Origin of the sequence: Bacillus sp. RCC_6_1 (assembly GCF_041360755.1) — a bacterium.
Classification (GTDB): Bacteria; Bacillota; Bacilli; order Bacillales; family Bacillaceae_G; genus Bacillus_A; species Bacillus_A cereus.
In genome coordinates this window covers 230,108-287,778 of the sequence record NZ_JBFUPV010000004.1, presented here as the reverse complement: position 1 = coordinate 287,778, position 57,671 = coordinate 230,108, and the positions used below count along the sequence as shown (strand labels likewise).

The window sequence follows — 57,671 nt, the reverse complement described above, 5'->3', positions numbered from 1 at the left end:
TAATGGAGAAAAAATGAGAAGAGGAGAAAAAGGAAGATGGGGAGTCAATCAGCAGAGCAAAAAAAAGGGATACTATATGCGGCTGGTGCTTACACGATGTGGGGAATCCTACCGATTTATTGGAAATGGGTTGAGGAAGTTCCAGCAGATGAAATATTAGCACACCGCATCGTTTGGGCGTTTGTTTTTATGTTACTCGTATTAGGTGTTACGAAGAGGTTTCGCCAGTTTATTGGGGAATTTGTGAATCTTTTTAAACGACCTAAATTATTAATGTCATTAACAATAGCTTCAGTCTTGATTAGTGGAAACTGGTTTGTTTACATATGGGCCGTTAATCATAATCATGTTATTGAAGCGAGTCTTGGCTATTATATTAATCCGCTTATTAGTATTTTACTTGGTACAGTCGTTTTAAAGGAAAAGTTAAACTTCTGGCAATATGTTGCAGTTGGTTTAGCTGGAGTGGGGGTTATCATTTTAACAGTACGTTTCGGGGCTATCCCGTGGGTTTCTTTATCACTTGCCCTTTCATTTGGATTATACGGATTAACGAAAAAATTGTTAAACTATGATGCGACAATTGGACTTACGATGGAAACGATGTTAGTAACGCCGTTTGCGATTATTTATCTAGTAATGACAGGAGTACATGGTTTCGGCTCATTTGGCTCTATCTCAATGTTATCGACATTACTATTAATAGGAGCGGGTATTGTTACAGCTCTACCACTTTTTTATTTTGCAAAAGGAGCCCAACTTATTCCTCTTTATATGGTAGGTTTTTTACAATATATTGCACCAACAATTAGCTTAATTTTAGGTGTATTCGTATTTGGTGAACATTTCACATCTACTCATATGATTGCATTTTTCTGTATATGGGTTGCATTATTTGTATTCTCGGTAGCGAAGACTAAGTTTTTAGTGCAGAAACAACCGAAATTTATAAAAAATAAATCAGCAAAAGTATCATAATGCGTAGTATTTTCTACGCATTTTTCTTTATACTGATACTATATAGGATTTCCATTATAGCTAGTAAGGAGCTGAGAACATGGAAACAATTTTACATAATGATCCGCTTATGGCAGCTGTAATTTCATGGTTTTTAGCACAATTAACGAAAGTAGTCTTTAAATTAGTTAAAACAGGTGAATTTGATTTTGCAAAGTTTTTTGCTTCAGGTGGGATGCCAAGTTCTCATGCTTCAACAGTTACAGCGCTTGCTACAGGAGTTGGAGTAGTGGAAGGTGTGGAAAGCTCGATGTTTGCGGTTGCTACTATTTTTGCCATTATTGTTATGTATGATGCTTCAGGAGTAAGGCTTGCAGTAAGTAAACAAGCAAAAATATTGAATGACTTTTTTCACGGTAGAGAAACAGAATATAAGAAGTTAAATGAACTTGTTGGGCATACACCGTATGAAGTAGTAGTCGGTGCTTTATTAGGAATTATTGTCGGAGTAGGGTATTGTTTATGAGCAGAACATTTTATATGTTCTGCTTTTCTTTGTTTTTATACATATTCAGCTACCTTTTTGAATATCGTTATACGGATTTCGAAAGGGTGGGTGAGTAACTTGTTATTATATGAAAAAGTGCATGAAGAAATAGCGAGAAGAACAACTGCACTTCAAACAATGCAACGGCAAGATGGTACGTGGCGGTTTTGTTTTGAAGGAGCTCCATTAACAGATTGCCATATGATTTTTTTATTAAAATTATTAGGTAGAGATAAAGAGATAGAACCGTTTGTGAAAAGATTAGCATCACTTCAAACAAATGAAGGAACATGGAAATTGTATGAAGATGAGGTGGGAGGTAATTTATCAGCTACCATTCAATCTTATGCCGCCTTACTTGCATCGGAAAAATACACAAAAGAAGATGCGAATATGAAGCGAGCGGAAATGTTTATAAATGAGCGCGGTGGGGTAGCACGTGCTCATTTTATGACGAAGTTTTTATTAGCGATTCATGGAGAATATGAATATCCTTCTCTTTTTCATTTGCCAACACCAATTATGTTTCTGCAGAATGATTCCCCTCTCAGTATATTTGAATTGAGTAGCTCAGCACGTATTCATTTAATTCCGATGATGTTGTGTTTAAATAAAAGATTTCGAGTAGGGAAAAAGTTATTGCCAAATTTAAATCACATTGCAGGCGGGGGCGGAGAATGGTTTCGAGAGGATCGGTCTCCAGTTTTTCAAACGTTAGTAAGTGACGTGAAGAAAATTATAACGTATCCACTTTCTTTGCATCATAAAGGATATGAGGAAGTAGAACGTTTTATGAAAGAGCGTATTGATGAAAATGGAACATTATATAGCTACGCAACTGCCTCGTTTTATATGATTTATGCTTTACTTGCATTAGGACATTCTATTCAATCACCAATTATTGAGAAGGCTATAATGGGAATTACATCTTATATATGGAAGGTGGAGAGAGGGAGCCATTTGCAAAACTCTCCATCAACTATATGGGATACAGCTTTACTCAGTTATGCTTTGCAAGAAGCTCAAGTTCCGAAAGCAAGTAAAGTGATTCAAAATGCATCAGCATATTTACTAAGAAAACAGCAAAGGAAGAAAGTAGATTGGAGTGTACATGCACCGGATCTCTTCCCGGGTGGTTGGGGCTTTTCGGATGTGAATACGACGATTCCAGATATTGATGATACAACTGCTGTGTTAAGAGCATTGGCGCGAAGTAGAGGGAACGAACATGTAGATAATGCTTGGAAGCGAGCGGTTAATTGGGTTAAAGGATTGCAAAATAATGATGGTGGTTGGGGGGCTTTTGAAAAAGGGGTAACGAGCCGTATATTAGCAAATTTACCAATCGAAAATGCAAGTGATATGATTACAGACCCTTCTACACCAGATATTACAGGAAGAGTGTTAGAATTTTTCGGAACGTATACGCAAAATGAATTGCCCGAGAAACAAAAACAAAGTGCGATAAATTGGTTAATGAATGTACAAGAGGAAAATGGATCGTGGTATGGGAAATGGGGAATTTGTTATATATATGGTACGTGGGCAGTGTTGACTGGTTTACGGTCACTAGGAATACCATCTAGCGATTCATCATTGAAACGAGCCGTTTTATGGCTTGAACATATACAGCATGAAGATGGTGGCTGGGGAGAATCTTGCCAAAGTAGTGTGGAAAAAAGATTTGTTACTTTGCCATTTAGTACACCATCCCAAACAGCATGGGCGTTAGATGCCCTCATTTCTTACTATGATAAAGAAACGCCAGTTATTCGAAAAGGTATTTCATATTTGCTCTCCAATCCTTATATAAATGAAAAATATCCTACTGGAACAGGTTTACCAGGTGGGTTTTATATTCGTTATCATAGTTATGCTCATATATATCCGTTGCTTACTTTGGCTCATTATGCAAAAAAATATAGAAAATAAACCGAGAGATGTCTCTCGGTTTATTTTGTTGGGTAGTAGGTCCCTTTTGAAAAGAATAAGGTTGTGATGTACCTTATTTTTCGGTTGATTGGCGCTTTTGACGTGCATCAGCGGCATTTGCACGTGCGTTTGCTTCTAAGTCATTGTGGTCAGCGAGTTCGCGAGAGAACTCAACATCAATGCCATCAGTTGTTTTGCTTTGTTTGAAATTTTTTTTATTCATTCGACACAATCTCCTTGCAATTTATCCCGCATAACGGGTAGTAAAACTCCCACCTTAAAACTCAGATGGAACAAAGAAGCTAGGTGGGAGATTAAATGCCCGATTGGTGAGGGCTGATAATCAGTGGGGGATGAACAAACTTCCCACTGATTAAAGTTTCACTTTATGCGACGTTGCAAAGTTAGTTTGACACAAATAGACTTTTTTATACAAAGAGGAGTTGGAAAGTAAAAAGCCGAAATATACAGTATAAGTAATAGAAATGGGGGATAGGAATGGAGTTTTTAAATGGGAAAACAGCTGTTGTAACAGGAGCTGCACAGGGAATTGGAAAAGAGATTGCAAGGGTTTATGCAAAGCTAGGGGCGAAAGTATTAATTAGCGATGTAAATGAAGAGACGCTACAAAAAACGACACGTGAGTTATCAGATGAAGGATATGAAGTGTGCTCATATCGATGTGATGTGAGTAATCAAAATGAAGCAAAGTCGTTAATTGAATATGCGGTTCAAAAATTTGGTACATTACATATTTTGGTGAATAATGCTGGAATTACAAGAGACGCAATGTTACATAAAATGGAGAAATCTGCTTGGGAACAAGTATTACAAGTGAATTTAACTGGAGTTTTTTATTGTATGCAACCAGCGCTTCTTTATATGAGACAACAAGGATATGGAAGAATTATTAATATTTCTTCTATAAGTAGAGAGGGGAATATTGGACAGGCAAATTATGCTGCAACGAAAGCTGGAGTTGTAGGATTAACGAAAACAGCAGCGAAAGAAGTTGGAAGTTTCGGTATTACTTGTAATGCGATTTGTCCGGGGTTTATGGATACAGATATGACCAAAACGATACCAGATAAAGTGAAAGAAAAGATGGTTGGCGCTATTCCAGTTGGTAGAATTGGAACGCCAGAAGATATTGCGAACGCAGCAGCCTTTTTAGCATCAGAATACGCATCTTATATTACAGGTGAAGTATTAAATGTGAGCGGAGGACTGCAAGTTTAAAGGAATACATAATGAAAAGAACCTGACCGGATAGGTCAGGTTCTTTTCATTAATTTAAGTTAAGCCAAACGCTCTTTACTTCTGTATAGTTATTTAATGCATAAGATCCCATTTCACGGCCAAGACCAGATTGTTTAAATCCTCCAAATGGAGATGCTGCATCAAACACGTTATAACAGTTTACCCACACTGTACCTGCACGTACTTTGCTTGCAACATAGTGTGCTGTTTTAACATTTTCTGTCCACACACCAGCCGCTAAGCCGAATTGTGATTTATTTGCACGTTCAATTACTTCATCAATATCGTTAAATGGTATTGCAGAAATAACTGGACCGAAAATTTCTTCTTTTGCGATCGTCATTTCATCATTTACGTCAGCGAATACTGTAGGAGAAACGAAGTAGCCTTGATCGAATGGATTACTTCCTCCGCAAAGTACTTCAGCGCCTTCTTCAATCCCTTTTTCAATGTAGCCCATTACACGTTTTTGTTGTTCTTCAGAAACGAGAGGACCAATTGTTGTTTCAGGGTTAAGACCGACACCTTGATTTAGTTTTTTAGAATAGAGGACGAGATCAGCCATGACATTATCATACATTTTCTTCGGAACAAATAAGCGTGATCCAGCAGAGCATACTTGTCCTTGGTTAAACATAACACCAGAAAGTGCGCCAGGAATCGCACGAGATAAATCAGCATCCGGCAAGATGATATTTGGTGATTTACCGCCTAACTCAAGTGTAACGCGTTTTAATGATTCGGATGCTTGTCGCATAATTTGTTTACCGACAGGAGTAGAACCGGTAAATGCAATTTTATCAACGAGTGGATGATTAACGAGAGCTTGTCCAGCTGATTCACCGAATCCAGGTACGATATTAATAACACCTTTCGGGAATCCAGCTTCTTCAATTAATTCAGCTAAGTATAGAGCAGATAGTGGAGTTTGTTCTGCAGGTTTTAAAACGATTGTACATCCTGTAGCAAGCGCTGCTCCCATTTTCCACATTGCCATAAGAAGCGGGAAGTTCCAAGGAATAATTTGACCAACGACACCAACAGCTTCATGGCGTGTATAGTTAAAGTAATCACCGGAAACAGGAATTGTTTGACCAACGATTTTCGTAGCCCAGCCAGCGTAATAGCGCATATGCTCAATTGCAAGTGGGATGTCTGCTGCCATTGTTTCACGGATTGGCTTTCCGTTATCTAATGTTTCGAGCTGTGCGAGCTCTTCTTTATGTTCTTCCATTAAATCAGCTAACTTGTACATGAGACGGCTTCGCTCAGCAGTGCTCATACGAGACCAAGGACCTTCGTCAAAAGCCATACGAGCTGCGACTACAGCTTTATGAATATCTTCGCGACCAGCTTCAGAAACGACGGCAAGTGTTTCACCAGTTGCTGGGTTAGGTGTTTTAAATGTTTTGCCGGAAGCGCTTTCAATGAAAGATCCATTCACATATAACTTTTTTGTACCTTGAAGAAACTTCTCTACCTTTTCATGAAGATTTACAGCTAGTTGACTCATTGTATAACCCCCTTGAAAATATAATGTAAACGCAGTACGAGACGGCGCTTATTCCGAAATCAAGGATGTGGAAACTAGATGGAAAGCCTCTAATTAAAATCATAATTAAGAAATACTGAAAATTCAAATTTCATTTGTGTTACAATTGTAAAAAATATGTAATGTAAGAGAATCTTCTATATGATTATAAAAAAATCCTGCTTGTTTTTGCTTTCTAGTAGGAAAAACTAGAAGAACAATGGTACAATAATACATCGTGAGAGGAGGGGTAAAAATGAAAGATTATCATGATGATCCACGCTTTCGAATAGCCCATAGAGAAGCGTTAATTGGTCTTGGACTTGCTATTATTAATTTTATAATTTGGTACGGATTTGCTTATGGGCTTGGTAGTAAAAATCCGAATGAATATACATATGTATTAGGTTTTCCCGCATGGTTTTTTTATAGCTGTATCGTTGGATTTATCGTTATGGTTATTTTACTTAGTTTAGTTGTTCGTTTTGTATTTCAAGATATTTCACTCGATGAGGAAGAAAAAAGTGAGGAATAATAGATGAATTGGTATGTAATCATTCCAATGATAATTTCGTTTATCGTTGTATTTTTAATTGGTGTATATGCTTCAAGACGCGTGCAAGCAACTGCTCATAATAAATTTTTGCAAGAATATTTTCTTGGTGGGCGTGAGCTAGGCGGTTTATTATTAGCGATGACAATGATTGCTACGTACGGTAGTGCAAGTAGCTTTATTGGTGGCCCTGGTATTGCTTACAATATGGGTCTTGGATGGGTACTGTTATCTGCGATTCAAGTTGTAACAGGGTATATCGTTTTAACGGTTATCGGTAAAAAGTTTGCAATTATCGCTAGGAAGATGGAAGCAATTACTCTTATCGATTATTTAAAAGGGAGATACAATAATAAAGCAGTTGTTATACTTTCTGCGTTATGTATTATTATCTTTTTATTTTCAGCGACAGTAGCCCAGTGGGTCGGTGGTGGACGATTAATCGAGTCACTAACGGGGCTATCGTATACAACAGCACTATTTTTATTTACTTTTTCTGTACTTGTGTACGTATTAATTGGTGGATTTCGTGCAGTTGCTCTATCAGATACATTATTAGGAATCATTATGTTAGTTGGAACAACAATCATTTTAATTGCTACTGTCATTGCTGGTGGTGGAATTGAAAAGATTATGCAGGAACTTGTTCAAATTAATCCAAAGTTAATTACACCATTCGGAGCAGATGGCAGTTTAACGAAATCATATGTTACATCATTTTGGATTTTAATTGGAATTGGCGTTGTCGGTTTACCGCAAATTAGCGTGCGTGCCATGTCTTATAAAAATTCAAAAGCGATGCACCAAGCTTTAATAATTGGAACCGTTGTCGTTGGCACAATTATGATCGGTATGCATTTAACAGGTGTATTTGCAAGAGTAGTACTTCCAGGTATAACGGTACCAGATAAAGTAATGCCGCTACTTGCGATGGAAGTGTTGCCACCTTGGTTAGCTGGAGTTTTCTTAGCTGCACCGATGGCAGCGATTATGTCTACAGTAAACTCTTTATTATTACTTGTAAGCTCGTCAATTATTAAAGATATATACGTAAATTACATAAATAAAGATGCAGCAGACAGTACGATAAAAAAAGGAAGTTTGTGGATTACGGGTATTGTAGGACTACTCGTTTATGCAGCGGCAATTAAACCACCAGATTTTTTAATATGGCTAAATTTATTTTCTTTCGGTGGATTAGAAGCAGCATTCATTTGGCCAATCGTATTAGGGTTATATTGGAGGAAAGGAAATGCTACAGGAGCGCTTGCGTCTATTTTAGTTGGGGTAGGCTCATATATGTGTATTCATCTTTTCTATCCAAATCCGTTCGGTATACATACAGTTGTCTTCCCGATTTGTTTTGCGTTTATCGCTTACATCATTGGAAGTATGAGTGCTATAAAAAAAACAGTATAGGTTAGCTGAAGAAACGTAGTCCTTATAAGACTGCGTTTTTTTGTGTGAATTTGTTCATTTTTTATTCTGTATATCCACGGTTATTCATAAATTAATAACAACTGAGGGGATGGAGTTGAGGTCGATGAAAAAAGTATTATTTTTAGGAGACCCAGGCATTGATGACTCTTTAGCAATTATGTATGGATTGTTGCATCCTGATATTGATATTGTTGGTGTAGTAACGGGATATGGAAATGTAACACAAGAAAAGGCGACAAGTAATGCCGCATATTTATTGCAAATGGCAGGACGGGAAGATATACCTGTTATTAATGGTGCGAAAATTCCTTTATCCGGAGATATTACGACGTATTATCCAGAAATTCATGGGACAGACGGTTTAGGGCCAATTAAACCTCCAAAAACTTTTTCACCAAATATAAAGCCTTTTTGTACATTTTTTGATCTTCTTGAAAAATATAAAGGAGAATTAATAATAGTCGATGCTGGTAGATCAACAACATTAGCGACAGCATTTATTTTAGAAAAGCCGATGATGAAGTATGTGAAAGAATATTATATAATGGGCGGTGCTTTCTTAATGCCTGGCAATGTAACACCAGTCGCAGAGGCGAATTTTCATGGTGATCCCATTGCGTCACAATTAGTTATGCAAAATGCCAAAAATGTAACATTAGTGCCACTTAACGTTACATCTGAAGCAATTATTACACCGGAAATGGTAAAATATATTACGAAACACTCTAAAACGAGTTTTAATAAGTTAATCGAGCCGATATTTACGTACTATTATAAAGCTTATAGAAAGTTAAATCCGAAAATAAAAGGAAGTCCAGTACATGACGTCGTTACAATGATGGTTGCGGCAAATCCATCCCTTTTAGATTATGTATATCGTCGTGTCGATGTAGATACAGTTGGAATTGCAAAAGGAGAGAGTATTGCTGATTTTCGGCCTCAACCTGATGCAAAAGCATTAAAAAATTGGGTGCGAATTGGTTGGTCGTTACATTATAAAAAGTTTCTTGAGGATTTTGTGAAATTTATGACGTAGACATAATAGGAGCATACAAGTTAAAATAATGGAGATGGTTATTTAAATGACCATCTCCATTATTTTGTTTTTAAATGATAAATAGAGAAGAGTTACACAATAGGAGAGGAATTTTACTTGAAAAAAACTATAGTATGCGCAGTAATTGTGGGTATTTTTGTTTTGCTAATATCGGGTAACTTTTTAGTGAAAAAAGTGTGGAGTTCAAATAATGATGATGCACAGTATATTGCATCTTTTATTGAAGAACATAAAGATGAAAAAAATAGTGCGCTTCTAGTAAAGAGAAATGATAAAGTTGTTTATTCTGTAAACCCAAATGTTGTATTGCCAGTTGCTAGTACGATGAAATTAATTGTGGCGCTTGAATATACGAAACAAGTTACTGAAGGGAAAATTGATTCTTCTAGTTTCGTGTCGATTAATGATGTGAATCGTTATTATGTGCCGAATACAGATGGTGGTGCACAAGATAGATGGCAAAAGTATTTGGAGAAGACGGGCAAGATAACTGAAGGAGCGGTTTCTTTAGAAGAAGTGGCAAAAGGAATGGTTAAGTTTAGTTCGAATGCAAATGCTGAATACTTAATGGAATTGTTAGGATTAGATAACATCAATCGAAATTTACAAAGTTTATCACTTCCTGCACATCAACCACTATTTCCAATCGTTTCATCTTTGTATATCCCGGGATATTTGCATAAAGAATTACATGTTCCAAAATATAAAATAGAGAAAAAGTTAAAAGAAATGTCTCAAGAGCAATATCGTGAATATGCGATGATTATTCATGAACGCTTAAAGAAGAAGGGACCATTATTACAGAAGGAAATTCCGCTTTATTTAGAGGAACGTTACGACAAAATTTGGTCAGATAGATTACCAGCAGCTTCTGCAAATGATTATATGGTATTACTTCAAAAGGCAAACCATAAAGGTGGCTTGACAGAGGCTGAAGAAAAAGTGTGGGCAAATATCGTTGAAACAGACATGAGTGCCAAGAAATACCGTAAAACATTCAGACATGCGGGGCAAAAGAATGGTTACACACCATGGACGGTTACAAAAGCAGTTTATGCTATGGATAAACGTGGAAACTGTACAGAAATTGTGTTTTTGGCGAATAATTTAAATGAAGACGATAGTGCAGAAATACGGAAGCATTTAGCAAACTTGCATTTCCAAGTGTTGCAAAGTGATAAGTATGATGCGACTTTTATTAAATAAACTCGGTGCAGAGAGCACCGAGTTTATTTTTATGTACAAGCACTTTTTTTCTATCTCTGGGTATGATGGGTAGTAATACTTAGGTGAGAGGGGAAAAGGTGATGAAACAAAGTAAAGAAGAGTTTATAAAGAGTGAAGGCGCTGATTTCCCTGGGAAAACATATGTGGATTGTGTATTACAACATGTATTTGATTTTCAACGAAATTACTTATTGAAAGATATGTTTCAAGTGCATAAAGCACATATTACGATGCTGACGGAAGAAAATTTAATGAAAAAGGAAGAAGCTAAAGTTATATTACACGCATTAAAAAAGGTAGAGGGAATTCCAGAAGAGCAATTGCTCTATACAGAGCAGCATGAAGATCTCTTTTTTTTAGTCGAACATTTAATTTCTCAAGAAGCGAAATGCGATTTTGTAAGTAATATGCATATTGGTAGAAGTAGAAATGATATGGGCGTAACGATGTATCGCATGAGTTTAAGGCGATATGTATTACGATTAATAGAACATCATTTGTTATTGCAAGAAAGTGTACTGCAACTTGCTGCTGATCATAAGGAAACGATCATGCCAGCTTATACACATACACAACCAGCACAGCCAACAACATTTGGTCATTATACGTTAGCAATTTATGATACGATGCAAAGAGATTTAGAACGAATGAAAAAAACGTACCAGCTTTTAAATCAGTCTCCAATGGGGGCGGCTGCACTCTCTACAACAAGTTTCCCGATTAAACGAGAACGAGTTGCTCATCTACTTGGATTTACAAATGTAATTGAGAACTCATATGATGCTGTTGCTGGAGCGGATTATTTATTAGAAGTTAGCTCGCTACTTATGGTAATGATGACGAATACGAGTAGATGGATTCATGACTTTTTGTTGTTAGCAACGAAAGAATATGACGGTATTACTGTTGCAAAGTCATATGTACAAATCAGTAGTATTATGCCGCAAAAACGAAACCCGGTTTCAATTGAACATGCTCGTGCAATTACGAGTAGTGCTTTAGGAGAAGCATTTACAGTATTTCAAATGATTCATAATACACCATTTGGTGATATTGTCGATACGGAAGATGACTTGCAGCCATATTTATATAAAGGGATTGAAAAGGCAATTCGTGTTTTTTGTATGATGAATGCAGTGATCCGAACGATGAAAGTAGAAGAAGAAACGTTAAAAAGTCGTTCCTATAAACATGCAATAACGATAACGGATTTCGCCGATGTTTTAACAAAAAACTATGAAATTCCATTTCGGCATGCTCATCATGCAGCAAGTGCTATTGCAAATATGTCATTGGAGCAGAAAAAAGAACTACATGAATTACACTTCAAAGAGGTAAATATGTACTTGCAAGAACATTTTAAAATAAATTTATTAGAAAAAGAGTGGAAAGAAATTATATCGCCAGAAGCTTTTATTCAAAAAAGAAATGTATACGGTGGACCGAGTAAAAAAGAGATGGAGCGCATGATCAAAAATCGAAAAGAGTCATTTCAAAAAGAAGAAGATGTATTTGAAAAGGAAAAACAGAGAATTTTACAAGCTGAAAATGCTTTGAATACATTAGCTTTGAATATTATTGAATCGTAAAAGAGGGATTTGATGAATTAATCGCCAATACTTAATTAAACTATGAATAGAGAGAAGAGATTGTCGATGATTCAATTACATGTATATGAAGAGATTTTTCATTTTAAAGAAGATGTTACACCATTTCTAGAAAAGAATGAGCAGGAAAACAATCTCATATTAGGTGTATTACAAATGGTCCAAGAACCGATATTTATGGGGATAGCGAAACAAGGAGAAGAAATTGCGGTTGTATTTCTGCAAACAGAAGAGAAGAAACAAATCATTGTTGCAACTTCTGAAATTGCGGGAGTAACTATTGAGGAACTTGCAAAAGAATTAACGAAAGTATATCCGGATATTCCTGGATTGATCGGTAATAAGAAAATTGTACAGAAATTAGCGGAAGAGATTGCCGTATTAGAAAATAAAAAAACGAATGTTGCAATGGAGCAAGGTGTGTATGAGCTGAACAGAGTAAAGAAGAAGTGTAATGCGAATGGACTTTTCCGAGCGGTAAATAATGATGAATTACCATTAATAGAACAGTGGATATATCAATTTTGTGAAGACGTAAAGCTTCCTACTACGAAAGAAGAAGCAAAACAAACTGCGTATACATTAATAACTACAAATCGACTGTTTGGTTTGGAAGTGGATGGGAAACTCGTTTCTGTAGCTGCAAAAACGAGACCAACTAAAAATAATATAACAGTCAATTTCGTATATACGCCGAAAGAAGCAAGGAAAAAAGGGTATGCATCTCATTGTGTAGCAGCACTTAGTCAACGTATGTTAGATGAAGGCTACCAGACGACTACGTTATATACTGATCTAGCGAATCCGACATCTAATAAAATTTATCAAGAAATTGGTTATGAACAAATTGCGGAATCTGTGCTCATATTTTTAGAGAAGTAAAACAAAAAGGCGTGCTATTTTAGCACGCCTTTTTGTTATTCATCAATTCTAATAACCTCGCCTTGAGGGAATTCCTCAGTTTCTAGTAAGTTACGAATAGCTTTCGCAACATATTCAGGTGATAATAGCTTTCCTTCTTCTTTTAATGCAATGAAGCGGTCTAAATTTGTGAAGTCTTCTTTAGCTGTTTCACGAATTTGTGCTTGCATATTTGTATCAACAACACCGGGGGCAAAAGCGACGATTTTTACTGGATATTCTTTTTCCCATTCTTCAGTTGCTACGCATTGTGTAAACATATTTACACCAGCTTTCGTCGTACAATAAGCGCCCCATCCGAAATAAGGATTTTTTCCTGCACCAGATGAAATATTTATAACGCGTTTATCTACTTTCCATTCTTTCGTATGTTTCATAAACGTAGATGTAAGAATCATAGGTGCAAGTAAATTAATGTGAACGTTCGTAATGAATTGTTCACTTTCTGCTTTTTCAATCGGCTTCATAGGTGCAACTGTACCTGCATTATTAATTAAATGAATAGAGGATACATTGTCTTCTTTAATGGATGAAATGATTTCTTTAAAGTTAGTTTCTAAGTTATGTACATCTTGAAGATCTAAGGAATGAAAAATGCAATTGCTGTTATATTGCTCTGCAAGTTTAGTAAGTTCTTTATTTTCTCTTCTAGAAATAGAGATGACAGTTGTACTTTCTTCTAACAATTGAGTGGCAATAGCCTCACCTAAACCTTGTGAAGTTCCTGTTATGATAACGTAGCGCATAGTTTTATAAACTCCTCTCGTATGTGCGGAATTTTGTTGGACAACGTACATTGCATAGTTTGTCTACATTTTATAGTATAGAGCACTTTTTACTATAAATGAAATGAGATGATTGTGTGCCTTTTATAAACCGTTTTACAACAACAGTACCTGGTGCCGTCACGTTCACTGGGAACACGTTAGGGCTTAGCCCTACATCACCTGCGCCAGGTAATATTTTTGGTACACTTGCTGTATTTACTACGGTAAATACAGCGCTGCAAGTACCAGGGTTCCCAGCAGGAACGACGGATGAATGGCAATTGAATTCTTCGAGTGCAATTTTAAATCTTCCGGCGGGGAGTAGTGTGCTATATGCAGAGTTAGTTTGGGCTGGTACTTTTCGGACTGATACGGAAGATGTTTTACCATTTTTAAATGATGATATTACATTTACAACACCATCAGGGACGTTTGCTGTTACGCCAGATCCCGCTACCGCGCAGCAAGGTTCAGTAGGAAATCAGTTTTATTATGCTCGCTCTGCTAATGTAACGAATCTTGTTAGTGCAGGTGGGGCAGGCACATATACAACAGGTGCTGTGCCCGCTGCAAGAACTTCAGCTGATCCAACAATCAGTCGTTCAGCTGGCTGGACGCTTGAGGTTGTATATCAAAATGCAAGTTTACCTCTTCGGAATTTGTCAGTTTATGCAGGCCAAGAAATTATTGATGCTTCATCCCCGCCTGTTGATGCTACTATTTCAGGATTTGCTACTCCAGCTACAGGAGCTGTTACAGGAAGAGTACTCGTAACTGTTCAAGAGGGAGATTCCAACATTTCTGGAGATCAACTTCGCTTTGGACCAAACCCAAATGCTACAGTTGCATTATTCGGACCGAGAAATCCGGCAAATAATTTCTTTCAATCTCAAATTTGTAATGACTTTGGGGAATTAGATACAACCGGAACGTTTGGAGATTTGAATCAGCCATTAGGGATAGCTTTGGCTGTTCGAAGACAAGGATGGGATATTACAAACGTAGATGCTTCATCATCATTAGTAAATAATCAAACGTCAGCAACCGTTCGGTTCGTTACAAATGGTGATGGTTATGCAGCGGCTGGTTTTGGTGTTCAAATTGATGCGACGGGACCGATTATAAATCCTGTCAAATCTGTTGATAAAGCAGTTGCAGGTATAGGAGATATTCTCACTTATACGATTACAGTTCCGAATACAGGAACAGGAAGTGCGGACAACGTTATCTTACAAGATAGTATTCCGAACGGCACAGCATTTATAGCTGGTAGTGTAACGGTTGGTGGAGTAACACAACCAAGTGCGAATCCAGCTAGTGGAATTAATTTAGGAACGATACCAAATAATGCTCAAAGAATCGTTACATTCCAAGTAAGAATTACATCGTTTCCAAATCCAAATCCTATTTCAAATCGTGCAATGGTGTCTTACCAATTTCGTCCTTTCGTTGGTAGCCTTCCTATTGCAAGTACGTCTTCTTCAAATACAGTACAAACGACAGTGAATCAAGCAACTATAAGTATGCAAAAGTCTGTAGATCTACAGACGGCAACACTTAATGATGTATTAACGTACACGGTTAATGTAACGAATAATGGAAACATCACTGCAAACAATGTTATTTTTGTTGATAGTATCCCTGCTGGAACAACATTTGTCGCAAATAGCGTTACGGTAAACGGGGTAGCACGTCCAGGAGCGAATCCAGCAAGTAGTATTAATCTTGGAAGTATTAATGCATCGCAAACGACTGTAGTGCGCTTTCAAGTTCGAGTGACATCAAACCCTCTTGTCAATCCAATTCCAAACCGTGCGAGTGTAACATTTAACTTTACTCCAGTACCTGGTCAACCACCAGTTTCAGGGCAAGCGACAAGCAATACTGTAGTTACGACAATTAATATAGCTGATATAACAACGAGAAAAACAGTGGATAAAGCTTTTGCAACGGTTAACGACGTTCTTACGTACACGGTAACAATTCAAAATACAGGAAATGTACTTGCGACGAATGTTATTTTTCAAGATCCAATCCCAACTGGAACGACTTTTATCACAAATAGTGTAACTGTAGATGGAATTTCGCAACCTGGGGCAAATCCGGCAACTGGCTTTACAGTTGCTAACATATCTCCAGGTGGGACTAGGACAGTTACATTTCAAGTACGAGTAACTTCTACGCCATCAGGAGGTACGATTCCGAATCGCGGAAATGTGTCTGCTAATTTCGTCGTTATTCCGAATCAGCCGCCAATAACGATTAATAGACAAACGAATACAGTTGTGACACAAGTTAATACAGGCGGTTTAAATGTAATAAAAGAAGTGAATACAACACAAGCAGCAGTAGGAGATACTTTAACATATACGATTGCCGTTCAAAATACAGGAAACGTTCCGCTAACAAATGTGTTATTTCAAGACACTATTTCTTCCGCTGTTTCCTTCGTTGCAAATTCTGTAACAATTAATGGAGTACAGCAAAGTGGACTAAATCCGAATACAGGATTCTCTCTTCCGAATATTCCTGCGGCTCAAACGGTTGTAGTCACATTTGACGTAGTAATTGTACAGAATCCAGAAAATGAAGATATTTTAAATCAAGCAAATGTAACAGCAAGCTTTCAAGTGAATCCGAATGAACCACCAGTAACAATCAATGTACCGAGTAACGTTGTGAATACGACAGTACAATCAGGGAACTTTGAAGTTGTGAAAGCAGTGAATACGAATGTGGCAACGGTAGGAGATGTTTTAGTATATACAATCGAAGTTATAAATGCAGGTAGTGTACCAGCTACAAGTATATTTTTCCAAGATTCAATTCCGCCAGGGACATTATTTATTGAAAATAGTGTATTGGTTAATGGTGTTTTACAAGAGGGGGCAGATCCAGGACTAGGATTCCCATTAAATGATTTACCTACTGGCGCGAGTGTAATTATTTCGTTTGAAGTATTAATTGATGAAATTCCGCCAGGGAATAATGTTGTAAATAACGCGAATGTAACTGGAGATTTTCTTGTAAATCCAACAGAGCCACCAATTACTGTGACGGTTCCAAGTAATACTGTTATGACAGTTGTTAATTCCTCAGGACTAAATGTAATGAAGAGTGTAAGCGCTACTGAAGCAGGTGTAGGAGATACACTAACATATACAGTTGCTATACAAAATAGTGGAACGGTAGTAGCGACAAATGTATCATTCCTTGATCCGATTCCAGTTGGAACCACTTTTGTAGCGAATAGTGTAACAATAAACGGGACACCTCAACCAGGTTTAAACCCGACAACTGGATTTCCACTTGCTAATATTCCAGTAGGAGGTATAGTAACAGTTACTTTCCAAGTGGCAATCACGAGTGTACCACCAAATAGAGTTCTTCCGAATAATGCGAATGTAACTGCTGATTTCCAAGTAAGTCCTCTCCAGCCACCAATTACAATTGTAACGATTAGTAATATTGTTGTGACGCGAGTGAATGTAGGATCAATTAATGTAATAAAAAGTGTAAATACACCACAAGCAGGTGTAGGAGATACGTTAACGTATACGATTCTTATTCAAAATACAGGAACCGTCCCCGCAACGAATATTATTTTTCAAGATCCAATCCCATCTGGAGCTACATTTGTAGCGAATAGTGTAACGATTAATGGAGTCGTTCAGCAAGGTGCGAATCCTATAGTGGGTTTTCCTGTTACAAATATTCCAGTTGGGCAAACTGCTACAATTACGTTCCAAGTGACAGTGACAAGCGTTCCGAGTGGTGGAAATATAAGAAATCAATCGAATGTTACTGCAAGTTTCCTTATAAATCCGGCAGGACCTCCTATAACGACTACTACAAATAGTAATTTTGTAGTAACACAAGTAAATACAGCGAGACTAACTATACAAAAATCTTCATCTGTACAACAAGCAGCACTTGGAGAAACTTACACATATTCTGTTGTTATACGAAATACAGGTACAGTTGCAGCGACAAATATTTCTTTCATTGACACGATTGCTCCAGAAACAACATTTGTAGCAAATAGTGTAACGATAAATGGAACGCCTCAACCTGGATTTGACCCAAATGTAGGTTTCCCGCTTCCTAATATTGCAGCTGGTACATCATTGACAGTAACGTTCCAAGTGATAGTTGTTGCACCATCAACGCTTGGGGCAGTTCTAAACACAGCGTTTGCTACAGCTACTTTCTTATTGAATCCTTTACAACCACCTGTAACAACAACGAACTCAAGTAATACAACGGTAGTTACAATACCGTTACCTCCTCCTGGTGAAGTGACAGCAATAAAAACAGTAAATATTGCAACTGGGGCTGTTGGGGATGTATTAACGTATACAGTGCTAATAACGAATGTAGGAATTATCCCTGTTACAGATGTACTCTTCCAAGATGTCATTCCAGAAGGGACGACGTTTGTTGACAACAGTGTAACGATAGGTGGAGTGCAGCAACCTGGATTAAATCCAGAAATAGGCTTTACAGTTAGTCCGTTATTAAATGCTGGTGCGAGTATTTCTGTAACGTTCCAAGTGACCATTACGGAAATTCCTGATAATGAAGTCATATTAAATGATGCTGACGTTACATTTACTTCACAACCGAATCCGCAGGAGCCACCGATTACGCAAACGATATTAACGAATTTAGTCGTTACGACAATTAATATAGCTTCAATTTTTCCAGTAAAAATAGTAGATAAAGAGGCAGCGACGGTTGGGGAAATATTAACCTATGATGTACTAATTTTTAACTTTGGAACGGTACCGGCAACGAATGTCCAATTTCTTGATTCTAGTACGAGTGGTGTAGCATTTGTTCCAGGAAGTGTGAGTATAAACGGAGTGCCAGAACCAGGATTAGATCCGTTCATAGGCTTTGCAGTTCCAGATATACCTGTAGGTGATTTTGTACTTGTCACATACCAAGAGATGGTAACGAGCATACCTCAAGGTGGAACAGTTGTTAACTTTGTGGACGTTACGGCTACGTTTGCTGTAAGTGAAACAGAGCCGCCTATTACTGAAACGACGACAAGTAACACGACATTAACAGAAATAAATGAATCTGGTTTGAATGTTTTAAAATCAGTAAGTCAGCCGGTTGTTGCAGTAGGCGATACAATCACATATACAACAGTAGTTCAAAATACGGGAACAGTGATAGCGACGAATGTTCAATATAGTGATGTATTACCATCCTCTATAACATTCGTACCGAATAGTGTAACGATAAACGGTGTGTTACAGCCTGGATTAGATCCTAACACTGGCTTCTCACTTCCGGATATAACTCCAGGTGAAAGTGTAGAAGTCACATTCCAAGTAACAGTTGTTAGCGTTCCGTCAAACGGAACAATTGCCAATACGGCAAATGTTACCGGAAGCTTTATTTTAGTACCAGGAGAACCACCAGTTATAGTAAATCAGCCAAGTAATACAACACTCACAACTGTAAATAGGGGACGCTTTAATGTTATTAAACAAGTAAATAGAGCCGCTACTCTAGTTGGAGATGTATTGACGTATACAGTGCAAATAACGAATACAGGAACAGTAACAGCTAACAATGTTCAGTTTATTGATACGATTTCAACAGGTGCGTCATTTGTACCAAATAGTGTAACGATAAATGGAGCCCCGCAACCAAACTTAAATCCGATTACTGGATTTGGAGTTGGAGATATCCCGGTTGGTGAAACAGTTATAGTGACGTTTCAAGCGACAGTTACAAACATCCCGTCATCAGGAACAATTACGAACGTTGCAAATATAACAGGAAGCTTTACTTTAGTGCCAGGAGAGCCACCGGTTGTAGTAACAGAGCCGAGTAATACGACGATAACTAGAGTGAATAGAGGACGATTCAGCGTTATAAAATCTGTAAATAAAGAAGCGACACGATTAGGAGATACGCTAACGTATAGTGTGCAAGTTACAAATACGGGAACGGTAACAGCGACGAACGTTCAGTTTAGCGATGTTCCATCACCTAGTTTAGAATTCGTTCCTGGAAGTGTACAAATAAATGGGATTCCGCAAGTAGGTTTAGATCCATTTGTAGGCTTTGCATTGCCTAATCTTGCAGTAGGGGATAGCGTATTAATTACATTTGAAGTAAATGTAATCGCAGTTCCGCCTTCTAGTAGCATTATGAATACAGCAAGAGTAACGGGTGATTTTGAATTAATTCCAGGAGAACCTCCGTTTACAATTACGAATTCAAGTAATACGACAGTCACACCAGTAAATAGAGGCAGTTTAGATATGCAAAAAGAAGTAGATCATTCAATTGTTGGAGTAGGAGAAACAGTAAAGTATACGGTTCGAATATTAAATACTGGTACTGCTGATGCGATGAATATTCAATTTATCGATGTCCTATCTCCGGAAGCTGTTTTTATACCAAATAGTGTAACTGTAAATGGAGTAGCTCGTCCGGGAGTAAATCCGCAGGTTGGATTTACGATTGTAGACATTCCAGTTGGTGAGACGGCGATTGTAACATATGAAGCTACGATTACGAGCTTTCCAGATGGTGGCACAGTAGTGAACGTTGCTGGGGCGTTAGCAGAATATATTTTAGTACCAGGGGAGCCTCCAGTTACAGTGATGGATACGAGCAATACAGTTATAGTGACGGTAAATACTGCAATCTTATTTGTTGCAAAAGGAGCAAACTTTGAAGTAGCGATGGTAGGAGATGTTGTCACTTATGGAATTGCCGTTATAAATGACAGTACAGTTCCTGTGACGAATATTGTTTTAACAGATATCATTGATCCGAATACTTTATTTATAAATGGCACGGTAACGGTAAATGATGTACCTCTTCCATTTGCTAATCCGAATACCGGTATTCCGTTAGGTGATTTTCAGCCAAATGACGCAGCAATTATTAATTTCCAAGTTGTAATAACAGGAGGACAAATAAATAATTTAGTTACAAATACTGCTATAGCAAATGGGCTCGCAACTGTAAATCCGAATGAGCCGCCAGTAGTAGTTGAAGGTGATAGCAATACAGTTGTTATCCCGTTTATTTCTCAAAATGTCTCAACGACAGTCGTAAAAACGGCAAATTTACAGGCAGCAACAATTGGCGATGTTATTACGTTTACGACAGTTATTACAAATACGGGGGATACAGCAATACAAAATATTCGTTTTCAAGATATGTTAGATAGTAGTGTTCAATTTGTCCTTGGAACTGTAACGATTGATAATACGCCAGTGCTAAATGTAAACCCAGTATCAGGTTTTATTATAGGAAATTTAAATCCAGGTGAAGCACGGACAGTTTCGTTCCAAGTAGTAGTGCAGAGCGCGCCAAATGGTTCAGGAAATTATATAAATCAAGCGAGTATTCGTTTCGAACATCAAGTAGGCACAGTATTGCCACCTGTTACACAAATGGTAGAAAGTAACATAGTTGTCATTCCATTTGTTCCAACGATAGAACAAATTTGTGAAACGAATCTTAATTGCTTAGGGAAAATTCCTTTTCAATGTTCTCCGTGTAATCATTTGCAAATAAATAAAAAATAAATAAAAAATAAATAAAAAATAAATACAGAAAGAGCATCCGGAAAAAAGGATGCTCTTTCTGTATTTATCATGTAGATTCTTTTTCGGGTGAGGTGAAAAATTCGTCGATTTTGTCGGAGAGTAGTAATGGAATGGCTCCTTTTATAACAGAAATGTCCCAGTCCCACCATGCGAGATTCTCTAGTTTGTCAATCGTTTCTTGCGGGAAACGATATCGAACAAATTTTGCAGGATTACCAGCTACAATTGCATACGGGGGTACATCTTTTGTAACAATGCTCCTGGCGCCGATAATGGCCCCGTTACCAATTGTAACACCAGATAAAATGCAGGATTGATAACCAATCCATACATCATTGCCGACTACGATATCACCTTTTGAAGAAGGGTGACCAGTAATATGTGCTCCTTCATCAAAAAGTGCATTAAATGGATAAGTTGTTATCCAGTCTGCGCGATGTTCACCGCCAAGTATGAAAACGACTTCTTCTGCTAATGAACAAAACTTACCTATTTTTAATTTTGTTTCATCGTTCCAAGAAAAAATGGTTGGCCCTACTTTACTATAAGTATAATCACCAATATCATATTTATTATATTCAGGTTTTTGATTTAAATATAACATGCTTCTTCAGCCTCCTTTCTCAATTAAGTGATACGTATGGAATATTATATGCAAGATGTAGTAATGTGAACTGTATTAATAGGTGAAATGAACAAAAGGAAGTGGGATATATGCGATACGAACTGGGTCTATATAATAAACCGTTTCAGTCAATTCAATCAGGAAAAAAAGTATATGAAGTACGCCTATACGATGAAAAACGTCAACTAATAAACAAAGGCGATGAAATCGTATTTACGAATCTTACGACAAAAGAAATGATGACGGTAAAAGTAACGGAAATAAAGCGATACGAGAGCTTTAAAGCCATGTATGAACAAATCGATAAAAAAATTATTGGATTGTGAAAATGATAGTTTAGAGGAAATGTTAGAAAGTACATACAAAATATATACGAAAGAACAAGAAAAAGAGTGGGGAACAGTTGCGATTCGTATTGAGGTAATAAAATGATAAGAAATCGCGGAGCGGCTATCATTGTACAGGAAGGAAAAATCGCTCTTATAAAACGTATTCGAGAAGAGGAAACATATTATGTGTTTCCTGGCGGAGGGATTGAGGAAGGTGAAACGCCTGAAGAGGCAACGAAAAGAGAGGTATACGAAGAATTAGGGGTACATATAAAAGTGGAGCACCTTATTGCAAAGGTAAAATATAAAGGAAATGAATATTATTATGCTGCCTATATTACAGGCGGAGTGTTCGGAAGTGGAACAGCTGAGGAATTTCAGTGGGAAGGTAGAGGAAGTTATATTCCGTTATGGCTACCGATAAATGAGTTGGAAAAAGTGAATATAAAACCTTATGAAGTGGTCGGAAATATATTTAATCATTATAAAATATAACGTCTGACAACATACAAAAAAAACCATTGACATAGGCTTCTGATTTAAGTATTGTATTCGAGTATGTTTATAATCAGGAGGTTTATATGAGCAATCAAACTACTACACATCATGTGAAAATGACAACAGCAGATCCATCTGGAATTGGTCTATTTGGATTAGCGATGGTAACACTTGTAGCATCATCTCAAAAGTTAGGCTTAACAGATGGCGTTTCACTTGTATTACCGTGGGCAATCTTTTTAGGAGGATTTGCACAAATCTTTGCTTGCATTCATGATGCAAAGCATAACAATACATTCGGTACAACAGCATTCGGTGCGTACGGTCTATTTTGGCTAGGTGTTGGAATGACTTGGTTAATTCAACTTGGAGTATTTGGCGAAAAATTAGCACAAGCTGCAGATTCAAAACAGCTTGGTGTAGCCTTTATCGGATATTTGATTTTCACAATCTTTATGACAATTGGTGCAATGGAAACACATAAAGTATTATTTATGATTTTCGTCCTTATTGATTTCTTATTTATCGGTCTTTCATTAAGTACTTTAGGTGTTATGCCGCATGCAATGCATAATTTAGCAGCATATTCTGAACTTCTTATTTCATTATTATCTTTCTATGGTTCAGCAGCAGCAGTGTTAAACACACACTTCGGAAAAGTTGTTTTACCAGTTGGAAAGCCGTTTGGTATTTTTAAAAAGTAATAAAAAAGCACAGATGATTGTATAGTCATCTGTGCTTTTTTATTTATTGAAAGCTATAGCAGTCGTCCTTGTTAATTCAGAAATTTTTTGAGAGCTCGCAGAATTACCGTCTATTGTTACATGAACTTGTTGCTTAGGGTTCGCTGTAACTACCCATGCGTTTGGTAAATAGCGTGATTTATGAGATAAGGTGGAAGGGATATTTAAAATATCTCCCATTGCATATAATGTTGCTGATGATCCACCGTCCATTGCCATCGCATTGACAGCACCTTTTTCATAAAGAATATCTTGACAATCTCTCAAGGAAGCACCAATGCTATGAGGTTGTCTACCATCAATGACGAAAAACATAATCGATCCATCTTTTTTCTGAGCCATAATGCTTCGAGGGCCATATCCCCAACCACCATCATTTGTAATCATTTTTTCTCCATTTACAATTAGCTGAGGCATAAATCCAGCAGCGGAAACAACATTTTTATTTAACAATTGGTTAGCAGAAAACTCTCCAGAAACCATTTGTCCATATTTTGTAATACCACTAGTGAGGGTAGGGGTATTAATATCTTTCGGCGTGTTTATAACTTTACCGTTTTCAATAACAATACCGATTCCGGTTTTACCACCACCATGCCCGGTTTCATCCCAAAAACCACTGGCATTGACAGCGGCAACTGCATGGTTTCGCTTTGCCATTACGTATATTTTTTCTCCGACGTCTTTACCTTCTGAACCTTGCTGGGTAACAAGTTTTACGTTGAATGGATTACTAATTGTCATTAATTTCCCTTCGAAAAAATGATCATTATATTTTTTCTTTATTGTTTCAATAGAAACATCTAGTGGTAAATCTTTTCGTCTTTCTAACTCTTTTTTTGAAAGTTTAGAAGTTAAAAATTCACTATTTTTCCATTTTGGATTTGTGATGGATTGAGAAATATCATTTAATTCTTCATCAGACAATAACGTGAATTTTGCATATTGTGGATGCTGAGAAGTTAAAATACTCTCGGCTGCGATAACACGTAAATTATGACCGTATGAAGTACCGAATAAAATAATAGCAGCTCCTATTAGTAAGAATATTGTTAAAAGGGAGGTTGCTTTTAAAAATCTAATAAAATACTTTCTCATCATAAGGACTCCTCTTTCTGTAAAGTGAACAATTGATTAGAGATTGAGCATGATACAAAAACATTTTTTATTTGAAATAAGTAATGTGAAATGATGATAATACAATAATGTTTGAAGATAGATTTGGCAATAGTTGAATATGAATGTAGATATTTAAAATGAAATATAAATAGTCAGATGTGAAATGTAAATAAAAGTAGAAAAAAATCAATCGAAATTGATTCTCATTATTAATATAATGAGAATGAGAATCATTTATTGTTAGAGGGGGATGCCAAAGTGGCAAAAATTTTAATAGCTTATGCAAGTATGTCAGGAAATACAGAGAGTATTGCTGATTTAATTAAAGTTAGTTTAGATGCTTTTGATCATGAAGTAGTATTGCAAGAAATGGAAGGCATGGATGCTGAAGAATTATTAGCTTATGATGGAATCATTTTAGGATCTTATACGTGGGGCGATGGTGAATTACCATTTGAAGCGGAAGATTTTCATGATGACTTAGAAAATATAGATTTAGCTGGGAAAAAGGTAGCGGTGTTCGGATCGGGTGATACAGCGTATGAACTGTTTTGTGAAGCGGTAACGATATTTGAAGAACGTCTTGTAGAGCGCGGTGCAGAGCTTGTACAAGAAGGGCTAAAAATAGAATTAGCTCCAGAAGATGAAGAGGATGTTGAAAAATGCAGTAATTTTGCAATTGCATTTGCTGAGAAGTTCTAAGAATGGGAGTGTCAACGTGGAGACAATGTTAAGTGCAACTGCTATTACAAAGTTAAGAGATGGAAAACTGTTGTTAGCTACTACATATAATGGCTTATTTGTTGAACAAGACGGAGAATGGAAACGAATTTTAAATGGTTTTCAAAAACGAATTAGGGATTTACATAGCGAAGATAATGTAGTTTATGGTGTAGGTGACGAAGGGATTTTTATTCGTAGTATGAATGGTGGAGAGAACTGGACAATTCAGCGTTTTCCAACAAAAGCAACGAGTTGGAATGTATGTAGCAATGTACAAGGAACTGTTGTTGCTCATGGAGAAAAAACGCTGTATCTTTCTAATAATTTCGGTTCGACATGGGAAACTATTCATCCGTTTCTTGAGTATGGCAGTGCGGCACCGTCTATTCGATCGTTATTTTTATATAAACATTACTTATTTATTGGTACGAAAATACATGCTAAATATGGTGGTGTTTGGCTCTTTGATTTGAAGACACGTAAATTAAAGAGGATTAAAATTGCGATGAATCAAATGATCTCCGCGTTGACTTTACACAATTCTTATTTAGTAGCGGCAAGTGGATCGTGCAAGGGAGTTAGCGGGAATATTTCTTATTGTAAAATAGATGAAAGTATTGCAAGTGAAAAAATATATTGGCACACATGTCAAAGTGAGCAGAAAGCAAGTAGTTATTTAGACTTAAGTGTAGATCAACATGTTTTATATACAACTTCAACGCAAAATAAGGCGGGTATTAGTAGTGTGTGCCGTGTGCTTCTTGAAGAAGGTATTGTTACAGTATGTGATTCAGTTAAAGGGCACGGATGGCGCATTGTTAATCAAAAAGAGGGTTATGTAGTAGCCGGATCAGGTGAATTAAAAGCAATGCAGTGGGAACAAAAAATAATTTAAGAAAAAACTTTACTTTTATTATATTGATATGATATAGTATGTTTAAACCATTTTACTTTTAATAATATAGAGATTTAAATGAGCTGTAACTTCCGAGGAGGATAGCAATGTTAAATCTCCTCAGGGGTTGCAGTTTTTTAATATCTGGCTTATTATTGTAAGGTGGTTGAAAATGAATATGTACATATAGGTACATTGTAGGAGGATTTTTTTCATGCAAAACGGTAAAGTAAAATGGTTTAACTCAGAAAAAGGTTTCGGTTTCATCGAAGTTGAAGGCGGAGAAGACGTATTCGTTCATTTCTCAGCTATCCAAGGCGAAGGCTTCAAAACTTTAGAAGAAGGTCAAGAAGTTACTTTCGAAGTAGAACAAGGTAACCGTGGACCTCAAGCTACTAACGTAAACAAGAAGTAATTTTTGAAAAAAGAAGGGCTCGCCCTTCTTTTTTTTTGCACTTTTATAGATGTCCTCCTACTTACATATCATAACAAGACTGAATTTTCATTTATTTATTCGGAGTATTTTTGTATAAAGTACATGAATAAATAAATACTGAAAATAAAGTGTTTGTGTGAAAAGCAATTTAGAAAGAGGTAAATAAATTGAAAAACGCTACACATTTCATTGTGTTTGATATTGAAAGGAATTTCAGACCGTATAAATCAGAAGATCCATCAGAAATAGTTGATATCGGAGCTGTAAAAATAGAAATAGGTACAATGAAGATAATTGAAGAATTTTCGGAGTTAGTAAAACCAAGTGCACGATTAACTCGTCATACAACAAAATTAACCGGTATTACGAAAAAAGATTTAATGGGTGTAGAAAAATTCCCTCAAATTATAGAGAAATTTATTCAGTTCATCGGCGAAGGTTCTATATTTGTTTCATGGGGAAAAGAAGATTATCGCTTTCTATCTCATGATTGTACATTATATGGTGTTGAATGCCCAAGTATAGAAAAAGAAAATAGAATTGATTTGCAAAAATTTGTTTTCCAAGCATATGAGGAATTGTTTGAACATACGCCAAGTTTACAATTTGCGGTAGAACAGCTCGCTTTAACGTGGGAAGGAAAACAGCACCGTGCTTTAGCAGATGCTGAAAATACAGCAAATATACTTCTTAAAGTGTATAGCGAGAGAGATATTAATAAGCGATACAAAAGACATGGTGAACTTGAACTTGTAAAAAACGGAAAACTAACAGAAAAAGCGAAAAAAAAGATGCGAAAATGGGTGTTTAAAGAACTAAAGAAAAATACAGAACGCCCTTTTGAATGGAGTACATTTGAAAGTGGTGACACGTGGGAAAGTATAACGGAAAGATATTATATAAGTGAAAATACAGTAGAACTCCTGAAAAAACATTTTCGTACAGCAGTGAGAAAAGCGGAACGACAGATTAGGTATTTGGCTGAGATGGAGGAGAATACAGAGGTTAAATGAATTGCTCCTCCATCTCTAACTACATACATGTAATAACAGCGTATTGATATTAAATAGGCATCAACTTGTTGTTGTGATTGTACATTATAATTGCTTTGGGAGTGTTAAGACGTAATAAGAGTTTTAAACTGTATTAATAAAATAAAAATATATATAAAGAAAAGAGTGTAGTTTAATGGAAACAATCTTTAACATTTTAACTGTTTTAGTTTTTGGGATAATATTTACCACACAATTAGCATTAACTACACTTTCTTTCATAGTAAAGAAGAATTGGAAAAAACTTAATATCTCTTTAAGTTGTGGTGTATTAAAGTTTAAAATAGAAGAGTAAGATTGAGTTTTGTACAAGGGAGGTATGATAGTGGTAGACTTGGATATTAAAGATGTCACAGTAAAGATGGAATTAAACGGTGTCTTTTGGAATGAGGATCGGATTGCTGAAATGAAGGTGACTACAAAAGAAGAGCATTCTGTTATTCTTCGTCTAGTAGTTGATTTAGAAAGTAAAACTATTAGGGCGACGAGTGCGGAAATAGTGAATGGATTCTGCCCTCTGTGCAAACAGAAAAGGGACGAATGTAGTGAACTTAATGACTTGCAAAACAAAATGGAAATTTTAGAAGAAGCCTACGATTGGGTGAGAGAACATCCGGAATATCGTTTTCAATTATCTTTTTACGAGTACAATAAATTTGAGGTAGTAAAGTGAAATTTGCATTTTAACAACTTATAGAAGGACTTGGTCAACTAGAAATATTGAAGTAGATATTTCTAATGGAAATAAGCCTGTATAACAAGGAAGGGATATATTTGATTCTGCAACAAATGTCATCTTGCATCAAAAAAATTTAAAAATAAACATGTTTTATTATAAAGCAGAAAAATCGATTCTTAGTAGAATCGGTTTTTAATATAAATAAAAGAGCGCTTATTAAAAGCGCCCAGTAACAACAGTTATATGGAAGTATTTATCCCGTAAAAGCCCGATTGGTGAGGGCTAATAATTAGTGGGGGATGAACAAAACCCCACTGATTAAAGTTTCACTTTATTCAATACCGCTCGGATCAAACGAATACTGCTGCTTATTCTCAATCCGCTCAATCACATCTTGCAGCTCATCTGGCTTCAGAAACTCAATAGGAGAGAAGCCTTTTTCAAATGTAAGTGTGTCTGCTTCAATCATAAGTACATATCGATCATTTACCTTCGCAATATGTATTTGATCCCCAAAATCCGCAAGCAACGCCTTCACAGAGATATGATCGGCTTTTAGTTTTAATTCCACTTCAGGAGCATGCTCGACGATTTGAGCGGTTGCTTCCATTACTTCTTCAGTTGAAAATTGTTCCATAATTTCGCGTTTCGGACTGGCAGCCCATACTTCCATCGCTTGGTCGAATTGTTCGCGTTCTTCCGTACCTTCTTCAAATACATCTTCAATTTGGTCGTATACCATGTCCATTACTTGTGTTTTCATAATTTCAGGCATAGAGCGTTCATATTCGACGAATTTTAAGAAGTCTTCAAAGTAGCGGGCATGTGATGCTTGATGTATTTTTAGTTCGCCTACTTCAACCATTCCTTCTTCAGGCATGTACGGATATTGGATAGATTTCATATTCTTTGTTGTGATGGCCATTTCAACGTTACGAATCAGTGTTGATTCATCAGAAATAGAAGCAACCTTTGGTTCAAAGTCGCATTTCATTACGAATACGAATGGATCATCAAAGTATTTGCGTAGTTTTGCCTGAGCAATTAAAAATACACCACCACGTACAGCGCTTGTGTCAAGATATGTATAAACGAGAGGTTCGCTCATATCTTTAAAGTTTTCTTTTGTTTCTGCAAAGCGAATACGATTAAAAAGGTTGTAATGAGGGTTTGAATCAAGTTCGTGCCCTTCTTCTACAATAAAGCGACCAATTTTTGTTGGGGCTTGTTCTGTTTTTGCATGACGTTCTACTTTTCGCTTCGATATTTTTAATAACTCCCCATTTAAAAATTCTTTTAAGGAGCTATCTTCATATTCTTCAGCGTCTAAAGTTTGAAAATGTTTGTAGCGTTTATCAACTGCTTCACCTTTTCCTTCTACTTGTACAACATAAAAGGAAAGATAATTTATTTCAAAATCCATATTTATCACCTTGTTTCATTTCATTAACTCTTATCAGTATAGAGATGGAAAAAACTTTCGTCAATTTATATAAGGAAGGGGAAGCCCCTTCCTTTATATAATCTTTATTTTCTCGATTAAAATCCGTCTTCTAATGCTGTGAATGGAATGTTTAGTCTGTTTTCTACTGTGCGTAAACGTTGATTTAAGCGGTTTAGTCTACGTGTATGGCGCTCAACTGTATTTTCTAGTTGACGTACTCTTTGTTCAAGCTCATTTACGCGTCTTTCTAATTGACGATTTCCAGTGCCAGGAAAAGAGATTGGAAGTTGAAATTGTCTATTTTGGTCAGATTCATATGGATTCGTTTGCTCTGCTTGATCTATATAAGATTGATATTGTGTTTGTAAGTCATACTGTGGTTGTTGGTACGCATATTGATTATATGGATCATATGGATTGTAGGGATACATAATAACATCCTCCATTTCTTTAAAATAGGTTGAATTCACCATAATGTATGTGCAAAAGCGGAGCGGTGGCACGGCAAATACCTATTTATGTTGACGGGATTTCTCTTTATCGCGCTATTTGCTGGGCAATAAGACCCCCACTGATTACAGTTTCACTTTATAAAAAATAGCTTGAGGGTTTTTGATTTGTATTTCTTTTGTGTAATGGTATATACTGGATAAAAGGGAGAGTTTACATAAAAGTTACAATTCTATCAAACTCAAACTTTTATGTAAATATGTATAGACATTTATAAAAGAAAAGAGTAATTTATATAGAGTGAAAAATAACTTGTAACATTTTATAAACATATTGTAAAATGATTGTAACAAAACATACATAAAAATGAAATAAATACATAATAGTGATGTTGGGGAAAGGGAGAGAGTATATTGTTCCGTAAAGTAAAGGGTATATTAGTTGGGGTGTTATGTGTAGCTATAATGAGTGGCTGTGGTGCAAAAGTAAGTGATGTTGCATTGGTAAGTGATATTGGTGGGCACACTGTAGAGGCTAAAGCAGAAGTACAGGATACTATTAGTTTAGTTGATGGTCGAACTGGTACTGAAGTGAAAAAATTAGATTTATCTAGTTTAGGCTATTTTGAAGATGAAGCGAAATTTAAAAAGTCTGTCACAAAGGTTGTTGGTGAGATTGGAAAAAGCGTCGACAAAAAAATGGTTCCTTCACGTATAGCACCTGATGGAAGTTGGCAAGAAGGAAAACCTTCTTATGAATTAATGGAAAAAGAATTAGTAGATAAATTGTTAAATGTTGGTATGTGGGATGCTACGTATCAGTTGCCGATCGTGGAGAAAAAACCAGTCGCAACATTAAGTGATGCGCAAGGAAATGGTGCGGTAATTGGTAGATATGAAACGAACTTAGGTGGTTCAACAGGTGGCCGTATTGAGAATATTCGTTTGTCAGCAGCGAGCATAAATGGAGTTGTGTTAGCAAAAGGAGACCGTTTCTCTTTTAATTCATTAATCGGTGATACAACACCAGATAAAGGATATCAATTAGGGAAAGAAATAGTTGATGGTAAATTAGTAGATGGATATGGCGGTGGTGTTTGTCAAACATCTTCAACTTTATACAATGCAGCAGATCAAGCTGGCCTGAAAATGGTGGAGAGAACTACACATTCTAAAACGGTAGGTTATGTTCCACAAGGAAGAGATGCTACAATTGCATATCCATATTTAGATTTAGTATTTGAAAATACGAATGATGCACCTGTGAAGCTTTATATGGGCATTCAGGGTGGAAAGCTAGTTGCTGAAGTACATAAAATGAGATAAGAGTTATAAAGCCACCTTTTCTGAAATTTAGAAAAGGTGGCATTTTTATTATGAAAATAAAAATGTATATAAATTCTGACTTTTCTTATTTACATAGGATGATTTTAGTTGTATCCTTCATAGTAACGGTTATATGTAATGGAAAAATATAGGGATAAGGAGATGGAGTTATTCATGGTACAAATTCATCCGAAAACACGTATTGGTCATGTTGAATTTAAAGTGAAAGACTTAGAGCGTCAAATTGCTTTTTATGAGAATGTTGTAGGATTAGAGGTAATTAAGCAAGAGGGGAATAAAGCATATTTATCTGGAAAAGGTGGAAAGAACGCGTTACTTGTTCTTGAAAAGTTAGAGGACGGGGTACTGCAAGAACCGCGTACGACTGGTATATATCATGTAGCCTTTTTAGTTCCGACTCGTGAAGCTTTTGCTTCTGCGCTATTTGGGGTTCTTCGTAATAAGAATGTAATTGACAGCCCGGATGAGCAAGAAGGGCGTTATACATATTCAAATGAAATTTTACCAATTTCAAGGTTTAATAGTGCAAGTGATCATACATATAGCGAAGCTTTTTATTTGCAAGATTTAGAGGGGAATGGTATTGAAATTTATGCAGACCGTCCGCGTGATCAATGGGGAGAAGGATCAGGAGGAAGTACACCACTTGATTTAAAAGAATTGGCAACACTCGTTGATTATGATTTTGATGGTTTGCCTGCTAATACTGTCGTTGGGCACGTACATTTACGAATAGCTGATGTAGAGAAATCACATGAATTTTATGTGGAAACAGTAGGTTTTGAAGTACAACAGCGTGAAGAGGATTGCTTATTTATTTCAGCAGGGGGATATCATCACCATATTGGTGCAAATACGTGGAACGGAGTAAACAATCCACACCCACCAGTATATGCAACTGGACTAAAGGTATATGCTATTGTACTACCGCATAAAGAAGCGTTAGACGAAGTGAAAGAAAGATTAATAGAAAAACAACATGAAATAAATGAAACTACAAATGGGTTTGTGGTGGTAGATCCAAGTGGTATTACAGTGCAGTTTGAAATAGAAGCAGTGTAAAATAAGCGAGAAAGTGTATAATCACTTTCTCGCTTATTTGTGATTATTCATAGCTCAATCCAATATCTTCTTACTATATTCCCATCTTCCTCAGTGAAATCATCATCACGAATCCCGCCGTTATGCAAAATCGTTTTTTCAGAAGCGGTATTCACAGCGTCGCAAACGACAAGTACTTTCGTGATGTCTAACTCCTTCGTTTTTTCTAATGATAATGCTAGTAACTTCGTAGCATAACCTTTTCTTCTTTCAGAAGGGCGAATGCCATAACCAATGTGACCGCCAGCGTTAAATAAATGTTTGGTTAAACTATGACGTATATTAACAGCTCCCACAATTTTATTTTCATCTGTAACAAGCCAATATGTAGAGTCTGGTACCCAAGTTTCAGGGATATTTATTCCGTTATGCGCATCGAGAAGTTCTTGAACCATAGCTGGGAAGTTGGCAGGATTTTTTGAGATAACCCACGGGATCATTGTTTCACCGCTATCTTTCCATTCGTTATAGAAATCTAAGTATTCTTCTTGTAAATCAGTAGTAGGTGTGAGTAATGAGACGTTCATTGTTAGTAAGCTCCTTTATTTATATAGTTTTTATAAAAAATTACGATACAAATTGAAAGCGTTTTCCATAGTTTCTCAACCTAATTTCACGTAATTCATCTTTGATTTTTTAGAAAATTAGTGAAGGTTTAAAATTAGAAGTTATTTATTTCGTGTTAATATTTTAAATATTAACATAAAACGGTCGGAGTATTAAGTATATTTTAGCGGTACCCCTATATGTAAATAAAAGGATGTTTGTGATAATTTTTGTTTTATCTATCTATAATGAATGAAAGGGGGAAGTGCTCGTGAGTGTAGATTTTGATTTTATTATACGAATCGGTGTTGCTGGCTTGTTAGGAGCAATGATTGGTATTGAAAGAGAAATTCGATCGAAAGAAGCTGGATTAAAGACTCATTTCCTCGTAGCGGTAGGAAGTGCGTTAATAATGGTTGTTTCGAAATATGCCTTTTCAGATATTGTGTTTGAAGAGCATATGTCTCTAGACCCAAGTCGTATTGCAGCACAAGTCGTTAGTGGAGTTGGTTTTTTAGGTGCAGGCACAATTATTATTCAAAAGCAGGCGGTGAAAGGATTAACGACCGCGGCTGGTTTATGGGCTACTGCCGGCATAGGATTAGCAATTGGAGCGGGAATGTATGTAGTAGGTATTGGAGCGACGATTCTCGTTTTAATTGGTTTAGAAATTGTAAGTCGTATTTTTAAGGTGCAATTTTTATTTCCACAAAATATAACAGTGCAAATGTTTGTAAATAAACATGAAGCGGTACAACAAATATTAGAAACACTACAAGTGAAAGGCATCCCAATACTCTCATATGAGGTGGAAGCTTCACAGCAAAGTACAGAAACTGTTTATAAGGTAGGGATGCAACTGAAAAATATATCGTCAGAAGAAAAGAATGAGTTTATTCAGCACATGCAAACATTACCGGAAGTTACATTTATAAAGTTAAAATCATAGTGTTGAAAATGAGGATAGATGTAGCAGGAATTTTGCTATTATCTATCTTTTTTGATATAAAATGCACGGAAAGTCAAGCGTTAATTTTATATGGAATGGATACATGTGTGAACGTTACCTTATTTTTTCTCAATACAGGACAAAAAGTAAAAATAGTAAAATAATGGAGCGGGACACTAAAAATGTAAGGTAGGGGAGAGCATGAAAGGCTATTCAAAGAAAATGTTAGTAGGGGTAAGTTTTGCTAGTTTAATGTTAGGGAGTTTTCAAGGGGTAAGTTTGGCAGAAGATACTAAGGGAGAGCAAGTTTCTTATCGAAATGTGCTCAAAATGGAGCCAGTCGGTGTACAACTACCAGTACAAGAATTAGCTCATTCATCGAAAGTGCTCGAAAGCAAGTCTTTTGAGAAAAGGTTACAATTTGCCGATTTATCACAAAGACCACCTGAGGTGAAAAAAGAAAGTAAGCAATTAGCTGTAGCGAAAACTTATACAATTGCCGAATTAAATCAATTAAGCAATCAGCAGTTAGTAGATTTACTTGTAACAATTGATTGGGAGCAAATTACGGGGCTATTTCAGTTTAATACAGACAGTCTAGCATTCTATCAAAATGATAGTAGGATGCAGACGATTATTGATAAATTGAAGCAGCAAGGACAAGCCTATACGAAGGATGATTCAAAAGGGATTGAGACATTAGTAGAGGTATTACGTTCAGGATTTTATTTAGGATTTTATAATTCGGAACTTAGTAAATTAAATGAACGGAGTTATCATGATAAATGCTTACCTGCATTAAAAGCGATGGCTAACAATTCAAATTTTAAGCTGGGTACATTAGAGCAAAATAGAGTGGTATCATCATACGGAAAGTTAATAGGAAACGCTTCGAGCGATATGGAAACGATAACATCGGCTGCAAAGATTTTTAAACAATATAATGATAATTTTTCTACATTAGTAGATAATCTTTCAGCTGGAAATGCTATTTACGATATTATGCAAGGTGTTGATTACGACATTCAATCGTATTTGTACGATACGAGGAAAGCACCGAAAGATACAGTATGGTATCAGAAAATAGATAGTTATATTAATGAATTAAGTCGTTTTGCATTAATGGGAACGATTACAGCAAAAAACGGTTGGCTTATTAATAATGGCATTTATTATACAGGTAGACTCGGTATGTTCCATAGTACAGGAACGAAAGGGTTACAAGTTGTAACAGATGCGATGAAAATGTATCCGTATTTAGGGGAGCAATATTTCGTAGCTGCTGAGCAAATTGCAACGAATTATGGCGGAAAAGATGCAAATGGTAAAGTGGTGAATTTAGATCAAATAAGAGAAGATGGAAAGAAAAAATATTTGCCAAAAACGTATACGTTTGATGATGGGGCAATTGTTTTAAAAGCTGGAGATAAAGTGACAGAAGAAAAAGTAAAACGTTTATATTGGGCGGCAAAAGAAGTAAAGGCACAATTCCATCGTACGGTTGAAAGTGATCAACCTTTAGAAAAAGGAAATCCTGATGATGTATTAACGATGGTTATTTATAATAGCCCAGCAGAATATCAATTTAATCGTCAATTGTACGGTTATGAAACGAATAACGGTGGTCTTTATATAGAAGGAACAGGTACGTTCTTTACTTATGAGCGTACGCCAGAAGAAAGTATTTATAGTTTAGAAGAATTATTCAGACACGAGTTCACGCATTATTTACAAGGTAGATATGAAGTACCAGGGTTATGGGGACAAGGGAAAATATATGAAAATGAAAGATTATCTTGGTTTGAAGAAGGAAATGCTGAATTTTTTGCAGGGGCAACGAGAACGGATAATGTTGTACCGAGAAAGAGTATTATAGGAGGATTATCTTCAAATCCAGCAGAGCGTTATACGGCAGAGCGAACGTTAAATGCAAAGTATGGAACGTGGGATTTCTATAATTATTCCTTTGCTTTACAATCGTATATGTACAATAAGAGATATGATATGTTCGATAAAATACATGATCTTATTAGGAAAAATGATGTAACAGCATATGATGCATATCGCTCTACATTAAGTAAAGATGCGAATTTAAATAAAGAATATCAGGACTATATGCAAATGCTAGTTGATAATCGTGAGAAATATAATGTGCCATTAGTATCAGACGATTATTTAGCGAATCATGCATCGAAGCCAGTTTCAGATATTGCAGCAGAAATAACAGCGGAAGCAAAATTGAAAAATGTATCAGTGAAGAAAAATAAATCACAGTTCTTTAATACATTCACACTACAAGGAACATATACAGGAACTGCAGCAAAAGGAGAATATGAAGATTGGAAAACAATTACACAAAACGTTAATGATACGTTAAAACGTTTAAGTGCAAAGGAATGGACAGGCTATAAAACAGTAACAGCATACTTTGTAAATTATCGCGTGAATACATCAGGACAATTTGAATATGATGTTGTGTTCCACGGTATTAATACAGAAGAAGGTGCAGAGAATAAAGCACCAGTTGCAGTTATAAACGGTCCGTATAGCGGAAATGTAAATGAAGCAATTTCATTTACAAGCGACGGATCAAAAGATGAAGACGGGAAAATTACTTCGTATAAATGGGAGTTTGGTGATGGAGCAGTAAGTAATGAGCAAAATCCAACTCACGTATATACAAAAGAAGGAACGTATACGACGAAATTAACGGTAACAGACGATAAAGGAGCAACTAATACTGCTACAGCGACTGTAACTGTTCAAAAGAAAGAAGATAACAGTGTAGAAAAAGAACCGAATAACTCATTCCAAACAGCAAACAAATTGCAGTTAAATCAAGTTTTACGTGCTAGTTTAGGAAATGGCGATACAAGTGATTTCTTTGAAATTAATGTGGAGACTGCTAAAAACCTTCAAATTAACGTAACGAATGAAAATAATATTGGAATGAACTGGGTACTTTATTCTGAAGCAGATTTAAATAATTATGTTACGTATGCTCAGCAACAAGGGAATAAACTAGTAGGTAGTTACTATACGTATCCAGGGAAGTATTATTTACATGTGTATCAGTATGGCGGGGGGACAGGGAATTATACGGTGGAAGTGAAGTAGTAAAAGGGGAGTTATCTTGTTCAATGAATGGAAAAAGGTCTGTACTTTAATGAAAAAACAACTGCAGGCAATGTCTCTAATGATAATAACAAATTAAGTGTCGCGAGATGTTATATTTATATTAAACCAATCTAATCAGTAAATAAGATAAAATCGATGAACTAGTATTTCATCACGATGTAAGAAAAGTTATAAATATTAAGTGTTTTTAATTGAATTAAACTAAAGGATCAGAGTGTATCTGTAACAATAGATAGGCTCTGATCCTTATTATATTTAATTAACGCATATGAATTTAAGATAATTAATAAGTAAGCTAGCTAGCGGGATTCTTAAAATTCATTTATGTAATTAACTAAACAGAAAATTGTTATCACATTAGCAAGGGATACTAATAGAAAAGCGTGTCCCTTTACCTAATTCACTCTCTATTTCTATATCTCCGTTTAATTCTTTAATAATACTATAAGCAATCATAGTACCAAGCCCAGTTCCTTTTTCTGTTGTTGAATAGAATGGCAAAGCAATTCGTTTTATTTGTTGAGATGACATCCCAATTCCTGAATCAATAATATCAATCATGATATTTCCTTTTACTTTTTGTATATTTATTTGTAATAATCCACCATTTTTCATAGCCTCAATTCCGTTTTGGATGATGTTGTTTAGACAGAGTTTGAATTTTTCGGGGTCTCCATTTATATAAAAGGAATCTGTACTATTTTGTTTGATTTCAACTTTGTATGATAGAGCGAGTGGTGAAATAGTATCTTTCACCTGATTTAAAATGTGATTAATATCTATTTTTTCTTTTAGGGTATTCTGTGGTTTGGTTAAAGATAAATAGTTATTAATAGTAGATTGTATTTGTTGCATTTCAATTAACATGATTTCTAAGTATTGATCCTGAGATAGCTTAGAGGCATGTTTTTCATTTAATAATTGAGTGAATCCATGTACCGTGGTTAGTGGATTGTGGATTTCGTGTGCAATTGACGCTGCTAGTTCGCTAGCTATATAAAATTTTTCAGCCCGTTGCAGTTTTTCTTTCATTTTATATTTCTCAATCATTTCCTCTATAAAATAAACTGATAATAATACTGTGAAAATATTAATGACTATATAATTTAATAAAAATTCTATGAGAGTAGAGTCTATTTTACCTCCTGTATTTATTTGAGTTACAATACCGCAAATAGAAAGGGAAGCTGTACATACTAAAATAAGAAGTAAGCTTAATAATATCTTTTTTTCTTTAAAATACATAGGTAATAAGTAACGAAAGAGCATTGTTATAACAGAAATGATAGTAAAGATAATAAATGATGGAAGAACGCCATTTCCGCCTAAGTAAAACCGGTAAGAAAGATATAAAATTCCTATAAAAACAATGTTTTTTGTATTTCCATATAGAAAAACTAATATTATAGGAATAAAACGTAAATCATAAATAAATCCCACATGTAAATGAAAAGGAAAAGTCATACAAAAAATAATAGCAATGGAGGAAAGGATAGAAAATAACATATTATTACATGTTATTTTTTCTTTAAACTCTAGCCAAAATACGTGATAGCTAAGGATACAAATTATTATAATAAAGGTATTTAATAAAAGAGTAGAAATTCCCATAGTTTTGCATCTCCGATAGTTTGTAAGTAGAATTATGTATGAGTTGGACATAGATGTTTAGTATTAGTAGACTTTTTATCTAAAAAAGGAAGGGTACTTGAAAAGTGCTGTTATATTACTCGTATTAAAATTGATAAGGAAAATAGAAAAAAATAATAGATAAAAAATCTATTTAAATTTATGTACATATGAAATCATAAACTAACTTTTGTATAGGTGAAATTTGGATTGAGTTACTGATAAAATAAGTCTTTTTAAGTATGAATATTCTGTGAAAATGATATGCGTGGTGACTCCTGTTTTGTAGCCTTCGTTATATTAACATGGAATATATCAAATTACAAAGTGAAATTTTAGAAAAATTTTATTAGTACATTTTATCTGAAATAGAAATGCTATTTATTTGAGTATTTTGGTACTTACTCGTATAAAACTTTGTTAGAAAAAGACTTTAAAATTTACATGTTTTTTATGAAGTGTAATATTGTAGCTTTATCTATGGGGCTTTCTCAATAACTATTAAGGCGAAAAGTTAAAATATATAGGTTTATAGATATGAATTATTACATAAAAACGCACTTAAAAAAGGATGTATGATGGTAATAGAATACAAACATCAAGGGGGAACTTAAAATGAAGTTAAATAAACTAGTGCTTAGTTGTGGAGTAGTTTCAGCATTAACACTTGGTGTGTTAGGGAATAATACTTATGCTGAAGAAGTACACAAAACGAATGATCCAATTCATGTAGTTGAACATGTTTCTGCAGACTTATTATTAACCCAAACAATGAATTATAGTGGCGAGGCTGTAACTTCTTTCGTATATGATGGGAGTACTGACTTAAGCTTCTCTATGAAAAATAATGGTCAAAATACAATGGGATATAGTGTAAAAGGTCCAAATACAGAGCTAATTGTTGGTGGTTATATAAAACCTGGAGAACAACAAATTAATGTTACAAATGTACGGAATGCTTTATCTCCATTACCGAATGGAACATATAAAATTTACGTTTCAAATGATGATGGTTCTAAGGGGCAATTCCAAGTTTCAGTAAGATCTGTGAATTAAATTTAAAACGCTTTGTTTTTAAGTTAATTTAATCTTTGCTTATTGGAAAGAAGCTAAAATGAATTGAGAATTACCGATAAAAATGAAAACGAGCACCTTATCTAATTGTGAGAGGGTGTTCGTTTTTTGCTATTAAACAGAAAATAATTATAAATATATTTTGATATCCCCATTGCTAACATACTAGATTGTGTCAATGAGAGAATGTCTACTATAAAAGATATTTAAATAAAGATGATGTAACATTCCGCTAAATTATATGGGGAAATAGAAAAACCACCCTTATATGAGTGGTTTTTAGTAATTATTTTTAGGTTATACATTTAAAATTAGGCTAAGTTATAGAAATAATAAACATTTAATACGTTGTTATTATTTTGGTTCTGGATAATGATTGTAGTATGAGATTCTAATAAATTCTTGGTAGACATTTGTTAATTTGGCATCTCTAAGAGCATCGTTGAATTTTTGCATACGTACACTCCCTTGAGCGTAGCCTCCACCTGGAGTATAAGGGTTTCTAGCTTCAAAGTCATCCAAAAATACTTTTAATTTTTTATAGTCTTGAGATTGATAGAAAGCCACAGCCTCTTCAGGAGTGACATCAAAGTAAGAGGATGACGTTGAGTTATAAGAAGCTGCTTGAGCAGTAGGTGCCTCTAGCATAGTTGCAGCTCCACCGAACATAGTAAGCGCCATAGAAGATACAATAATTTTTTTAAACATAATAAAACCTCCATGTAGAATATTAGATTAATAGTAACCCTGTAATCATTATAGTTACAATGAAAATGATTATCAAATGCAATATTGCATAATATATCCCGTTATTTTTGGGCAGTAAGACTCCCGCACAAAAATTCAATGAAAGTAAAGAAGTTAGGTGGGAATCGGGCGGATTAAAGTTTCACTTTATTATTTGAACGAGAAGTCACCTTTATATTTAAATGAAGGAGTGTAATAGATTAAAAGAGGTGTATAAATTACTCAGGTTAACAAGAAAATGAAAAGGCTATTTTTAATAGGGGAAAGCTTAATAACTGGAGTAAAGGAATTGCTATTTATATATTTAACATACATATTTGTCTTTTAAATTGTAGGCGTGTTTTAGAATTTGTATATAGTAAATTCGTTAAAAAACTTGATAAATAATAAAATGTGTAAATTTTTTGACTATTTTATTAAAATTATTTAATATTTGTAATTTATTGTTTTATAATGATAATTGGGTCGATCGTGAATGTTTTAGATATTGCGATATATACTCGGATTAATTTATTTTAGGGAGGTTACAAAATTGGGTAAGAGAGTCATTATAAGAGTTTTTACATTATTATCAGTACTGGCATTATTCCTTAATGTATTTTTACCTAGGGCTAGTGCAGAGGTTATGACGCATGAGAAATATTCAATGGACTGGAGTTATAGTAATAGTCTAGGTAAGTACATTCGCACTGAAATGATTAAAAATTCAAGTGGTCAAATTGCTTATTGCTTAACCCTTGGATTAAAATCACCAAATGGTGAAGATCTTCCTGAAATGGGGAAAACAGATAATGTAGTATATAGAGTCTTATTAAATGGTTTCCCGCAAAAAAGTGCTGAACAGCTGGGAGTAGCTAATAAAAATGAAGCGCATTATGCAACGCAACTTGCGGTTTGGAATGCATTAGGTCAACTCGATGTAAATGAATTAAAACATGAGAATAAAAATGTTGAAAAAGCAGCTAAGGCTATTATTAGTAATGCTAACAATAGTGAAGAGACTCAAGATGTTTTTATGAATGTGATTCCTGCTGAAAAGCAAAAAGCAGAATTAAAGGGTGAATTCTTCGAAACAAATCTATATTCAGTACAAACAAATGCTAAGAGTGGTTCTTATAAGGTAGTAGCGAAAAACGCACCTAATGGAGTTAGAATTGTTAGTGAAAATGGAGAAGTGAAAGATCAGCTTTCAGTTGGAGAAAAATTTCGTATCCAAATTCCTAAGAATACAAAAACGGGTGAATTTAATTTAAGTGTTGCTGCTAATTTAACTAAAGTTCAAGCAATTGCTTATCGTGGTACGGATACTGTTCAGAATGCTACAGTACTATTAGAGAGAAATGAAGAAAAGCTTAGTAGTGATCTTGCAGTAAATTGGGAAGCAGCTGGTTCTTTAAAAATTAAAAAGGTTGGAGAAAATGGAGAAGTTTTAGCTGGTGCAGTATTTGAGGTCTTTAATGCAAATAATGAATCAGTCGGAAAAATCATGACTGGTGCTGATGGTATGGCAGAATTAAACAACTTACCAATTGGTACTTACACATTAAAAGAAATTAAAGCACCAACAGGCTATGTTTCAGATGATAAACCACAAACTATTGAAGTTAAGACAGGGGAAACAGGAGCTGTCCAAATAGTAAATAACAAAGTAAAAGGTAACATCGAAATTAAAAAGCTTAGTGATACAGGAAAGATTTTACCAAATGTTGAATTCACAGTCTTCACTGAAGATGGAAAAGAAGTGAAAAAAGTAGTAACAAAAGAAAATGGAATTGCAAACGTTGAAGATCTTACGTATGGTAAATATTATTTCTTAGAGACAAAAACACCTAATGGATATATTGGAAATAAAACAAAGTATCCTTTTGAAATTAAAGAGCACAATAAAACACTTACTTTTACAGTGGAAAATACCGAAGTGAAAGGTAGTGTAAAATTACTAAAAGTAGATAATGAGGATATTAGTAAAAAATTAGAAGGTGCAGCATTCGAGCTAAAAGATGCAAGTGGAAAAGTAGTTGGGGAATATAAGACAGATAAAAATGGTGAGATTAACGTCAAAGATTTAGCGTATGGTAAATATTCATTTGTAGAAAAGGCTTCTCCAAATGGTTACGTTCTTGTTAAAGAACCGATTACGTTCGAAATAAAGGAACATGGAAAGATTATTGAGTTATTGGCAGTTAATCATCTTATCAAAGGTGATCTAGAAATTACAAAGGTAGATGTAGCTGATGGAAATAACAAGCTTCCAAATGCAGAATTTACAATTTATAACGAAGCAGGAAAAGAAGTAGTAAAAGGTAAAACAGATGATAAAGGTATCGCTAAATTTGAAAAGCTACCATTTGGAAAATACACATATAAAGAAACTGTTGCACCAAACGGTTATATCTTAAATGAAGAGACGTTTTCTTTTGAAATTAAAGAGAATGGTCAAATCATTAAACACATTGTCAAGGATGAAAAGATTCCTTCAATAAAAACAACAGCTACTGATAAAACAGATGGTACAAAAGAAATGCACACGTCTAAGTCTGTAACAATCCAAGATAAAGTGGAATACAAAGACCTACAAGTAGGTAAAGAGTACACTTTAAAAGGTAAATTAATGAATAAAGAGACTAATAAACCATTCGTTGTAAATGGTAAAGAAGTAACTGTTGAAACGAAGCTTACACCAAAAGAAGCAAATGGTTCTATTACACTAGATTTCACTTTTGATGCAACTGGTTTAGAAGAAAAAGAAGTAGTAGTATTCGAAGAGTTACTGAAAGACGGAAAAGTTGTTACGACACATGCTGATATCAATGATAAAGGTCAAACAGTTAAGTTCGTTAAGCCATCAGTAAAAACGACAGCAACAAACAAAGCTGATGGTGGAAAAGAGATTCATTCAAAGGATTCTATCACAATCCAGGATAAAGTGGAGTACACTAACTTAGTTGTTGGTAAAGAGTACACTGTAAAAGGAAAATTAATGAACAAAGCTATTAACAAACCATTACTAATTGATGGTAAAGAAGTAACAGCTGAGACTAAATTTACTGCAAAAGAAAAGAACGGTTTTGTAACATTAGACTTTACTTTTGTTGGTGCTGAACAGCAAGGAAGAGAAGTAGTTGTGTTCGAAGACTTATTACATGAAGGGCAAGTAATTGCAACTCACGCTGATATTAACGATGTAGGTCAAACAGTTCGATTTGTAGAGCCTTCTATTAAAACGACAGCTACAAATAAAGCTGATGGTTCTAAAGAGTTAGACGCTTCTAAAACTGTAACAATCCAAGATAAAGTGGAATACAAAGACTTAATCGTGGGTAAAGAGTACGTAGTAAAAGGTAAACTAGTGGATAAAGCAACAAACAAGCCATTATTAGTTGATGGTAAAGAAGTAACAGTAGAATCTAAGTTTACTGCTAAAGAGAAAAATGGTTCTATCACACTAGATTTCACATTTAATGCTTCTGTATTACAAGGTAAAGAAGTAGTAGTATTTGAAGAACTGTATCAAGATAATATATTAGTAGCTATTCACGCTGAAATTGAAGATAAGGGACAAACAGTGAAATTTAAAGAGGGAAAATCGGAACAACCAAAACCAGAACAGCCAAATTCAGGTAAAAATACGCCAACACCAGAGCAACCTAACGAGCAAGTAAAAGAACAACCACAACTTAAGAAAGAAATTCAATCTAAAATTGGATGGTTACCGCAAACAGGTACTAATCTTACAAGTTGGATCTCTATGGCTGCAGGAGCATTACTGTTAATTGTTGGTGGAGTGATTTTCTTAAAACGTAAAAATGCATAGAAATTAAAAAATAAGCACATCTGTTTTTATAACAAGATGTGCTTATTTTTATCATTTTAGCCAAGAAGACTCCTATATTTAAGCGTGAATGGCATTTAAAATAGCAACCATATTTTATAGGTAATTTTGAACAGTTAAAAGAAATATTACAGGAGGGTGAAAAGCAAGGAGTTTTTCATTTCTTCTCCATAAATCATACAATACATTGGATCACTTCTATTGTTTTATTTCCAAAGTTTAAAAAGTTTATTGATTTTTTAGGACCAAATGAAACGAATGATACAAATCATGAATGGATGCCAGAAAACTTAGTGGACAGGATTGTTACTGCATTAACAGATAAACCTAATGTGTAAATTATTCAGTGTTTATGAATTCTATTATTACTATTTAAAGCCTAATTTCTCAATGTATTGTAGAGAAATTAGGCTTTTTTTATCAATTCATTAAATTTTTTATAATTCAAGGACTCAAGTTAATGATTATATTTTCAAGTATTCGTTTTGAGCTACATAGATATAGTTTTCGTTGCAACTGTTTGTTGAAATATTTTATCATGCTCAACAATAACCATTGTGGGATTAAATTGTTGAATAAGTTCTTCAATCTGCATGCGGGAATAGATATCTATAAAATTTAGTGGTTCATCCCATATATATATATGAGCTTTTTCACATAAACTTTTAGCGATAAGCAGTTTTTTCTTTTGTCCACCAGAATAATGAGATATATCTTTTTCAAATTGAATTCGGTCAAAGTCCATCTTACTTAGGATGGACTTAAATAAGGTTTCATCAATCTTGTGCTCTTCAATAAAGCCTGATAGCGATCCCTTCAAATGAGAAGTATCTTGTTGGACATAGGAAATGATGAGTCCTGTACCTAAAGTAACTAAGCCTGTATGCTGTATCGGATGTCCTAGAATTAGTTTTAGGATACTACTTTTTCCGCTCCCATTCGTTCCATCAAGTACAATTCGGTCACCTTGTTCAACTATGAAGCTAATCGGCTCATTCACAATTTGATCATTGTACTTAACGGACACGTCAACTAAAGTAACCAATTCATTTGATTTAAATTGCAATTGTTCCAATTTTAATGACTCAGTTTTTTCCACATTTTTTAGTAATTTTGATTTTTCCTCAATAGCTTTTTGTTGCCTTGATTCAAGGTTTTTTGCTCTTTTCATCATCTTGGCTGCTTTATGTCCTACAAACCCCTTATCCAACTTAGAGCCTGAATTCCTCGTTCCATTTTTTGAAGCTTCCACGTCATTAGACCAACTTGCTGAACGTTTGGAAGACTGTTTTAATCGCCCTATGTCTTTTTGTAGACGCTCATTTGTAGCCTTCTCGTGTTCTTGCTGTCTATCAAAATTTAACTTCCAAGAAGAATAGTTACCACTTTGAACTTCAATATTTGCTCTATTAATAGATAGGATATGGTCAACGCACCCATCTAAAAAGATTCTGTCATGTGAAATTAAAATAAATCCTTTTTTCTTCCTTAGATAATCGGAGACTATCTTTCGTGCATCTGTATCTAAGTGATTTGTTGGTTCATCAATTAATAGAAATTGACCCGCATTTAAAAACAGTGCAGCAAGCAACACTTTTGTTTGTTCCCCATTTGATAATGTTTTAAATGGTCTGTACATGACCTCAGCATCAACATTTAAATAGGATATCTCACGTAGAAGTTCCCAATCTGCGGCTTGGGGACAAATTTCTTCAAGGATTTCATGAGTGAATTTGTTCTTATCTGAAACAGAGTAGGGGAAGTAATTGAATTCTACTGAAGCAAGGATTTTCCCGCTATACTCATAATTCCCTAACAATAAATTAAAGAATGTCGTTTTACCTCGTCCGTTTCTACCAATAAATCCTAGCTTCCAATCCGTATCTATTTGGAAGTTTACACTTTCAAAAATATTATCAAAGCTACCTGGGTATGAAAAAGTTAAGTCTTGGACCTTTATCATTGACATAATAATTCCTCCTTTATATATCGAAACGTTTCATATAAAGTCGGAACATCCATCCATTTTTTAATTCCTCTATATAAGTTTGATGGATATTAACGACTTATATAGAGCATTACATGTGTAACAATAGTATCTGAAGTACTCATTTTTCTCGCTCCTTTATTTGTGAAGTACATTTAACAATTAGTAAGTTTCAACTAAGACAAACGGGAATAAAAAAATCCCCCAATTTGTAATCGGAAGGATTAGTCTTTCGTCTATACTTAATAAGTACTTATTAATCATTTGAATCATGACAAATAAAGTATGAACTGAATTTTAAAAATGGATAGACTAACCCTATATTTTGTAGTTTGAAGTTATAAAATTCAACTTAAAATATAAATTAGTTAATCATTATTCATCCATCATTCCTTTCATAATTCTATTTTTAGAGTAACATTCTTTTTAGGGAGATGCAATATTAGCTTCAATTTCATCTAATTCTAAATCATTTATAATTCTTTGAGTAAGGAGATAAAACTTTACCGCCCTTTTTATAAACATCACATTTTTGTTCAATAGGTCATGTCTTTTGTCCGTTAAAAAGGGAGGATATGAAATTGACATCAACTTTTTGTGTAACTATAATAGTTACAGTTGGTTTCGTAAACTAATTTGAATTTCTATTTTAATGATAGTATATGTTCATTCCTTTTTAAGTGTGACAGATAGCAACTATAATCCAATAGAGGAGTAGATTCTATCTCATATGTAAAGAGTAGATAAGTTGTACCCGCCAAATTTACGATGCTCAAATACTTAAAAAATTACATTTTTCAGCTTATCCTTTTTAGAATCCTCAGTATTGATAATTGTAAACATCTACAAAAAGTTAATAAGATTGTTGTGTGTAGAAAGAAATCTTTTAAAAAGGTCATAATATGGATAATAGGTAGCACACATTTTAATTAGTAGGACTTGTGCCACCATCAAGCCATTTTTTAATAAAAGTATAGAAAAATCAAGAAGGTGAATCCATTGCGTAAACATGTATATGTGCAATTTTATGTATTGATATTGGCTTTAATAACTTATATAAGCTTTTGCTTTATATTTTTATTTGTTTTTCCGAATCATTATTTCGTATCAGATTTTAATATCCGACTATCATCTTTAGTCGTTGAAACTACTGTATTTATCTCATTACTGTATTCTATATTATCCCAAAAAATTAAGTTAGGAGTATTCTGGGTTTGCATTACTATTGCAATAGGGTGTTTTTTGATAGGAAATTTCATATCCGCTTTTCAAGTACTTAATGTAGAATTACCAATACAAAATTTTAATATTTCTGATGTATTTCTACTGTTTTTCTTATTCTTCTTTCTTTTTGCGTTCTTTTATAAAATTATGATGGAATGTAACAAATGGGAGAAAGCGTATTTACTTTGTGATTTATGCATTGTTGTTACTGCTATTTTTACATTAGAGTGGTACCTATTTAATAAACCATCTGCAAATATTTTATTCTTATCAATTGGAGATGTTTTTCTCTCATTTATTTTTCCGATTATAGATTTATTGCTTCTATTACTTGGAGTTACACTGATCTTTCGACCTGCTATTTTCAATGCAAAAAGTAAATTGTTTATTTTTATCCTAGTATTAACTGGATTGGCTATTACGGACTATTTGTATTTTTACTTACAAGGTGATTTGTCAGAGCGTTCAGTTATATTTTTAAGGTGTTTGTATAGAGTTTTCCTATTATTTATCGCTATTGCTGCTACAATCCCAAAGAATACTTCTTCTAAAAGAAATTATTTTATTATTAATCCGACATTTGGAGAGAAACTTCTTGGTATATTCCCTTATCTTGCAGTTGCAGTCTTAATTGGCTTTACTTTGAAAGAGCAAACTTCTTCAGCTACATTAATTACGGGAAATTGTATTGCTTTTGTATTTGTACTGATTCGTCATACAATCGTACGAATGCAAAACAAAGAGTTAACTAAAACATTAAAAGTGTTTAATAATCAATTAGAACAAACAGTATCTCAAAGAACAAGGGATTTAATAAATAAATCTAATGATTTAGTAAAAAATCAAGAGAGATTTAAGTCATTATATGAGTATCATCCGGATCCTATTTTAACGATTGATTCAAACGGTATCGTATTAAATATAAACCAGGCTGGAAGTATGTTATTAGGAAAAGAAAGTGCTGCATTGATAGGGAAAGAGTGCTTCTCTATTTTTTTAGATGAAGATAAATCTGAATTGGAAGCAGCTATAAAGAAAGGGAAACGATGTAGTTCATCTTCACTACAGTTACGTGTGAAAAATAACAATGAGAAAGATATACTCTTTTGGTATGTCACTATAGTTCCTATTATGATAGAAAGACAAACCTTTGGGAGCTATGTAATGGTAAAAGACATAACAAGGATGAAACAACAACAGGAAGAGATAAATTACCTTGCATTCCATGATACGGTGACGGAGATTGGAAATCGTATATTCTTCCAACAAGAATTAGATAGATCTATTAAGCGTGCACAAAAAACACAGGATAAGTTTGGGCTCCTGTATATTGATTTAAATCGCTTTAAGACTATTAATGATACATTGGGTCATTCGATTGGTGACAAGGTTTTAAAAGAAGTTGCCAAACGTTTTAGGACATGTCTGTCACCGACTATTCCTCTAGCAAGAATAGGTGGTGATGAGTTTGCGATCATTGTCCATAACCAAACAGAGCAACAGCTATTGGATTTGTGTAAAACTCTATTTCGTATAACTGAAGAACCATTTGTAGTAAATCAGCATAGTTTTTACTTATCTCTTAGTATAGGAATAGCAGTGTATCCATTTGGAGGAATAAATACTACTACACTTTTACAACACGCTGATATCGCTATGTATAGCGCAAAGGAAAAAGGTAACAATGCTGTTTGTATGTATGACGAGACATTATCTCAAAAAGTAACTCGTCGATTACGATTAGAACAGGATTTACCAAATGCAATTGAAAATAATGAGTTGTTTTTATTGTATCAACCACAAATTGATAGTAAGGCAGGTAAGGTTATTGGTGCAGAGGCTTTAATACGTTGGCAACATCCAGAGCTTGGACTGATTTCTCCTTTTGAGTTTATACCTATCGCAGAAGAAACGGCGCAGATTATTTCAATTGGGAAGTGGACGTTACAGAAAGCGTGTCAACAACTGAAAGAATGGCATTCTGCGGGCTTTTCAAATCTAAAGATGGGGATAAATTTATCAGCTATAGAGTTTGAACAGAAAGATTTTGTTCAAACCATTATATCTACCATAGAAGAGATAGGAGTACCTGCTAATTCGATTGATTTGGAATTAACAGAGCGAATAGCAATGGTAGATGAAAAGGAAACCTTATCGAAGTTAAAAGCATTAAAATCATATGGTGTACATTTATCAATTGACGATTTTGGTACAGGTTATTCTTCATTAGCGTATCTGCCTCTTTATCCAATTGATACTTTGAAAATTCCAAGAGAATTTGTTAATAGGATTGGAACTTCTACTGATGGAGATGAAATTATACAAACCATTATTTCACTTGCTCATACTTTAAACATGAAAGTGATAGCAGAAGGGGTAGAAACGAAGGAACAATTAACAGTGTTACAACGTAATGCATGTTATCTAATTCAGGGCTATTACTACAGTAAACCTGTAAATGAAGATGAATTTATTGGTTTTTTAAGTACAATACAAAATGAATAAGTGAAAAATCAGTATATGTATGAAATAAAGTGAAAAGACGATCTATCCATATGGATTTGAACGTCTTTTCACTTTATTTTCAGTAGTTATGCAGCAAGGTTTCAGCCTTTGAAAGTAAAATAAGTATCTATATTCCTTGTATTTAGGGCTAATGGGATATGAGGTGAAAGTTGCTTCTTGTGAAACCGCATTAGGGACAGCTCGTATATTCTTAAAGCAATTTGAAAAAGCGGAAGAACATTTCAATCGTTCCATTGACCTTTTGCAAAAACATAATGAAGAAAAATTGATTTTAATAGTAAGGCATAATCTAGGACTATTATATGCAACTCAAAATTTATCTAAATTAGCAATTCGTCATTTATCAGAAGTCACGGAGAAGAATATTGCCCATTTTAAAGCAGTGTTCTTACAAGCGCGTGAACACTATAAGCTAAGAAAAACAAATATTGTAAAAGAACTTATTGAAAAAGGATTAGCAGTTTGTATGGAATTAGGAAATGAAGAGTATGTATATCATTTCAATATTTTACGTTCTCTTAATGAAGATGAAGCAATTAAACTCTTAGAAGAAGTGAAAAAAGTATTTCTTACTTCGAAAAGCAAGGTTTATGGGATTTCGTAGAAGAATATGCAGATCTAAAAAAGGAAGAAATTATACAATAATCACATGCTATCATTTTTAATAGCTAATTAACAAAAGGACTCCAATTATGGAGTCCCTTTGTTAATGGGATAATGCTTTAGTTTATCTAATTATAACAATATTTGTAAAAAATGTAAAGGGGTCCTAGTTTGGAGGGGGAATTATTTAATCTTTTTTATTTAATAAAGGGATGATATTTAGTTATCTGCGCTTCTTAATTATGTTTTTTATCACAATTTGAAGTAAATTTCAGTTAATCTTATTTATTTTATGGGAATTATAAGTTATACTAAAAGTAGGTGCAAAATGTACCATTTGAAAAAGAGTGCATTGCAAAAAGGAATCCGTAAAGGATTCCTTTTTTGTTTCTTTTAAAATGAAGCAACGTTCTAATTATCTCTTTCTTTTTTTATGAATGAACTACCAATGTATAAATTTAAAAGGTATTTTTGGAAAATTGCCATATTCCTGTAACAAAACAAAGGTATGTTATGTGTGTTAAATATAAAGAGAAAGAAGGAAAAGTTGTGAAAAAAGTTTTGCCAATTGTTGCGTTATTAGGCATGATGAGTTTTGGAGTACAGGAAATGAATGTAAGAGCTGATACATACCACAAGGGCGATTCAAAAATTAGTTTTTGGGATTCGAAAAGAAAGGGTACTAATTTCATGAATAGTACGTCATTACCTGAAAACTATAAAAGTGCAAAAGAAGCTAATATTGAATATGTACGTTTAGCACCTGATAAATGGGCAAAAGATAAAGATTTTCTATTTGAGGATAAACCAGATACTTCTGGAAAGGATTTTCTGATAGGTAATGCAGATAACTATCGGGGATTAGTAAAGGAAGATCTAGAAAAATTAAAGGCGGATTTAGATGCCGCACAATCACAAGGAATGAAAGTCGTTCTTACAATGTTATCCTTACCTGGTGATCGATGGCGCCAATTTAATAATAATAAGAATGACGACAGAATATGGGAAGAAGAGAAGTATCAAGAACAAGCAAGTCAATTTTGGAAGGACCTCGCTCTGGAACTAAAAGATCACCCCGCGGTGGTTGGTTATAATATTATAAATGAACCACATCCAGAAACAGCTAAAAATAATAGATATAATGATTTTTGGACGGAAGATTACGAGAAATGGTATGCAAAAGTAAAAGGAACAACAGCTGATTTAAACAGATTTTATGAAAAGGTGATTAACTCCATTCGTGAAGTGGACAAAGAAACACCGATTATTTTAGATTCAGGTTTATATGCTACTCCATGGGCCTTTAAATATTTAAAACCAGTAGAGGATAAAAAAACACTATACGCATTTCATATGTATGAACCATATGAATTAACGAGCCAAGGTGAAAAACAAAACAAGGAATATCAATATCCAGGATTAGTAAAAGTAGGGGATTTAGAGAAACCTGTAATGTGGAATAGACAGGGATTAGAGAAGTTTTTGAAGCCAATTCAACAATGGTCTAAGAAAAATCATGTACCATCTAATCGAATTATTGCAGAGGAGTTTGGAATTAACCGTACTGTTCCAGGTGCTACCCAATACATGCAAGATCTTATTTCTATCTTTAACCAAAAAGGATGGCATAAATCATTCTATGCATTCCGTGAAGACACATGGACAGGGATGAATTATGAATTGGGAACAGAAAAAATAAAATGGGATGAAGAGGGTAAACCGATGCGTCAAGATAATTCACTCTGGGATGTAATAAAAAAAGATTTACAAACGCGTAAATAGTTTAGAATATTAGGTTTAAGGACTAAATATAAGCATCTAATTCAAATAGAATTAGATGCTTTTTATTTCGAAAAAAGGTGGAGTTGAATTAAAGGTTCCATCTTTTCTTTTGCATAAAGGGTACCAATCAGGTTTATTTACAACGAAAAATAAGATTTTTAGAGAATAGCTTAGAAAAAATTGTGGAGGTTTAAACAAATGTGGTCACAATTGTTTAAACCTTTAAAGTAAAATGGAAGTTGGACAGTTGCTATACAGGCAGCAAATTTACAATATGTTTCGGCTGAGCCTTCGGGAAATATAATAGCAAATCGTAATGCAGTTAATGAATGGGAGAAATTCGAATTAATTCCGACTGGGGAATTATATACGTACGCTTTAAAAACTAAAAGTAATGGGAAGTATGTTTTGTTTGAGCCAAATGGTAGAGTAGTAGCAGATCGTACATCAATTGGTGCATGGGAAAAGTTTATCTTATATAATGGTGGAGACAATAGGATATATGTATTACAAGCACTAAGTAATGGTAGATATATATCAGCAAATGGTGGTAGAGAATTAACAGCTACTAGTTATGTAGCTGGAAGCTGGGAAAGATTTGTTATTGTATACTTCTAAACTTTGAAGTGTTATATATCTAAATGATAATGGCATGTTTAGTTGGTATAAATACCTAATACAATAAAGTTTTAAGCATGTAATACAAGTGTATATTAACGTGTAAAAGGGCTGCAAATAATTAGCAGTCCTTTTTGCATGAACTTACTGAGGTTATAATGAGAAGAAAAAGAACCCTATAGGGTTCTTTTTCAAGGCATATTAACAGTAAGGAGAATCATGAAATGCTACTTCAAATCTTTATTAGGGGAAAGATTTTGAAAAAGCTTAACATGTATTTATTTTTACATAAATGTAAGATGTAGTAAATTGATAATGTTTATACTTACTATTACTAATATTCAATTAAGATAGTTAATACTATTTATATAGTGTTAACTGGTGTATAGTACAGTATAAATTTAGAAATTTAATATTAGATTACATTTGTTAAAAAAGTTAATAGATATATTTTTTCAAATTCTAACTAACATTTAAACGGTTTTAATTGAAATTGGTTGTGTATTAACCTTTATAAGCCAATAAAAGTAAATAAAATAAACAAAGACCCTGTAATAAATACAGGGCCGGATACAGGGTTAAGGGAACGCATAGTTTCTTAATATCATAGTAGCATATATTCTTTGTATAGCTACATGAGGATTTTGACAGAATTAAGAACAAGACAGAAAATCTGTAGGAAAGCAAATATAGTGCTGGAAATGTGATTTTAAATTAAGCTATAGGTATATTGAAATGGATGAAAACTCTTGAGTACCATGATTAAATTGCCTTTAATTATGAGGCTTAGGTTAGAGGGCTAATTGGATCTTACTAAATAGGAGAAATGTTTTTTAGATTAAAAGAAGAAAAGACACCTTTTGGGTGTCTTTTCTTTAGATAAACAGTTCACATATTGCTGAATTAGATACGAAACCATAATTCGACTAAGAAGTAAATCTTAACATAATCTGAATTGAAAAAATATGTAATTTTTGTTAAATAAAAAACATGCACAAAAATTGTGCATGTTTAATAAAAAGCTATGTCTTGTCTATGTAAATATATGTTTGGTTTATACAAACTGTGAGTATTTTTAAGTAAATTATTTGTTTATAAACAAATATAAAGAGCGTCCTGGAAGACGCTCTTCCACCCAAACTTACAATGAAAAAGAATACGTGACATTGTATGCGTTTTTTGTTCTTGGTGTAGTTTTTCAACAAAAAAGAGCGCTTTTAAAGGCGCCCAATGAACAAGATTTATATAAAAAAGGTGCACAAGATATGGTATGTATGCTTCTTAATCTTTGTGCAGATTTAATACAAAATCCTTATTTGAAAACAAGAAGCCTTAGAGTTAGGGCTCTAGGGCTTCTTGTTTTGGTATTCCCACATGGTTTTTCAAAAAGAATAGAACATATTGAAGATAACATGTGAATGTTTCATAAATGTATCAAAAAAGTGAACAAAATTGCTATTGCAGAAGAAGCAGAAATGAAATTTCTAATACGTAAGTACGTGAAAAGTATTATTTCCAGTGGATAAAATGCGCATGGGACACCTAATCATTATTTTATCGGGGGAAAAGAATATGTTATGAACTCGGTGGAATGAAAAAATGAAAATTTTACTTTTAGAGTGAAACTAAACAAAAAAGCTATTTTGTAGAGTTTTAATTCCATGAGAAAAGAGCACTTCATAAAAGTGCTCTTTTGACCAAAATCCATTTTGTAAAAGAGAGGAATACGTAATATCATATGAATTTATTTTTAAATGTGTTTAAAATCGTATAAAAACTTCTTTTTGCACAACAAAGCAGTCAGCTTAATTAGCTAACTGCTTGTTGTACAAAAGAAAATTAGGCCCTACAAGTAAATGATATGTAACTTTAAGTTACAACTATATTATAAGCAGAATTAAACATGTTATGCGGTAGTAAAAATAAGCTTAATCAAACTTTCATTTTGTATTAAGTTGAAATATAAAAAGAGCACTTAGTAAAGTGCTCTCGTGACGAGTCTCATTTTATAACGACTATTTCATAAAGAAAGGAACTCAGGATATTATATGTGCGCTAGTCAATTGAGTACCTTGTACAAATAAAGAGCAGCTAACAAAAGTTAACTGCTCAAGTTGTATTATGAGTAGTATTGTTAGAATATCGAATTTTATCCGTTTAATAAAAAAAGCAGAACTGCTCGGTTCATGGAATGTGTACGTTTATATAGGCAGTTTGGAATGATGCGTGAAGAAATGAAAGTCACTCCTTCTTATGGAATTAGATATCACGGACCTACAAATGATGTAGGAAAGCCATTAGAAGATGTTGCAATGGCTAATATACAACAAAGCAAACGAGAAGCGTGGATTAAGCAAACATCATTTCGTATTGACCAGTTTCTTAGTTGTTTGGGTAATGGGCGTGCAGGAAAGAATCAAAGAAACATCATCATTAAGCGTTACTTAGAAGATGAAGATATATGTAATTATATGGTATACAACGAAATTGGCATGAGCGAGCGTACTTATCGACGTGTTAAGGCTAGAGTATTTTATAAACTTGCTTTTGCTCTTAGATTAGAAGTTTATGAGACTGAAGAAACTGGAGGTAATGAATAATGAATTTTGTTCAGCTAATACGTGATTCAGAGCAAATACATTTACTGTAAGTGTGTATGTCATTTTTTAATTCTTAAAAAGTACAAAATAATAAAAACAAAGCATTCTATGTAACTTAAAATGAGACCTATGTATATGTAAAATGATTTTTTACAAAAGAATAGTTTGATTAACAAAAGTAAGAGCCGTCCTGTTGGGCGGCCTTTTTTTAGTTCTATGTAATTAAAATTTACTTTTAGATAATGCCTTTAGTATTGGATTAACAATCCTACTGATTAAGCGAAATCCTCTAAATATCGACTGGAAAAACTTCATCGCATCATCTCTCTTGGATTAGGTAAATAATAATAATTTTAGAGTGTAATCGTAAGATTGTTTTTCTAATTGAATCTAAAAGAGTGGATTGTTTATTATACAACAATTCATTAAATTTAAATTCTGTATTTAATCCAAAGGTATCTGTATTGTACAAAGTTTATATGATGTGGGACTGGGATTCAAAATCAATGCAATAGTAAATGTCAATGGTGCGACACATTCTAAAGGCTAAATGTTTTATATCATAGCAAATTCAAAGTTAATTGCTGTGTAGTAAAGAGAAATTCACTTTTATAAGGAGGAATATTCTTGTTTGCTATTCTAATTTATCTGACTTAATAAATAGAAAATTATCGTAATTTTTGGTAAGGAATTTATCAAGATTTTTCATAGAAAATTCCTCTAAAACTATTATCTGAATTTTCAGAATAAATAGTGAGGACGTTTGTTTTTATATCAATAGTGATCAAGTCTAAGCAAATTGTAATCAAAAACATAGTCTATCTTATAAAGCAGTGAGGCAGTTCTAAAATAAGATGAGATTTACTTTACTAGTTTTCATTTCATATAGTAAGTAGGTTTGATTCAAAAAGACTTCTTCACTACTTTATAAATTTCAAAGGAAAGGTTGATGAAAATGGCAGAACATCATGAAGATGAAATCCGTACTTTGTTACGCGCATTTCAATTAGTAGGAGCAAGAGTTGTATTATTTTTACCTTCATTCCACGTAGAAGGTCTTATTACTCGAATCGGAGAAACTTTTGTTACGCTTCGTCGTGGTAATGGAGAAGGCGTAGAAGTAGAAAGTAATAATGCTGGAAATACACTTGAAAATCCTAACCAAATTAGTGTGAAAATTAGTGATATTTTATCAGTTAGTGATGATCAAGGAGCGTAATTAGCAAGCTTAAAAATGCACTAGGTATTTGTAATCCTAGTGCATTTTTTTAATATTATATAAAATTAAAATAAACGATTTATCAAATGAGGAATTAAAATTTAATTACATACAAGCTTAGTGATAGTGCAATTACCTAAAATATAAGTAATATCAATATTTTAGGTAATTGTACTATCACTTTTATACAAGTCATGTTTACAATATAATACAAACTTTTATAGGAGGGGATTATATGTGTAAGTTCTGTTCAAATCAAAAAAATACTAAATTTAAATTATTTGATATAAAACCTATCCCGTTTTTTATTCCACCAAAAACTTTTGCATATTCATCGGAGCTGCAGGAATCACCCGATACTTCAACAAA

General features: G+C 34.3%; 40 protein-coding genes and 4 pseudogenes. 33 read left to right on the top strand and 11 right to left on the bottom strand.

Going from position 1 to position 57,671, the window contains the following annotated elements; all coding sequences use genetic code 11:
• Positions 1–36: 36 nt before the first annotated feature.
• The 3 genes from rarD to AB6801_RS15720 all read left to right on the top strand — a co-directional run bounded on the left by rarD (position 37) and on the right by AB6801_RS15720 (position 3,436).
• A complete protein-coding gene (gene rarD, locus AB6801_RS15730) occupies positions 37–978 on the top strand; it encodes an EamA family transporter RarD (protein WP_000535537.1) in 942 nt (313 codons plus the stop codon).
• Between the two features lie 79 nt (positions 979–1,057).
• Positions 1,058–1,483, top strand: a complete 426-nt coding sequence (locus AB6801_RS15725; RefSeq protein ID WP_000447820.1) for a divergent PAP2 family protein — start codon at positions 1,058–1,060, stop codon at positions 1,481–1,483.
• A 99-nt stretch (positions 1,484–1,582) separates the two neighbouring features.
• The gene (locus tag AB6801_RS15720; protein WP_000928151.1) at positions 1,583–3,436 is read left to right on the top strand and encodes a terpene cyclase/mutase family protein; all 1,854 of its coding nucleotides are present in this window, start codon (positions 1,583–1,585) and stop codon (positions 3,434–3,436) included.
• Positions 3,437–3,509: 73 nt separating this feature from the next.
• Here AB6801_RS15720 and AB6801_RS15715 read toward each other — a convergent pair whose 3' ends face one another.
• Complete coding sequence (locus AB6801_RS15715; RefSeq protein ID WP_001035818.1) at positions 3,510–3,659, bottom strand: YfhD family protein; 150 nt, start codon at positions 3,657–3,659, stop codon at positions 3,510–3,512.
• 275 nt (positions 3,660–3,934) lie between these two features.
• Here AB6801_RS15715 and fabG point away from each other — a divergent pair, with 275 nt between their 5' ends.
• Positions 3,935–4,675, top strand: coding sequence for a 3-oxoacyl-ACP reductase FabG (gene fabG / locus AB6801_RS15710; protein ID WP_000395043.1), 741 nt, complete (start codon positions 3,935–3,937; stop codon positions 4,673–4,675).
• A gap of 49 nt (positions 4,676–4,724) precedes the next feature.
• Here the strand turns inward: fabG and dhaS are convergent, their stop codons facing one another.
• A complete protein-coding gene (gene dhaS / locus AB6801_RS15705; protein WP_000080279.1) occupies positions 4,725–6,209 on the bottom strand; it encodes an aldehyde dehydrogenase DhaS in 1,485 nt (494 codons plus the stop codon).
• Positions 6,210–6,483: 274 nt separating this feature from the next.
• On the opposite strand from dhaS, the gene AB6801_RS15700 reads away from it, so the two are divergent.
• The 6 genes from AB6801_RS15700 (at position 6,484) to AB6801_RS15675 (ending at position 12,993) form a co-directional block, all read left to right on the top strand.
• Positions 6,484–6,762: a YhdT family protein gene (locus tag AB6801_RS15700; protein ID WP_000656239.1), complete on the top strand. Its 279-nt coding sequence runs from the start codon at positions 6,484–6,486 to the stop codon at positions 6,760–6,762.
• 3 nt (positions 6,763–6,765) lie between these two features.
• Positions 6,766–8,199, top strand: a complete 1,434-nt coding sequence (panF, locus tag AB6801_RS15695) for a sodium/pantothenate symporter (RefSeq protein ID WP_053513938.1) — start codon at positions 6,766–6,768, stop codon at positions 8,197–8,199.
• Between the two features lie 124 nt (positions 8,200–8,323).
• The gene (locus tag AB6801_RS15690) at positions 8,324–9,256 is read left to right on the top strand and encodes a nucleoside hydrolase (protein WP_000756459.1); all 933 of its coding nucleotides are present in this window, start codon (positions 8,324–8,326) and stop codon (positions 9,254–9,256) included.
• Positions 9,257–9,373: 117 nt separating this feature from the next.
• A complete protein-coding gene (locus AB6801_RS15685) occupies positions 9,374–10,483 on the top strand; it encodes a serine hydrolase (RefSeq protein WP_000751366.1) in 1,110 nt (369 codons plus the stop codon).
• Positions 10,484–10,584: 101 nt separating this feature from the next.
• Positions 10,585–12,093: an argininosuccinate lyase gene (gene argH, locus AB6801_RS15680; protein WP_000813961.1), complete on the top strand. Its 1,509-nt coding sequence runs from the start codon at positions 10,585–10,587 to the stop codon at positions 12,091–12,093.
• 66 nt (positions 12,094–12,159) lie between these two features.
• On the top strand, positions 12,160–12,993 hold the full coding sequence (locus AB6801_RS15675; RefSeq protein ID WP_000615376.1) for a GNAT family N-acetyltransferase: 834 nt from the start codon (positions 12,160–12,162) through the stop codon (positions 12,991–12,993).
• A 35-nt stretch (positions 12,994–13,028) separates the two neighbouring features.
• Here AB6801_RS15675 and AB6801_RS15670 read toward each other — a convergent pair whose 3' ends face one another.
• A complete protein-coding gene (locus tag AB6801_RS15670) occupies positions 13,029–13,778 on the bottom strand; it encodes a (S)-benzoin forming benzil reductase (RefSeq protein ID WP_001271048.1) in 750 nt (249 codons plus the stop codon).
• Positions 13,779–13,894: 116 nt separating this feature from the next.
• On the opposite strand from AB6801_RS15670, the gene AB6801_RS15665 reads away from it, so the two are divergent.
• Positions 13,895–21,367, top strand: coding sequence for a DUF7507 domain-containing protein (locus tag AB6801_RS15665; RefSeq protein WP_097999281.1), 7,473 nt, complete (start codon positions 13,895–13,897; stop codon positions 21,365–21,367).
• A gap of 67 nt (positions 21,368–21,434) precedes the next feature.
• On the opposite strand, the gene AB6801_RS15660 is transcribed toward AB6801_RS15665, so the two are convergent.
• Positions 21,435–21,992, bottom strand: coding sequence for a CatB-related O-acetyltransferase (locus AB6801_RS15660; RefSeq protein ID WP_000966305.1), 558 nt, complete (start codon positions 21,990–21,992; stop codon positions 21,435–21,437).
• A gap of 110 nt (positions 21,993–22,102) precedes the next feature.
• Between AB6801_RS15660 and AB6801_RS15655 the strand changes: the two are divergent.
• The 3 genes and pseudogenes from AB6801_RS15655 to AB6801_RS15645 all read left to right on the top strand — a co-directional run bounded on the left by AB6801_RS15655 (position 22,103) and on the right by AB6801_RS15645 (position 23,544).
• Positions 22,103–22,445: pseudogene (locus tag AB6801_RS15655) on the top strand (ASCH domain-containing protein).
• Positions 22,442–22,837 carry an NUDIX hydrolase gene (locus tag AB6801_RS15650; RefSeq protein WP_000620829.1) on the top strand — a complete coding sequence of 132 codons (396 nt, stop codon included), beginning with the start codon at positions 22,442–22,444 and terminating at the stop codon, positions 22,835–22,837. The pseudogene AB6801_RS15655 and the gene AB6801_RS15650 overlap by 4 nt, the downstream one beginning before the upstream one ends.
• An 86-nt stretch (positions 22,838–22,923) precedes the next feature.
• Complete coding sequence (locus AB6801_RS15645; protein ID WP_000070938.1) at positions 22,924–23,544, top strand: acetate uptake transporter; 621 nt, start codon at positions 22,924–22,926, stop codon at positions 23,542–23,544.
• Positions 23,545–23,583: 39 nt separating this feature from the next.
• On the opposite strand, the gene AB6801_RS15640 is transcribed toward AB6801_RS15645, so the two are convergent.
• Positions 23,584–24,681, bottom strand: coding sequence for a phosphodiester glycosidase family protein (locus tag AB6801_RS15640; protein ID WP_001233794.1), 1,098 nt, complete (start codon positions 24,679–24,681; stop codon positions 23,584–23,586).
• 279 nt (positions 24,682–24,960) lie between these two features.
• Here AB6801_RS15640 and AB6801_RS15635 point away from each other — a divergent pair, with 279 nt between their 5' ends.
• From AB6801_RS15635 to AB6801_RS15615, 5 genes are all read left to right on the top strand, one after another.
• Positions 24,961–25,404 carry a flavodoxin gene (locus tag AB6801_RS15635; protein WP_001062752.1) on the top strand — a complete coding sequence of 148 codons (444 nt, stop codon included), beginning with the start codon at positions 24,961–24,963 and terminating at the stop codon, positions 25,402–25,404.
• Between the two features lie 16 nt (positions 25,405–25,420).
• Positions 25,421–26,320 carry a WD40/YVTN/BNR-like repeat-containing protein gene (locus tag AB6801_RS15630; protein ID WP_058840211.1) on the top strand — a complete coding sequence of 300 codons (900 nt, stop codon included), beginning with the start codon at positions 25,421–25,423 and terminating at the stop codon, positions 26,318–26,320.
• A gap of 214 nt (positions 26,321–26,534) precedes the next feature.
• Complete coding sequence (cspB, locus tag AB6801_RS15625; protein WP_001179150.1) at positions 26,535–26,735, top strand: cold shock-like protein CspB; 201 nt, start codon at positions 26,535–26,537, stop codon at positions 26,733–26,735.
• Positions 26,736–26,923: 188 nt separating this feature from the next.
• On the top strand, positions 26,924–27,769 hold the full coding sequence (locus AB6801_RS15620; protein WP_000786417.1) for an exonuclease: 846 nt from the start codon (positions 26,924–26,926) through the stop codon (positions 27,767–27,769).
• Positions 27,770–28,133: 364 nt separating this feature from the next.
• Positions 28,134–28,481 carry a hypothetical protein gene (locus AB6801_RS15615; RefSeq protein ID WP_000227983.1) on the top strand — a complete coding sequence of 116 codons (348 nt, stop codon included), beginning with the start codon at positions 28,134–28,136 and terminating at the stop codon, positions 28,479–28,481.
• Positions 28,482–28,818: 337 nt separating this feature from the next.
• Here AB6801_RS15615 and AB6801_RS15610 read toward each other — a convergent pair whose 3' ends face one another.
• Positions 28,819–29,910 carry a DUF3900 domain-containing protein gene (locus AB6801_RS15610; RefSeq protein WP_000345046.1) on the bottom strand — a complete coding sequence of 364 codons (1,092 nt, stop codon included), beginning with the start codon at positions 29,908–29,910 and terminating at the stop codon, positions 28,819–28,821.
• A gap of 116 nt (positions 29,911–30,026) precedes the next feature.
• The gene (locus AB6801_RS15605; protein ID WP_058840212.1) at positions 30,027–30,362 is read right to left on the bottom strand and encodes a hypothetical protein; all 336 of its coding nucleotides are present in this window, start codon (positions 30,360–30,362) and stop codon (positions 30,027–30,029) included.
• A 432-nt stretch (positions 30,363–30,794) separates the two neighbouring features.
• On the opposite strand from AB6801_RS15605, the gene AB6801_RS15600 reads away from it, so the two are divergent.
• Positions 30,795–31,706 (top strand): VanW family protein, encoded by a 912-nt coding sequence (locus AB6801_RS15600; protein WP_000488972.1) that lies wholly within the window; start codon positions 30,795–30,797, stop codon positions 31,704–31,706.
• Positions 31,707–31,880: 174 nt separating this feature from the next.
• Positions 31,881–32,789, top strand: coding sequence for a VOC family protein (locus tag AB6801_RS15595; protein WP_061655519.1), 909 nt, complete (start codon positions 31,881–31,883; stop codon positions 32,787–32,789).
• Positions 32,790–32,836: 47 nt separating this feature from the next.
• Here AB6801_RS15595 and AB6801_RS15590 read toward each other — a convergent pair whose 3' ends face one another.
• Complete coding sequence (locus AB6801_RS15590; protein WP_001103121.1) at positions 32,837–33,355, bottom strand: GNAT family N-acetyltransferase; 519 nt, start codon at positions 33,353–33,355, stop codon at positions 32,837–32,839.
• 290 nt (positions 33,356–33,645) lie between these two features.
• On the opposite strand from AB6801_RS15590, the gene AB6801_RS15585 reads away from it, so the two are divergent.
• On the top strand, positions 33,646–34,323 hold the full coding sequence (locus AB6801_RS15585) for an MgtC/SapB family protein (RefSeq protein WP_000109721.1): 678 nt from the start codon (positions 33,646–33,648) through the stop codon (positions 34,321–34,323).
• 201 nt (positions 34,324–34,524) lie between these two features.
• Positions 34,525–37,440, top strand: coding sequence for a collagenase ColA (gene colA, locus AB6801_RS15580; protein WP_097999282.1), 2,916 nt, complete (start codon positions 34,525–34,527; stop codon positions 37,438–37,440).
• Positions 37,441–37,818: 378 nt separating this feature from the next.
• Here colA and AB6801_RS15575 read toward each other — a convergent pair whose 3' ends face one another.
• Entirely contained in the window at positions 37,819–39,072 is a 1,254-nt protein-coding gene (locus tag AB6801_RS15575) for a sensor histidine kinase (protein ID WP_000513018.1), read from the bottom strand.
• A 633-nt stretch (positions 39,073–39,705) separates the two neighbouring features.
• Here AB6801_RS15575 and AB6801_RS15570 point away from each other — a divergent pair.
• Entirely contained in the window at positions 39,706–40,146 is a 441-nt protein-coding gene (locus AB6801_RS15570) for a hypothetical protein (RefSeq protein ID WP_000773526.1), read from the top strand.
• Between the two features lie 372 nt (positions 40,147–40,518).
• Here the strand turns inward: AB6801_RS15570 and AB6801_RS15565 are convergent, their stop codons facing one another.
• On the bottom strand, positions 40,519–40,872 hold the full coding sequence (locus AB6801_RS15565; RefSeq protein WP_000473483.1) for a hypothetical protein: 354 nt from the start codon (positions 40,870–40,872) through the stop codon (positions 40,519–40,521).
• A gap of 571 nt (positions 40,873–41,443) precedes the next feature.
• Between AB6801_RS15565 and AB6801_RS15560 the strand changes: the two genes are divergently transcribed.
• The gene (locus AB6801_RS15560) at positions 41,444–44,725 is read left to right on the top strand and encodes a VaFE repeat-containing surface-anchored protein (RefSeq protein WP_097999283.1); all 3,282 of its coding nucleotides are present in this window, start codon (positions 41,444–41,446) and stop codon (positions 44,723–44,725) included.
• A gap of 104 nt (positions 44,726–44,829) precedes the next feature.
• Positions 44,830–45,081: pseudogene (locus AB6801_RS15555) on the top strand (TetR/AcrR family transcriptional regulator); the annotation flags it as partial.
• A 152-nt stretch (positions 45,082–45,233) separates the two neighbouring features.
• On the opposite strand, the gene AB6801_RS15550 reads toward AB6801_RS15555, so the two are convergent.
• Positions 45,234–46,712 (bottom strand): Lsa family ABC-F type ribosomal protection protein, encoded by a 1,479-nt coding sequence (locus tag AB6801_RS15550; RefSeq protein ID WP_000061799.1) that lies wholly within the window; start codon positions 46,710–46,712, stop codon positions 45,234–45,236.
• 1,017 nt (positions 46,713–47,729) lie between these two features.
• Here AB6801_RS15550 and AB6801_RS15545 point away from each other — a divergent pair.
• The 7 genes and pseudogenes from AB6801_RS15545 to AB6801_RS15515 all read left to right on the top strand — a co-directional run bounded on the left by AB6801_RS15545 (position 47,730) and on the right by AB6801_RS15515 (position 57,302).
• The gene (locus AB6801_RS15545) at positions 47,730–50,459 is read left to right on the top strand and encodes a sensor domain-containing protein (protein WP_002103434.1); all 2,730 of its coding nucleotides are present in this window, start codon (positions 47,730–47,732) and stop codon (positions 50,457–50,459) included.
• A 151-nt stretch (positions 50,460–50,610) separates the two neighbouring features.
• Positions 50,611–51,084, top strand: coding sequence for a tetratricopeptide repeat protein (locus AB6801_RS15540; RefSeq protein WP_002026151.1), 474 nt, complete (start codon positions 50,611–50,613; stop codon positions 51,082–51,084).
• A 512-nt stretch (positions 51,085–51,596) separates the two neighbouring features.
• Entirely contained in the window at positions 51,597–52,865 is a 1,269-nt protein-coding gene (locus AB6801_RS15535) for a glycoside hydrolase family 5 protein (RefSeq protein ID WP_002026152.1), read from the top strand.
• Between the two features lie 231 nt (positions 52,866–53,096).
• Positions 53,097–53,483: pseudogene (locus tag AB6801_RS15530) on the top strand (fascin domain-containing protein); the annotation flags it as partial.
• Between the two features lie 1,088 nt (positions 53,484–54,571).
• Positions 54,572–54,901, top strand: a complete 330-nt coding sequence (locus AB6801_RS15525; protein WP_240514374.1) for a hypothetical protein — start codon at positions 54,572–54,574, stop codon at positions 54,899–54,901.
• Between the two features lie 768 nt (positions 54,902–55,669).
• Positions 55,670–56,083: pseudogene (locus AB6801_RS15520) on the top strand (ArpU family phage packaging/lysis transcriptional regulator); the annotation flags it as partial.
• Between the two features lie 949 nt (positions 56,084–57,032).
• Positions 57,033–57,302 carry a hypothetical protein gene (locus tag AB6801_RS15515; RefSeq protein WP_000781353.1) on the top strand — a complete coding sequence of 90 codons (270 nt, stop codon included), beginning with the start codon at positions 57,033–57,035 and terminating at the stop codon, positions 57,300–57,302.
• Positions 57,303–57,671: the final 369 nt, after the last annotated feature.

What these genes read in the sequence shown, in the direction of transcription:
- rarD (WP_000535537.1), top strand. Translation starts at nt 37, where the DNA reads ATGGGGAGTCAATCAGCAGAGCAAAAAAAAGGGATACTATATGCGGCT.
- AB6801_RS15725 (WP_000447820.1), top strand. Translation starts at nt 1,058, where the DNA reads ATGGAAACAATTTTACATAATGATCCGCTTATGGCAGCTGTAATTTCA.
- AB6801_RS15715 (WP_001035818.1), bottom strand. Translation starts at nt 3,659, where the DNA reads ATGAATAAAAAAAATTTCAAACAAAGCAAAACAACTGATGGCATTGAT.
- fabG (WP_000395043.1), top strand. Translation starts at nt 3,935, where the DNA reads ATGGAGTTTTTAAATGGGAAAACAGCTGTTGTAACAGGAGCTGCACAG.
- dhaS (WP_000080279.1), bottom strand. Translation starts at nt 6,209, where the DNA reads ATGAGTCAACTAGCTGTAAATCTTCATGAAAAGGTAGAGAAGTTTCTT.
- AB6801_RS15700 (WP_000656239.1), top strand. Translation starts at nt 6,484, where the DNA reads ATGAAAGATTATCATGATGATCCACGCTTTCGAATAGCCCATAGAGAA.
- panF (WP_053513938.1), top strand. Translation starts at nt 6,766, where the DNA reads ATGAATTGGTATGTAATCATTCCAATGATAATTTCGTTTATCGTTGTA.
- AB6801_RS15690 (WP_000756459.1), top strand. Translation starts at nt 8,324, where the DNA reads ATGAAAAAAGTATTATTTTTAGGAGACCCAGGCATTGATGACTCTTTA.
- argH (WP_000813961.1), top strand. Translation starts at nt 10,585, where the DNA reads ATGAAACAAAGTAAAGAAGAGTTTATAAAGAGTGAAGGCGCTGATTTC.
- AB6801_RS15675 (WP_000615376.1), top strand. Translation starts at nt 12,160, where the DNA reads ATGATTCAATTACATGTATATGAAGAGATTTTTCATTTTAAAGAAGAT.
- AB6801_RS15670 (WP_001271048.1), bottom strand. Translation starts at nt 13,778, where the DNA reads ATGCGCTACGTTATCATAACAGGAACTTCACAAGGTTTAGGTGAGGCT.
- AB6801_RS15660 (WP_000966305.1), bottom strand. Translation starts at nt 21,992, where the DNA reads ATGTTATATTTAAATCAAAAACCTGAATATAATAAATATGATATTGGT.
- AB6801_RS15650 (WP_000620829.1), top strand. Translation starts at nt 22,442, where the DNA reads ATGATAAGAAATCGCGGAGCGGCTATCATTGTACAGGAAGGAAAAATC.
- AB6801_RS15645 (WP_000070938.1), top strand. Translation starts at nt 22,924, where the DNA reads ATGAGCAATCAAACTACTACACATCATGTGAAAATGACAACAGCAGAT.
- AB6801_RS15640 (WP_001233794.1), bottom strand. Translation starts at nt 24,681, where the DNA reads ATGAGAAAGTATTTTATTAGATTTTTAAAAGCAACCTCCCTTTTAACA.
- cspB (WP_001179150.1), top strand. Translation starts at nt 26,535, where the DNA reads ATGCAAAACGGTAAAGTAAAATGGTTTAACTCAGAAAAAGGTTTCGGT.
- AB6801_RS15610 (WP_000345046.1), bottom strand. Translation starts at nt 29,910, where the DNA reads ATGGATTTTGAAATAAATTATCTTTCCTTTTATGTTGTACAAGTAGAA.
- AB6801_RS15605 (WP_058840212.1), bottom strand. Translation starts at nt 30,362, where the DNA reads ATGTATCCCTACAATCCATATGATCCATATAATCAATATGCGTACCAA.
- AB6801_RS15595 (WP_061655519.1), top strand. Translation starts at nt 31,881, where the DNA reads ATGGTACAAATTCATCCGAAAACACGTATTGGTCATGTTGAATTTAAA.
- AB6801_RS15590 (WP_001103121.1), bottom strand. Translation starts at nt 33,355, where the DNA reads ATGAACGTCTCATTACTCACACCTACTACTGATTTACAAGAAGAATAC.
- colA (WP_097999282.1), top strand. Translation starts at nt 34,525, where the DNA reads ATGAAAGGCTATTCAAAGAAAATGTTAGTAGGGGTAAGTTTTGCTAGT.
- AB6801_RS15575 (WP_000513018.1), bottom strand. Translation starts at nt 39,072, where the DNA reads ATGGGAATTTCTACTCTTTTATTAAATACCTTTATTATAATAATTTGT.
- AB6801_RS15570 (WP_000773526.1), top strand. Translation starts at nt 39,706, where the DNA reads ATGAAGTTAAATAAACTAGTGCTTAGTTGTGGAGTAGTTTCAGCATTA.
- AB6801_RS15565 (WP_000473483.1), bottom strand. Translation starts at nt 40,872, where the DNA reads ATGTTTAAAAAAATTATTGTATCTTCTATGGCGCTTACTATGTTCGGT.
- AB6801_RS15550 (WP_000061799.1), bottom strand. Translation starts at nt 46,712, where the DNA reads ATGTCAATGATAAAGGTCCAAGACTTAACTTTTTCATACCCAGGTAGC.
- AB6801_RS15540 (WP_002026151.1), top strand. Translation starts at nt 50,611, where the DNA reads ATGGGATATGAGGTGAAAGTTGCTTCTTGTGAAACCGCATTAGGGACA.
- AB6801_RS15535 (WP_002026152.1), top strand. Translation starts at nt 51,597, where the DNA reads ATGTGTGTTAAATATAAAGAGAAAGAAGGAAAAGTTGTGAAAAAAGTT.
- AB6801_RS15515 (WP_000781353.1), top strand. Translation starts at nt 57,033, where the DNA reads ATGAAAATGGCAGAACATCATGAAGATGAAATCCGTACTTTGTTACGC.